General features: G+C 33.9%; 14 protein-coding genes and 1 pseudogene. 9 read left to right on the forward strand and 6 right to left on the reverse strand.

All coding sequences use genetic code 11. The annotated features are described in order from the left end of the window. Together ACZIYX_RS18330 and ACZIYX_RS18335 are read right to left on the reverse strand one after the other, a co-directional pair. Positions 1–1,198, reverse strand: a 1,198-nt coding sequence (locus ACZIYX_RS18330) for a DNA-methyltransferase (RefSeq protein WP_462683713.1), incomplete at its 3' end; no start/stop codon positions are given. Beyond that, positions 1,185–1,802: an ApaLI family restriction endonuclease gene (locus tag ACZIYX_RS18335; protein ID WP_462683714.1), complete on the reverse strand. Its 618-nt coding sequence runs from the start codon at positions 1,800–1,802 to the stop codon at positions 1,185–1,187. The genes ACZIYX_RS18335 and ACZIYX_RS18330, both read right to left, overlap by 14 nt. A 930-nt stretch (positions 1,803–2,732) precedes the next feature. On the opposite strand from ACZIYX_RS18335, the gene ltrA reads away from it, so the two are divergent. Further along, positions 2,733–4,013 carry a group II intron reverse transcriptase/maturase gene (ltrA, locus tag ACZIYX_RS18340; protein WP_462683715.1) on the forward strand — a complete coding sequence of 427 codons (1,281 nt, stop codon included), beginning with the start codon at positions 2,733–2,735 and terminating at the stop codon, positions 4,011–4,013. Between the two features lie 583 nt (positions 4,014–4,596). Here the strand turns inward: ltrA and ACZIYX_RS18345 are convergent. Further along, positions 4,597–7,383, reverse strand: a complete 2,787-nt coding sequence (locus tag ACZIYX_RS18345) for a helix-turn-helix and ligand-binding sensor domain-containing protein (protein WP_462683716.1) — start codon at positions 7,381–7,383, stop codon at positions 4,597–4,599. Positions 7,384–8,363: 980 nt separating this feature from the next. Between ACZIYX_RS18345 and ACZIYX_RS18350 the strand changes: the two genes are divergently transcribed. Further along, entirely contained in the window at positions 8,364–9,791 is a 1,428-nt protein-coding gene (locus tag ACZIYX_RS18350; RefSeq protein WP_462683717.1) for a carbohydrate-binding protein, read from the forward strand. Positions 9,792–9,883: 92 nt separating this feature from the next. Beyond that, complete coding sequence (locus ACZIYX_RS18355) at positions 9,884–11,746, forward strand: beta-1,3-glucanase family protein (protein WP_462683718.1); 1,863 nt, start codon at positions 9,884–9,886, stop codon at positions 11,744–11,746. A 1,047-nt stretch (positions 11,747–12,793) separates the two neighbouring features. Here the strand turns inward: ACZIYX_RS18355 and ACZIYX_RS18360 are convergent. Beyond that, positions 12,794–13,774 carry a phosphatidylinositol-specific phospholipase C gene (locus ACZIYX_RS18360; protein ID WP_462683719.1) on the reverse strand — a complete coding sequence of 327 codons (981 nt, stop codon included), beginning with the start codon at positions 13,772–13,774 and terminating at the stop codon, positions 12,794–12,796. A 201-nt stretch (positions 13,775–13,975) separates the two neighbouring features. Beyond that, positions 13,976–17,611 carry a carbohydrate-binding protein gene (locus ACZIYX_RS18365; protein ID WP_462683720.1) on the reverse strand — a complete coding sequence of 1,212 codons (3,636 nt, stop codon included), beginning with the start codon at positions 17,609–17,611 and terminating at the stop codon, positions 13,976–13,978. A 1,282-nt stretch (positions 17,612–18,893) separates the two neighbouring features. Between ACZIYX_RS18365 and ACZIYX_RS18370 the strand changes: the two genes are divergently transcribed. The 6 genes from ACZIYX_RS18370 (at position 18,894) to ACZIYX_RS18395 (ending at position 42,151) form a co-directional block, all read left to right on the forward strand. Beyond that, complete coding sequence (locus tag ACZIYX_RS18370; RefSeq protein ID WP_462683721.1) at positions 18,894–19,130, forward strand: hypothetical protein; 237 nt, start codon at positions 18,894–18,896, stop codon at positions 19,128–19,130. Positions 19,131–19,287: 157 nt separating this feature from the next. Continuing rightward, positions 19,288–21,993 (forward strand): hypothetical protein, encoded by a 2,706-nt coding sequence (locus ACZIYX_RS18375; protein WP_462683722.1) that lies wholly within the window; start codon positions 19,288–19,290, stop codon positions 21,991–21,993. After that, positions 21,990–23,705 (forward strand): hypothetical protein, encoded by a 1,716-nt coding sequence (locus ACZIYX_RS18380; RefSeq protein WP_462683723.1) that lies wholly within the window; start codon positions 21,990–21,992, stop codon positions 23,703–23,705. The genes ACZIYX_RS18375 and ACZIYX_RS18380 overlap by 4 nt, the downstream gene beginning before the upstream one ends. Before the next feature lie 5 nt (positions 23,706–23,710). Continuing rightward, positions 23,711–30,952 carry a hypothetical protein gene (locus ACZIYX_RS18385; RefSeq protein ID WP_462683724.1) on the forward strand — a complete coding sequence of 2,414 codons (7,242 nt, stop codon included), beginning with the start codon at positions 23,711–23,713 and terminating at the stop codon, positions 30,950–30,952. Positions 30,953–30,970: 18 nt separating this feature from the next. Next, entirely contained in the window at positions 30,971–41,683 is a 10,713-nt protein-coding gene (locus ACZIYX_RS18390) for a hypothetical protein (protein WP_462683725.1), read from the forward strand. Between the two features lie 21 nt (positions 41,684–41,704). Then, a complete protein-coding gene (locus tag ACZIYX_RS18395; protein WP_462683726.1) occupies positions 41,705–42,151 on the forward strand; it encodes a hypothetical protein in 447 nt (148 codons plus the stop codon). Between the two features lie 199 nt (positions 42,152–42,350). Here ACZIYX_RS18395 and ACZIYX_RS18400 read toward each other — a convergent pair. Further along, a pseudogene (locus ACZIYX_RS18400) lies at positions 42,351–43,515 on the reverse strand (IS3 family transposase). Positions 43,516–43,628: the final 113 nt, after the last annotated feature.

Genomic DNA, 43,628 nt, shown 5'->3' on the forward strand with positions numbered 1-43,628 from the left:
TAGGCACAGTACTTTCTTCTTTCAATTGCTCAATTTTCAGTTTTCCTGACTTAATAATTCTAACATTTGAAACCAATTCAAATAGTCTATTTCCTCTAGATTCATTTCTGGTTTGGATTACTATTTTTAAATGATATTCTTTTCCTTGACAAGACCTTTCAAGCTTTTCTATTGCATCATTTAAGGTTTCGTATTTACCTTGAATTTTGATTGGAACTGGCTTTTCATTAAAGTGGTTTTTTAAAAAACCGTCAATTCCTGAATTCCTTTGTACTGGTAATGCGTCTATGCTATTTAACAGGGCTATCTCGTAATCTGATTTTTCTAGGTAACTTTCCGAACCTTTGTTTAGAAGAGCGGATTCGGTTATAATCATTTCTTCTAATCTTTTATTTGCTAGTTCAACTGCGTCATTTGAGGCATCTATTCCGATAAAATTTCTGTTCATAGATTTTGCAGCAACACAAGTAGTTCCGCTACCACAAAATGGGTCGACTACTAAATCTCCTTCGTCCGTTACTATTTTAATAATCTCTTTTAACAGTAAGACGGGTTTTTGTGTTGGATATCCAACTCTTTCTTTTGCTTTTGGGTTTAGATATGGGATTTCCCAAGTGTCCGATAATGGCACGCCCTTTTTTTCTTTACCTAAAACTATATTTCCGTTTTCATCCGTTTTGTAAATGGATTTACCATTTGTGGTTTTTTCACGGTCTTGTAATATTTGGTCTATGTTCGTAGTTGGTGCGTAATCAGTATAAAATTGGTTGAATTTAAAATCGTCAGATTTTGAATAGAAATAAATGTTTTGGTGTGAATTCAATAAACCTTTTTTTGAATTTGACCATCTTTTATAACTCCAAATAATTTCGCTTCTAAAGTTTTGCATTCCAAAAACTTTATCGAGGGTAACTCGAATATAATGAGAAGCAACTTTGTCACAATGTAAAAAAACACTTCCACTATCTTTTAGAACTCTTTCGCACTCAATTAAGCAAGACTCAATTAAGTTTAGATAATCATCTAATGATTCCCAACTATCACTAAATTCATATTTCTTACTTGAATCACGAGTAACTAAACTATGTTTTTTTTGAGTGTAAAATGGTGGGTCAAAATATATCAAATCAACAGATTTTGAGTCAATTTCTTTGATTCTATCGATACAATTTCCTAGATAAATATTATTTACTTCCATCTTCTGGTGTTCTTTTGTTAGCTATTTTTGTCAAGATTTCTTTTAAATCATAACCGCTATAATTCTTTATGTATTCCCAAGCTTCTTCTCCGCCATAATATTCTCCTTTAACTCCTGTGTAAATAGTTTTCAATGTCTCTTGAATTCTAATAGCTTGTGTTCTTTGTGGATAATAAAACATAACTCTTATTGGTATATGTCCGTGACTTTGAATAGCTTTTACTCTAGTGTGTTCTTTTGTTATATGGTCTCCATCAGTTGTCGCATCTCGCCATTTTATTTCAATCGCATTATTTCCATCTAGGAAATCTATTTCAAAAGTTTTAGGTCTTTGTCCTTGATTATTTTCAACTAAAATTTTCCCACCTTCCACATTTTTAAATTTCAAACATAAAGAAGCAGCTTCTTCAAGGAATGAACCAACATATTTGTAAAGAAATCGACCTGTATTTTGATATTCGTCTATTAGTCGACCTTCTTCAGTAGCAATGCCTAATACTCGATAAACTAAATAATGCGAATTGTCGTCAGTTAGCATTTCCTCTTTTCGGCTGTCAATTTTTATTCTCAAGCTATCAGAATATCTTTCTGCTAACTCTTCCATTTTCGCGGTTAAAAAATCATAACCTTTCCCTTTTTCAATTGCTTCTGTTATTTCTTTTTTCTCTAATTCATATGCTTCTTGAATTAATTCCTTTTTGGTTTTTTTTCATAGTGTTTATTCCGAGGGCTTGACAAAATTTTACAAGGTCTGCTTTTAAATATCTTTCAAATTCTGCCATTATTTTTTAATTCCTAATTTTCTTTTTACAAAGATACATTTTTATAATTGTTCGAGTTTTCTCGGTATTGTGCCTAACGGTCTCGTATAACCGTCAGTTACGGGTTAAGTTAGCGTTTATTTTCGGTTTGGCACAGGCCTTAACAATTCCGAGTGGATTCGGACTTGGTCGAATCCGCCGTAATTGCGGTTATACATTGTGTGTGCCCAGCATGGGCGTCTTTTATTTATCGAAGATAAATAATTAATCTAGAGGGTGCAAGTCCCTTATGGGCAGGGGTTATCCTTCGACCTTGCTCAGGACAGGCTTATTGAACCATTAGTAAGTCGCAAGCTAGTTTACCGTGAGGTATGCAGTGAACCCTTCGACAGGCTCAGGGCTGGTGAAGCGAGACTACAAAGCTCGGTACTGAGGTACACGAACCGCATATTGAGGCTATTAGATCGGATAAGTAGGCACATCACTACAAAGTCCAAAATGCTGTTTTTTTTCAGTAGGTATCGAAATAGTAGATGCGGCAGGGATTAAGTGAAAGAAGATGTCATTACCTGGGGAGGTCTCCAGAGCCACGAGTTGGCTGTATGGAGAAGTCAGCAGAAGTCATAGTAGGCATAGGAAACGAGTTGTGTAGTAGTAACACATAGGTCTCACAAGTAAGGAAGGACAGAACATTAAATCACGTTTAAATTCGATTAGGAGGCATTGCTAGCCTAATCTTAGGCAGACAGGAGTACAACAAATTATTTAAACCTATGATTGCATCGGTATTAGAAGCTACTAACCTTTATAAAGCAGAACGTCAAGTCTTGCGTAACAAGGGTGCTAGTGGAGTAGATGGAGTTAGGTATTGGGATCTTCCCGATTTTATACGGAAACACCGAACCAAGCTTCTAACCTCTATTTTGGATAATAGCTATACCCCCGATGGGATTTTAGGAGTCCGTATTCCCAAAGGTCAAGGTAAAACCAGACTTTTGGGTATTCCAACAGTAGTAGACAGGTGGTTGCAACAAGCGGTAAGCCAACAACTAATGACAAAGTTCGAATATGATTTTGAATCGTTTAGTTATGGTTTCCGTCCAAAGAAGAACATCCATAAAGCAGTGTTACAAGCACAGGGGTACATCAATGATGGATTTCAGGATATTGTAGATATTGATTTAGAAGGATTTTTTGATAAGGTAGACCACAGTATTTTACTACAATTAATTTACAACAAGGTACCATGTCCGATTACCCTTCGATTGATTCGTAAATGGCTACGATCTCCCATTGTTATAGATGGTAGGTTTTATAAACGCCGAAGAGGCATCCCTCAAGGCAGCCCCCTAAGCCCATTATTATCTAATATTATGTTAGATGTTTTGGATAAGGAACTGGAAAGACAAGGCCTTCGTTATGTTCGCTATGCAGATGATTTTAGTATCTATACAAAATCCAAAAGCAAAGCTAAAGAGGTTGGAAACAGGGTTTATGTTTTTCTAAGAGAAAGACTTAAATTACCAATAAACAAGGCAAAAAGCGGTATACGCAGACCTGTAAATTTTGAGTTGCTAGGGCATGGATTTGTGCCGATCTACAAGAAAGGCATAAAAGGACAGTACCAGTTGGTTGTTAGTAAAAGTAGTTGGAATACATTTAAGCGTAATCTTAAAGGTTTGACCAAGAAAACCAAACCGATGTCCTTGATAGAACGATTGGACAGAATTACCCAAGTATGCAGAGGATGGGTCAACAATTATCGGTTGACCAATAGCTACACCAAACTTAAAAAGTTAGATGAGTGGCTACGTAATCGGTTACGGTATTGTATTTGGCATGATTGGAAAAAGGTAGAGAGAAAACGTAAGAACCTGATCCGATTAGGGATTAAACATGGACAAGCCTATGCTTGGAGTCGAACCCGAATGGGAGGTTGGGCAGTAGCTCAAAGTCCTGTACCAGGTACTACCATTACCATATCCAGACTTAAAAGAAAAGGATACGTTCCTATGATAGACTACTTAAATAAGGAGCAAACTTCGATTTGGTGAACCGCCTGTTACGAGACCCGTATGGCAGGTGGTACTTCGATAAACTCAGTAGAGCTGTGTGAGGTGCACTCCGCTATCTAATGATGGCGGAGCCATCTACACGATTTGCTGTAACCAGAAAAAATCACCTTTTATGCGGGTCTCATAAAGCAGCTCAAAATACTGCAATGCTATATTCTTTTTTCAGAACTTGCAAAATGCAAAATATCAATTCCAGAGAATGCTTCAAAATACCTTAGAAAAAATACTGAAGCACAGCATGCAAACCTGTTTTTGGCTTAATAATTTTTTCTTCTCGATTCATCTGACTAAATTTAATATTACTAATTTATTAAAATTGTCAAATTAAATTTTAACTATTACAATTAATTGCATATAGTTTTCTGCCTAAAACATCATAAATCAAATTTCAAACTCAAACCAAATCTGTCTGTTTTAGCAATCGAGTTTGTATACCCCTAGATATCTAATTAAGATTGTGTGTCATCAAAATTCCGCCTATTTTCACATTCACTTTATTAACACTTCTTAATACAAATTGTTTAAAAATCATATTTTGCTCTATATTTTCAGATTAATTTCGTTATAGTTCAAGAATATAATTGACTAAACTTTGCTCTCTGGATAAACAAAGTTTTTTTCTAAGCCTATATCGTTTAATCTCCACACTTCTTACAGAAATATTAAGCAATGGGGCAATTTCTTTAGACGATAAATTAAGCCTTAAATAGGTACAAAACCTTAGATCATTAGGGGTCAAATCAGCATGTTTTGCTTTTAATTTATTCAAAAAATCTCTATCGGTATTATTGAATGCTTCTTCAAAATGTTTCCAGTCATCTTTATCGTTTAAATTTTTATTGATGATCTTTTCTGCACTTATGAGTCCTTCTTTTCCTGATTTAGATTTTAGAAGTTCTTTTTTGATCTTGTTTAAGATTTCATTTTTTTTGATGATACCCATAGTAGATGAAGCAAGTTCACGATTCTTATTTTCTATATCTTGGGTTAACTTTTCGTTAGTAAGTCTCATGATTTCTCGTTCATTTTCTAGCTGTTTTAACTCAAGTTGTTTTTTATTTTCTTCTATCATTTTTTGCTTCTGTTTGGTAAAGTAGCGTTTATACATTATATGTGTTAAAAATGATATAAAACATAAGCATACAAAATAAACTATCATTGCCCGTATAGACAAGTACCAAGGTTTATTTATCGAAAATTTATATTTGGTAACATTTTCACTCAGTTTGTTCCCTACTTTAGCTCTAACCATAAATGTATATATACCATGTGGTAAATTTTCAAAAACAACCTGAGAATTCGTTTTCCAACTACTCCAATTTTCATGAAAACCACTTAGTTTATATTGAAAATTAGAAATTAAGTACTTATTATATTCTGGAATTGTATAGGAAAAAGAAATTGTACTTAAATTGAAATCAAAATCAGGTTGTGTTTCTGAAAAAGATACATCCACAAATTCTGCATCTTTACTCCTTACAGATACCCTGTCTAAAACTACGGCATGCTCTTCAGATTTTATTTTAGATAAATCTAGAATCATATACCCATTAGTTGTTCCAGATATATATATACCTTCTTCGATTTGAGTGATATTTTCAAAACCAAACATTTCTTTTCTTAAAGATCTTGAAATAGGTAACTCTGTAATTTTTAGTTCATCTGAAAACTGACTTGATGAGATATAACCAATATTATCCTGAGAAAAAAACCATAATTTCCCGGTATTATCTTTTATAAGTTTTCCTGTATGATAATTTTCACTGCCCGAAACCTGAGTTATTATATTTTCTTTCACAAAGCTCTTTATTTGTTTATTATATATAAAAACACCTTGTTCATGTGCGTATATAATATAATCTTTGTACTTAACTATATTTGAGTTTTTCCCTTTTTTTATTGAAGATTCTTTGGTGAAATCTAATACTTTAGAGAATTCTTTATCTATTTTTACTTTAAACAAACCTTTATATTCGTGATTTACCCATAAATCCAGTCCCTGTATTTCTATATATCTGGCCGAATAATCAAAACCTTTTATCTTATGTTTAAAACTCCATTTATCATTTTTCTTTTCTAATACACTTAATCCTGTATATGTACCTTGTAATAACCAATCCGGATGCTCTGGAATAGTTTTAAAATTCCATCCACCATTCATTGAAGAGATCTGCTTAGATGTATTATTCTGTATAAGAAAGGTGCCTAAATCATGCCCGCAGAAAAGGGAATTATCATATACAAAAAGACTCCAAACCTGACCATCTGTCCCTTCTACAAGCCTGAATAGGTCATCTGTATTTGTTTTTTTATAAAATAACCCCTGATTGGTCCCCAGATAAAGAAAATCTTCAAAAACTATTGAAGCATATACAGTACCTATATTTCCTTTATAATCATTAAAAAAAGTAATAGGAGATTTTATGTTTATACAGTTGATCCCTTTATCGAGTCCCAACCAAATATTGTCATCGACATCTTCAAACAAGGATAAAACTGTATTATTGCTTAATCCTTCCTTTTGATTAATTTGATGAATTATCTCTCCTTTTGAAGACAGATAAATGATTCCTTCGGATATAGTCCCTAAAACAAAACTCTTATCTCTTAGCTGTATGCTACTATATATCTTAGAAGTCTTTAATACCTTATCCGCAGGGATATTCCATTTATGAACGATATCATCATTAGAATATTTGTAAAAACCGTTATTTTTTGTAAGTAAAAGAATCCCATCCGAAGTTTGAGAAATATTAATTACTTGATCATTTTTGGCTACAGGAAAATCGGTAACTAGTACTGGCTCACCATTCTTTATTTTTAAAATGCCTCGGGCTGTATCTTGGTAGTAAATTATTCCATCGACATTAAATATACCTTGTATGCCAATTTTGGATTCTATAATATTAATTTCTTTAGTATCAATATTATAAATATAAATCCTGTTCAATGATTGAAACAACACTCGGTTTTCTTGATTTACAATATGCCAAAATTGTTCATCCTCTATTAAACCTTCTTTGATAGTATCACTTAAAGAGGTGTATTCTAGTTTTCCGAAATCATTTTTTTTCCAATACCCAAAATTCATATAGAAACCTGTATATATGCGGTCATTAACTACATTTACAGATCTTATTACCGTTTCATTTGGTGTTGGGTATAATGTCCATGTCGCCCCATTAAATTCTAATAAACCTTTATTGTTCGCTACATATATATATTTATTATTAGACTGAGAAATAGACCAATTTTGAGTTTCTCCCCCATAAGTTTCTGGAAGATATTTTTCTATTGGAGGTAATTCTTGCGAAAATATTAATATCGAAAATAGAAATAAAAAGAGCACGATATTTTTTTCCTTGGAGATTAAATAACCTAAAATAAACATAAGTAGGTATTATAATTATGTATGAAACAAAACTTACTATTAATAATATCATTCTAAGAAGTAATATCTTCTCTTAGTACCCTGTTGTTATATAGTTTTTTGAGGATATAATTAGTAGAATTATATCAAAATAAAAATAATCATTATATGATGAAGCATAATAAATTTTCTTCGATTTATAAAGTTATCCTGTATAACTTATAGGTTTTGATAATATTGTAATGTTCATTAAGATTTCAGGATCTACTTTAGTTAATTTTTCTGAACAAGAATATCAATGAATATTTACTTTTAACATACTCTTGCTTTCAGGTATTTTGATAGCCCAATTTTTTCTTGATTAGAGTACATTTTTGTAGGTTACAAAGCTCCAACCTGCTAATTTAAAGAACATATTTTCTTTGCTGCTTAAATACGATCAAATATTAATCGAATTTATATTATAAAGAAATTGTATGTCCCTTTTTTTAAGAAGTAAAAGCTATCGGGAACAAAAAATACCACAACATTACCTTTACAAAAACACAATAGATCTATTTTATTAATTATTTAAGGAATTTCTCAAAAGCTCCTGAAAGAGCATGTTTAAAAAAGGAAGGCGAATTATGAGGTATGATTAATAACCATATTCATTGTTGTATACTTTTTGTTGTAATATATTGTACTACATCTACACAATGCTTTTCTAAATTTGCTATAGTCAGAAAGAGGAATATTAGTGAATAAAAACAATAACTGTTTAATCCTAAAAAATAATGTTTATGATATAGAATCTCTGAGATTTTTATAAAAAAACAATCTTGACACCTCATATTCTTCTCTAATTTACAGATACCCATAGCCTTTTTACTCCATCTAAAGTTAATCAATAGATACCTATGTGTATATGTAGATAAAAAGGAATCATCTTCATAAAATAACTTAACAACACAAATAATATGAAAACAATTAAAACAATATTTTTTTTAACTTTTTTGATAGCAATAAATCCTGTTGCTACTTCCCAAAATTGGAATTTAGTGTGGCAAGATGAATTTAATAACGGTATCAGTTCTGATTGGGTTTTCGAAACAGGAAATAACTCGGGATGGGGAAACGAAGAATTACAATATTATCGGCGTGAAAATGCTGTAGTAGAAAATGGTAAATTAGTTATTACTGCAAAGAGAGAAAATTTTGGTGGACAGCAGTATACTTCTGCAAGAATGAAAACTCAGGGCAGAAGAAAATTTAAGTATGGGAAAGTAGAAGCAAGTATCGCGATGCCTTCTGGCCAAGGATTATGGCCGGCTTTCTGGATGTTAGGCAGTAATATTACTTCTGTAGGATGGCCAGCCTGTGGGGAAATAGATATTATGGAACACGTTAACAGTGAATCTGAGGTTCATGGAACCATACATTGGCAGGATGACAAAGGAAATTATGCATTATATGGCGGGCATACCGATGTTAATATAAATAATTATCATGTATACTCTGTTGAATGGAACGAGAAGAGCATTAAATGGTTTGTTGATGGAAACCAGTATCATGAAGTCAATACCAGTAATGGCATTAATGGAACAAGTGAATTTCATAATGAATTTTTTTTACTGTTTAATTTAGCCGTAGGAGGTAAATGGCCGGGGTTTTCGATTGATAATAGCAAAATACCTGCAAGTATGTATGTAGATTATGTGCGTGTATATCAAAAGAATGAAAACAATTTTCCTCATTTTATAGAAGCAGAAAACTATACTGCTATGAAAGGTGTTCAAATAGAAGATACTTCTGATTCTGGAGAAGGACAAAATGTAGGATGGATTGATACTGGAGATTGGATGGCTTACAATAATATTAATATTCCCGTTTCAGGAAATTATACTGTTCAATATCGTGTTGCTAGTATTAATGGAGGCAATCTGTCTCTTGACATCAATGCCGGGGCTTCAAAACTTGGCGAAATAACTATTCCTCCAACAGGAGGGTGGCAAAATTGGAAAACAATTTCTCATTCGGTATACATTAATGCTGGAACTCATAACTTTGGAATATTTGCTACTAAGGGTGGATGGAATTTGAATTGGATTTCAATAAAAGGGCAATCTTCCAAAATAAACACTACTAAAAACGTATCGACAAACACAGGTACTTTTCTAGAAGAACTTTCTGTCTATCCAAACCCCTTTACGAACACAATTCAATTCAGTGCAAATTTAAAAAATGCAAAGATTACCATTTTTAATGCTTTAGGATATGAAATAAGTAGCTCAAAAATAATTGATGCAACTATTCCTGTGGATCTTTCTAATCTTAGCACAGGATTATACTTAGTAACCATAGAAAAAGATGGAATTAAAAAAACAAAACGTTTGTTTAAAGAATAATTTACCCTATCTCAGTATAATAGAAATTATAGAGACTATTATACTGAGATCAAAACCTTTTTTTAATAATTAAAACTCTAAACGTAACACAAATGAAAACAAAATTTAAAAACAAAATTACCTACGGCTTTTTTATTGGTTTACTGGTATTTTTGGGTTCTATAGCCCAAGCACAAACATTGCCCTATGAAATTACTAACAATTCTGAATATCCCGACAACGAGGTATTTATAGCAATAGTAGGTATTACAGATGGACATGTATGGGTAGATCCTGTAACAAGCAAGGTTCATCGTATGGGTCGCTCTAATAACACGGTTCAAGGACCTGTGATTAATGGTAATCAGGGACCAGGTCTGGATGGCAAGTATGCTAATTGCTTCCGTCGGTTAAGTGATATTCCCAATCAAACGATCCAGATTCCTAAAATAGCAGGATGTCGGATCATGATTTCTTTTAAAAGTCAGTTATATCTTTACTTTTTTGGTCATTCAGGAAGCCCTAAAGGATATTCTGCTCCAAACCTGGCTAATCCAACAGATCCTAATCAAGGAATTAAATTTGAACTGATAGAATTAACCTTCAATGATGGTGGGCTGTGGTGTAATACCTCAAGAGTTGATTCCTACCAATATCCTATGGGGCTTGAAGTTTGGGGAGATAATTTTTATAAAAAAGTAGGAGAATTAAAAAAACACAGCGACATTATGGCACAATGGCAAGCAACAGCTCCTAATGAATTTAAAAGTTTGTTAAACACATCAGAGGGAGCTATTCATTTTCCAACCAAAGTAGCATCATTTCCCAAAAACTTTATGGATGGATATATTAATGATATATGGTCCAAATATTCTAGTCAGGAACTAGCCTTTACATCAGATGCGGGCATTTGGAGAGGAAGAGTACAAGGAGGAAACCGATTTGTATTTCGCCGAGATAGCGATGGACAGGTTGCGACCATTTCTGGAAAACCAACAACTTTGGCCGCTATGGAAGGTAGTGGTGTTATGGCATCAGGAACGCGATGGGATTTGGTAGTGCAAGCTCAAATGGTTGCTGCAATTACACGGCATGCAGTTGATTTAAATGTGCCTTCTGGTGTACTACAAAATTTTGGAGATACATCCAAATACTACAAAACATGGCCTTATAACTGGTATTCTAAATTTTTTCACGAAACAGATATTAGCTTTGAGAGCCAAACGTATACTTTTGCTTATGATGATGTTTATAACCAGTCTGCAACTATCCATACCCCAAAACCTAGAAATATAAAAATTACAATTGGGGGGGTTGATGGCCATGAAGGATTTAGTGAGCTAATTGAAGCTGAGGATTATGTGAATTCTTATAATGTAAAAAAAGAAACTTGTTCTGAAGGAGGACAAAATGTAGGGTATCTTACTAACGGATCTTGGATGATCTGGAACATTGATATTCCTGCAAACGGATCTTATAAAGTAGAATATAGAGTAGCCAGTCCTAATGAAGGTGGGGTTATTCAGCTAGAAAAGGCAGGAGGACAACATATTTATGGTACAATGAGAGTTCCAAATACCAGAGGGTGGCAAAATTGGGAAACCATATCTCATAATGTTGATCTAATAAAAGGGCAACAGCAGATAGCTATTAACGTCCTTAAAGCAGGATATAATATTAATTGGTTGAAAATCATTAGTGATAAAAAAACATTGGAAATAGCCACATCAAGTATCATCAAAGAAAATAAACAGCAATTAAAGATTTCTCCTAATCCATTTATGGATCAAATAAAGTTAAGCTTTGATGGCAAGTATGCTAAAATCACTATTTTTGATGGGTTAGGGCGCAAAGTATTATATTCTACTACTAAACCAAACCAACCCATCGACTTATCCAATCTTAATAAAGGTATATATCTTGTTAAAGTAAATATTGAAGGAAGTGTAGTTACCGAAAGGCTTATCAAAAACTAATTTGATTTTATATTAAATACTATAGCTAAATTAATATGAAATGGCATAAAAGATTTATAAAGGAAAAAATCGAAGTTCAAGGCAAAAAACGCAGTCATAGCAGAGCTATGACGAGTATTTTTAACGTAGAAATTCGATTTTTTACTAGAAAGATTACTGTTATTTTATGTTGATTTAGCTATATAATTTAAATAATACCATTTCTTAATTAAAAGTACTGGTATATGCGGTTATTAAGTATTGGTGAGAAGTTATACTTTTGGCTTTTTCTCAATTAGCTTAATGACCTTTTGTTCTAGTTGATCTAATGATTTATAAATTTTCATTGCTATTTTATACCATTTCTGATTTAAAATTACCCCCTAAAATTTGCTCTTTTTAGTTTATGCTTCAAAATAAAATTTAATCATAGCCTTGACTATGCTTGCATTTTCTTTTTTGCCTAAACAAAAAATACCTGTATTTTATTTGAGTATTTTTAAATCAGAACTGGTATTACTTTTAAACCATTGCCACATTTGTTCTGCTGGGTTAGTTCTGGGCAGTTTTTTTAAAGGCTTCGAGAGCCTAACCCTTCAGGGATTGGTGTGCTGAAGTGTTCAAAGTCTATTCCTTCTTGTTAAAAACCTGTTCCCTGCCACAAAATTTACGGGCGCGGGGTGTTTTACCTTGGGCGCTAGCATAGTTTCCTCGGGCGCGGAGTACTTTTGGTCGGGCGCGGGGGCAGAAACCCAAGGCGCGTAGGGTGGTCACCCGGGCGCGGGCATAGTTAGTCTGGGCGCGGGTATAAATAACCAGCCCGCGGGCATGGGAGAGACAGGCGCGTGGCGCGCCCGACCTCACCTGCTCCGCGGGCGGGTAATAGCAAGGTTTTTCTATCTTTCTTTAATGGTGATCTGTATTTTTTTTTGGCATATTACAAAATACAAATTATTACAGTACTATCATATATGAAATGGTATAAAAAGCAAGGCTGCCTGAAAAGACAGCCTTGTTTTGTTATTCACATTTCGTATAATTTTATCTCTATAATGTAAAACAATAGGGCTAAAAATTAGTAGCAATAATTAACTTATTTCTATTAGCTGTTGCAAAATCCATTAAGATTGCACCATAGCGACCAGCAGTATTATTGGTAAAATAACTGGTTATTTTTGGGTTGATATTGTTAGATACCTTGGAAATTCTAGGAATACCAAGCCAGTTTGTTTGGTATCCGCTAGTAAAATTAATGTACATCGCTCTACTGTCTCCGTTTTTGGCAGTAGATAATAAGCTTATTATATCATTCCATTTATCATGGTTGTTTGATACTTTGTATTTATCTTGTATTTCTAGAATAGCTTTGCCATTGTTTATAGTAAAAGTGGTATTATCTTTCCAGTTGGTAGCATTTATACCTTTTTGATTATTTGAATGAAATCTTCTTAGCAATACAATTTTCCCTCTTGCGTTATTTAATGTGGGAATATGCTCCTTCAAGTACCATTTACTGGTATTCTGATTAATATAAGTATCTAAAGTAGCTTCAAATGAACGGTTATTGTTACTAGGGTCATGTTCTTCTTTTATTAACATGATAATAGTTTCAGTAGGGTTTCTATTTAAAAAATCATAACAATAGCTTAACACATCATTAAAGTTAAGTTTTTGGTACACAGCTCCATGATGTATGGTAAAACTATTATCAATATGCCTACACCTAATGTCCAAAAAACGAGTGCCGTTATTTAGTTGCTCCCCAATAGTTAAATCTTGGCTCTTTGCCGTGTCAGAAAGAAAAGAGGAATCAAACCTTGCTCCAGAATCATGTGTTCCGGGAATACTTAATGCAGAAAGACTTACATTATCGTTAATAGCCCCCATCCAATTAGATAAAGAATAGTTAGGGCTATATTTTTTGATATCGCCTGAATCTAATGAGGTTTGAAGGACAACAGATTCTAAGCTGTCATCCTTTTCACAGGATTGAAAAAGTAAGGCTGCTGTCATTACTAAAACTGCCTTAGCAATAAAATTGGTTTTCATATTTGTAAATTTAAATTGGTTTAATTTATAATCGCTTTTTTTATTAAAGCCCTATGGGATTGGATATTTTCTAATATCAAGTTATTCGTCTATTATTGGTATTAATCCAAAAAAAGGGTTGCTTAAATGTTTTTTTATGTGTGTTCAAAACACTTACAACCCTTTAAATGGTTTCATAAAAACTAAATGATTATTTTGCTTTTACCTTACAACTATAAATTTTTTAACAATAGAAGATTTCTTTTCAGTAACTTTAAGGAAATATGTCCCCTCTGGTAAATGACTAATATCTAATTGTAAATCACCAAAATTGTTATAGCCAATATGTATAGGGTTTCCTATGGTTTTTCCAATAGCATTTATCACTTTTACAGTTATACTTGAATCTTGGTTGATTTTGTACAGAATTGCCAACCTGTCATTTGCCGGGTTTGGATAGAGTTTCAAATTAGACAAAGGTTGTGCTATATTTAATCTATTAGAGTCCTTTATAGTTGCTTTTTCAAATTTTACCCAATTAAGATTAAAAGCCCCTCCATTAAGGTTAAGCCGCAAGACTTGATTATCGTTAGGATCAGTAATATTTACGTTTTTGATTGTTACATCCTTCCATGATTGGTAGCCACCTGTATTTGGGACTGTAAGCGTACCAAGGTTAGATAACCCAAGTTTGACATCTATAGATTTGGGGGTATTAGCAGGGCTGGCCACTCTAAATGTAATATCATAATTACCAGCCTCTATATTAGCAATGGTATATGTAAGCCATTCCCCATCATTTATCCATCCTACATTTGTTCCTTTTCCTTCGTCGGTTGTGTTTTCGATATCTACTCCTTCATTAAGCCTTCCCTGGTTACCATTATTAGAAGTATCGGTATCATTATAAGCAATACCTTGTCCTCCATTATTATAATCTTCTACTTGTACAATGCCAGGAATCGAATGCTCTTTGTAAGCTGTGTTTTTTTTGAACTGTACCCAATTAAGATTAAAAGCCCCTCCATTAAGGTTAAGCCGCAGGACTTGGTTATCGTTAGGATCAGTAATGTTTACGTTTTTGATTGTTACATCTTTCCATGATTGGTAGCCACCTGTATTTGGGACTGTAAGCGTACCAAGGTTAGATAACCCAAGTTTGACATCTATAGATTTAGGGGTATTAACAGGGCTGGCCACTCTAAATGTAATATCATAATTACCTTTTTCTATATTCGATACAGTATACTCAAGCCATTCCCCATCATTGATATACCCTATGTTATACCCCTTTCCGATATCGGTTGTATTTTCGACATCTACCCCTTCATTAAGCCTTCCCTGGTTACCATTATTAGAGGTATCGGTATCATTGTAGGCAACATTTTGTCCTCCATTATCATAATCTTCTACTTGTATAATTCCTGGGATTGAATGTTCTTTGTATGCTGTTTGTGGGTTTGTAAGTTCTTTAATTTCAAAATCTATTACTCCAGATCCCCAAGAACCAAAACGGATAGTATTGGTAGAAGCTATATAGTCTACATCCATAGCATTAAAAAAACCGATACCTTCGGCAATAGAATACCATTTTTCTTGTTCGACAACAAATACATAAGGGCCTATATCTGTGCCAGCAAAAACATATTTTCCATCTGGGGTAACCACCATACCACCAGTTTGAGCATCTTCTCCATAAGGAAAATCCCCTGTAACATCCTCCCAAGTATCTCCACCATTTTTGGATAATATTGCCCCTACATTATTTGTACTTGGACCGCAAAACAATATCCAGTTATTTTTGTTTGGAATGACAACTCCACTTCCGATATCTGCACGGTCATAACTTTCTGTGGTTTTTTTAAAAGGAGTTGCAATTGCAGCACCAAAAGTGTCCCCTCTATTTTTCGAAATATAAACGTTTCCATCCTGAAGCATAAAGAGTTCTTCTGGATTTTTATTGCTTTGGGCAAGAGCTGCTACTTGATTAGTGCCTTTGGTCACTGTATGGCCTACTAATTTGTCCCCATTTAAGGTTGCTCTATTCAATTGTTTTGCTAGCATCCACATTCTTTGCCCTGGCTGGTTCTGATCTATATAAGTTTGAACCCAACCAATATTGGTTGCACTTCCTTTAAATATAAAGTTATGGTTAGGGTTGATTTTTCCATTTATCTGTCCTATAGATAGAAATTTTCCATCATCTGTATATGCTTTTACGGGAGCCCATACTTTATTCCCTTCACGCTGCCATTTCCATACATTGTTACCATCATAACTGTCTATAGAGGGTCCATCCCCTCCTATGTTTTGATAAAAATCGAGTGATTTTTCTGTTGTTGTTTTAGGAATAATACTTTGGCTTCCTTGGTCTTGCGTTCCAAAATGAATATGATTAGGATCTTTAGCACCAGTAAATAAACTCTCCCTATAAATTAAAGAAGTAGGGGTGTTTAGAGTAGTAATATTAATAAAATGAGCATTGGCGTATCCAGAATTATTGAAAGGTGTACCAGAAGAAGGGTAATCAATCCAATCTTTATAGGAAATAAAGATTCCTCCATCAGAACAACGAAGAGAAAAAAGATCACCACTACTATTGTAGAAGAAATATGATGATTGAAAATCAGGATGATAATTAAATCGGATGCGATTATAATAATCCTGAGCAGATAGATTAACCCCATTTTGATAATTTCCCCAGCCGGTAATATTTGATAATGTGGACTCAAGCCCATTGGTTGATACTACCGGACACATATATCCTCCAATTACAATATTTTCATTTTCTGGATTCGTAGCGAAAAACATACCGGCACTCATTTCTATTATGATGTCATAATTATTTGCTTTCGGGAATTTTTCAACCCATTTTTTTCCTCCATCAGAGGATACCCAAAATCTTCGTTTATCCCCTTCGTTAATATAAAGTTTTCTAGAATCCCCTCCTATACTAAAAAAATCATTATTTTGATTACTAGACGAATACGTGCCATTTTTAATAAATTCTGTTTTACTACTATTTAGCGTATAGAAAGAACCAGCTCTAGCTAGGTATACCCGATCAGCATTTGGTTGATTTTTATATCGAGGTGTATATAAAAAAGACTTTTTAGAATCGCTGAAATTTTGGATCAAAGAAAAACTAACCCCAAAATCGTTAGAAACATATACAGATCTGTTATTGGTTACATAAATGGTATGATTATCCTGTCTGTTAATCGCAGAACTTGTATTTGAAGCAGGAAGGCCTTTTGAGGTTTTCCAAGAGTTTCCTTCATCATCAGAATAGTATAAAGGTCCATTTTCAATATGAGCTACCAATCTGGTATTTTCTTTTATTTTAAAAGCAAACAGGTTTTGATACCGGTTTGGCCAATTAGCTGTAAGCAATTCAAAATCATCACCTCCTTTTCCTTTCTTGGGATTGTAAACAGTTCCTTTATAAATATAAGATTTTGAGTTATATTCTGATGCATAGTGGTTATGCGTTACTGCATAAACAATATCGGTACCGTCTAATATTTCTGCAAACTTAAACGCACCTGGCATATTTTTAGGCCCTCTTACAGTCCATTTCCCTTGTAAGCTGCCATTTGCATAAGTTACAGTAGAACCACTTTTATTTTTAGCAAAAGATTTGGATGTTGCAGTAAGTTTTTTAAGGATTTTTTGATGGTGTGCTGCTTGTTCAGGTGTCCATATAGCATATTTATCAGGGTTATGATCTTCTCTTTCTTTTTTTTCTTTAAAATGTGCAATAGGACGATGTAAAGGGTCTTTCTTTTTTGTAGTACATGACCATTGTGGTAGCAATAGCAAAGCCATGACTGCTAGTAAGGAAATTAATTTTTTCATTAGTAATTAGAGTTTTAAATTTATAGGTGTGTTTGTATTAAGGTTAAATTATAGTGGCAAGTTTTTAAAGAATTCATGATTTTTTTGGAAGATTATTTTATTTCAAAAATAATTTAAAGCTATTGTAAACCCTTTGTGATGTACCACTACAAAAAGTATACAGAAGTAATTTGAAGATGTCTAGAGGTTGAAAAAAAGTTTTGAAGCTTGTTTTGAAAGGAAAGGTAGGGCAAACTTAGGTTTAAAAATATATTAATAAATGTGTGGGGGTAGCAATAAAATATAGTGTGTTTGTATAGGTAATGTTGTATATAGAAATGCTTTTTTGTATTTATGGGAATCTTTTTAAACTCTAAGAATCATTTTTATGTTTTTACGGGCTATACAGATTAAAGGCCATGATTTTTTTAATCATGCATGTACTTTATAAGTATAATAGGAAAATTATTTTAAAAGTAGAATCCCTTCCTTTCAGGTCCCTTTAAATATTTGCATAAACACAACTTTTGGTATTGATTCCTAGGTTAAACTATCTTTTTTATATTAAAAAAAGTCTACAATACCCTATGTTAAATTTTTCTTTCCCAATAAGGTTCAAACCATCTATTGTGTTATATGCTAACAATTTATAGATGTCCTATTTAGATCAGGTATTTTTTTGATTAAGATGTTAAACTAAAATAAATTTAAATTAAAATACTGAAAAACAATAATTTGTATTTAAAAAAGGGAATGGGTTTTTAGATAGCCTTCTTAGCTTAGGTTCTTTATTGCAAAATTGTTTCTTCATTTTTCTAACATAATTGCTAAGAGTAAACCACCTTAAAATACCTGTCCGAACAAAAATAGCACCCCTAAGAGATACCTTTTTTATAGGATATGACAAAATCCTATAGGTGGTTGTCTATAATATAATTAACAATAAAGGGAGAACAATAGATATAGGGTTTATAAGCAGTCCCCAATTAATTTGCCCCTACTACCCAAATCGGGTAGTAGGGGCAAATGGTTTTTTACAGAACTTTGTTTTTATAGTTATAAAAGGATTATAAAATTCAATTGAAATAGAGTAGAAAATATACTACCAAACAAAATAATCTAATAATATGTTTTATACTAAAATAAATTAGATATAAATGATTTTTAGTGTATTACGAAATTGTTAAAAGCATAATGTGTGAGTAGGATAATAATCAATACGTTTTCAAAATAATAGTTTGCTTTATGCCTAACAAACCAAAAGGTTATGAAGTTTTTTTAAATCAAAACAATAAAACTTTTTATGTCTGATTTTTTCTTTTTTACAGATCTAGAGGCGCTTTCTGTTCCTCAAACTCAAGAACAAGCTTTTGGACCGGTACCAGGAGATGAGCTTAGTTTTAGGGTAAACAATCAATTTTATGTAAAGGAAAATGCATCTGCTATAGCTGTAGTAGATGCGATACCTTTGCAGGTATATACAATTTTTTACCTCGTAACAAATCTTTCAAGCTTAACATTATTAATACGTTTATTTTAGGCACATGTATTTTTTTATTGATCCAGCACAGTTACCTGAAAAACAGAATATAGAAGACACTTTTGGTCCTATAAATAATGATTTAACAAATAAATATAGTGTTACTTCAAAGTTCCAATTAACTACCGAGGCTAAAGCTTTTGCCTGTGAAAAAGGAATGATGGTAGTCCAACAGTCTTCAGTTGATGATTCATTGGTTAATGTTATTATAAAGCCCAATTCTTCTTTGAAAGTCACAGTAGATGTTAAATATTATATATATCGCGGGATTCTGAAAAGCTCATTAATAGGGCTAGATTCTTGTATAATAACTCAAGATCACACAAATAATGAGTTGATAGCAAGAATTTGGCTTGATCCACCTACAGAGCCTGACTGTGGAACAATAGGATATATGGATAATAGCGATACTACTCCTTTATCAGAAGACATTGAAAGAATTTTTGATTATGACATTGCAAGTGTAAATCCTATTTTGGTAAAAGAGGGAGAATGGTTTGGTATGTTTACCAAAGATCATAAAATTGGATTTGAGATTGTTTTAAGGAATAATCGTTTTAAAGCTACTTTAGAATATGTTAGGTCGGGTGGTTATGAAATTGATGTAACTGGGTTAACGGGATATACACAAAGAATAAAAAGAGAAGAAATTTTAAATTTTATAGATCCTGCGGCATTTTTTGGAATGCATTATAAAGAGAAAGTAAGCTATTATGACCCAACCGCCTCTAATAATACTCGAAAGACAAATACTACACCAACGAGTTCTAGATTTATTTATACTAAGTTAATTTCTAAGTTCTATACTAAAAATATGGTTTATTTAGATATAAGAAGTGAAAAAGGGTATTCGTATAATTTTTATCAAAATTATAAGGTTTCGCTTACTGATGTTAACAATATTAAAATCAGGCGTGACACATCGTTTACGACGGAAATCTATCACACAAGTAATTGGCCAATACTTATTTTGGAAAGTACCCACACTAGTGGTACGACGAATAACTTAAGAGTAAATTTAAGAATTGATGATAATCTAAAACCAATAATATATACCAAAACCAACTTAAAAAAATCATTATCAGATAATAATTCAATTAAATCTAAATATATTAAAACGTTAAGTTTGGTTGATAATGGAAATAACCCCGATCACACGGACTGGACAAATGAGTTTAGATTGTTCTTTCCAAATACGCAATCTGGAACATCCCGTAATTATATTAGCAACTATGTTAAGTTATATTATTTTCGAGGATGTTATAATTCGACATCAGTTAGTCCTGTACTAATCAATGAACATTATTATGATTCTGCATTTTGTTCAGTGGATATTCCTAATATAGGTACTACTATTAATAACAAGAGATTTGTAGAAAGTGCTAATCCTATATATGTTCGAGAACCAAATAATACGGATGGTACAGGGAATTTCCAATTAAATATGACTAATGGTGCATATTGGGATAATGAACGTATTCTGTTTTATGGAGTAATTGAATATGAAAACAGCGAAGAAGTTTCTGAAAAGGAGTATTTAAATACATACTCTCAAAAATTCGATTTTGATTCTTGTAGTTTTTTTAATGAATATTGTGATTCAGAACTGTATAAGAGAACTGAAATAATATGTAGAGAATATACCACCACAGATGGAACGGTAAGGATTCCGGGAATTAACTTTTACAAAAGTGAAAAGAAAGGCATAAAAAGGAATTACAAAGAAAATGCAATGCTTTTGGGACTTACCTTAGCAGAGTTAAGGTCCATTAAATCAAATTCCCAAATTGACTTATCACATCACAGGTTTATTCATTTGGTTCCAAAGCCTAATAGCCCTGTGACCAATAATAGCATAAAACATTTTGAATATGAATTACAGCTTCAAGGATTAAATTCGAATGGTGAGCGTATTATCGTAACACCTCAACACAATGGAGCTACTATCACTCTTTATAGTAGGGATAATCAGTTTTTTAGTTCAAGAGCATTTTCAACTAATATTCCATTGACGACTGGGCAAAACGGACAGAATCAAACCAATAGAGTAGAGTTTCATATTTATCATGATGGAGTAATTAAAATTAATGATAATATTGATTTTGCTCTAATTCACGATATCCAAAATGCTTATTATTTATATCATGATAGCAATAATAACATACATGAAGTAACTAATCTGCACCTCCTTTTAATTAACAAAATGGGAATAGGACAATCTGTGAGTTCAGTTCCTGCCGGTCATACAAGTACAATAGATTATACTCCTTATAATAGTGATGATGTAAATGCCAAAACTTCCTATATATATCCTAATGGAGATGTTATAACCGAGGGATTAAAATACGGTCAATCTTTATACAAAATCAAGTATAAGAAGCTTGATAAAAGAGGGTTTTTAGCCAATCTTACTGCTATCAATTTTGCAACTTTAAGCATTGAGTTTGAATATGTGGGAACAAGAAGGTTTTATTGTAAGCCAGAGGTTGTTGCAGTTTTTATTGGTGCGTTGGTTGAAGTTGGAGCTTATACCGATGCAGCGACAACAATTGACTTTATAATTAAATCAACTGGAAGTTGTTTTGAAGATGGAACATCATTTCCTAGTGTAGAACATAATAATGGGAACGCTATAGATACAAAGTATCAAAATGGTATTTCAGGATTAACAAATGCTCAGGCATTAGCACGGGATCAAATATTCGTTGATGGTATGTCTAAATTCGGATGTACAAAGATTCTGAGAGGAACAGGTAGCCATTACTCAACTGGTTTGACTACGGCTACCAATGGAGGAAGCTTACACAATACACATTTGCATTCTGGTAAGGTAGTTTTAAAAGATGGAAATAAAGCACTATGAAAAAGTTTGTAATAATGATGTGTTCTATATTTTTATTCTGTTGTTTTGGGAATAGGAGGGAGTCAATTAGCGAAGGTTATTCAGTTCCTAATAGTGATAGGACAAATACAAAAGAGAAGGTAAATAGTGTAGAGAAAGGTAAAGAAAAAAAATCAGGGTTGGCTAAGAGCAAAAAGAATGCTGATAGCATTGTTAAAATTAATTATGAAATAGATAAAAAATTACCTCTAGGCCCTGATGTCTTGATTAATTATTCCTTTCCAAAAAATGAATTTTCATTCATCACGAATGAAAATGATGATGTAAGTAAAAATCACCAAGAAAAATTTTATGAAGTTATTAAGTATTATTCAGGCTTAGAGGCTATTCATCCTGATGTTGAGCCATCTAGAGATATAATATTTGGTAATGTGAAATATCTAAAGCTGAACAATGAAGATTTCTCCGAAATACATGATTTATTTCAATCTAACAGTCTAATTAGCTTTACTTATAGACTTGAAAACATCGGACCCTATGAGGCTTATTTGAAGATTAAAGAGAATGACTATGGAGAATGTGGGCACGAGTTGAAGAATTTATTAATGAATGAATGTTGTTATGATTTTGAGAACTGCAAGGAAAAAGGATTTTTAATACTTTATAAAAGAAGAACCCAAGATGCAATAGTATTAAACCCATTTTATATTCAATCTGAAGATGAAGGTACTTCTTTTCGACTTTTCTATTTCTCAAAAAATAATACTATTCACATTTACGAAGCCTATAGCGATGTGGACGATTATGATGAGGATAAAATTAATAATCAAATTGACCTGATACATAGAATTGAGATAGGTGATAATGGAGATATTAACGTATATAATATTGATTACAAAAAAAGGAGTGATGAAGAATTAACTTATGAAGATCAAAATGAAATTTCAGAAAACAAAAAAAAACAAAAGAGGTTATTTTTAAATTATAGGGATAGTATTTTAAAAATTACAAAACCAATAATAGAAAAATATCCTTTTGGAGCCAAACAATTGATAGAACATCAATTTCCAAACGAAGATTTTGAAATAATACTTTCGAAAAGTAAAAATAAAACAAATTTTTCTAGCACTTTTCTTAATATTTGGAATTACTATTTTGATATAAATAAACCAACCAATAATACCTGTTTTTTACCTCCAATTAAGGAATATAAAAAAATACAACTCCAAGGAATAAATGAATGGAGTAATGGTTTACATTCCATTAATACAAACTTAAAAGATCCATTCGCCAACCCAAAGTTTAATTTTAGACTGCCTAATATCGCAAACTATGAGGTGTACTATCTTTCCAATTTAGATAACGAATCCAATTGTGATCTTTCCGAAAAATTCACTTTTACATCTCTATTTAATAATTGTGATGTCAATGGGATTTTACTTCTATATGATAGTAAGACTCAGGTAGCAAATATTGCAAACGTATATTCAATTTCAAGTAATCCTACTAATGTGAGTTATCGTTTCTTCTATATACATAATGACAAAATTCACATTTTTGAGGGGTATGGTAATCATAATTATCAAAATATTGAAAGTAGCCAATATAGTATGGATGAAGATGAAAATCATTTTAGCTCCAAAGGAAAGTACAAAATAAATCATACAGATACCTTTCAAATATTTGAAAATGGAGAAATAAAAATTAGTCAATCAACAAATAATAAGTTCTAAGTATTATGCCAAGATATTTACCACCATTATCAGTACTACTATCCGTTGATAATTTACCAGCAAATTTAGGATTTGTTGAAGATGGCTTAAATTCGGTGTTTTCCAAACTATATTTCAAAAACTTTCATGTAGATAGTAGTATTCATAATGAAGAAGCATATTATACAATTACGATAGTAAGTAAAACACGCCTAGCTTTTAGTATCGGAGAAGTAGAAGGGTTTAATTTGATTTTAAACCCAGATTTTACAGATGGAAATACTATTGAGTTTCCAATGTCAATTTCATATCACTTGCCAATATTAAAATACATTGACGATTTTAACAGTACTAATTTTGACTTTTCCTTCTCAAGTATATATAATTTACTGTTAGAGATTGGCGATGTGGATGAAGTTCAATTAATTTCTGGTTTAGCTTATAATATTTATGGGGAATATGGTGAAGAAGATGAACAAAATCCATTTCAAGTTTTTATAGATGATTTCAATACAAAAAACAATCCAGTAAGTCCTATTCAGTTTAATGATTTGGGAGATCAGATATCAAATATTGAAGATATTTTAAACCAATTAAAATCAAATGGGAATGATTTTGACATATTTGATATCGTTTTCAATGATTATCTTAGTGCAGATGATGATTTTGGAAATGTTAAAACAAAAATTGAAAAACTATTCTCAGATATATTAGGAAATTTTGATTTGGATAATCTGTCAAGTTTTTTGATTCCGAAATTTTCAGCATCTCTTAATTCTCTTAGCTTGTCAATAGAATTTCCTAGAACATGGTTAAAACCTGTTGACTCTAAGACTTTTGATGTTATTGAAGATGGAAATGTAAAATCACAATTAAGATATAATGCCAGCAGTTTATCCTTTAGTACAGAAAAAGGATTTGAATTTGACCAAACAGATTCTTTAGAACTGACACCTTCACAAATAGGAAATACCGGGATATTAATAGAATTTGATAACCTAAAAATAGACCTTAGTAAAAACTCCAACATCCCCGAAGCCATTATCGATGGCAGAGCCGATGATTTTATGGGGGTATATGCCCAAACAGCAACCATTACCCTGCCCAAAAAATGGTTTAGGGACCATCCCGATAGTACCAGTACCGCAAAAGTTGTGGGTACCAATATTTTAATAGGTACCGGTGGAGTGTCTGGCACTATTGCCCTTGAAGCCGTAGACAATACTACCGAGGGTATTTTATGGAAAAAACTTGGGGAAAATGGTTTTGCAGTAGGGTTTAAGTCGTTTGATATTACCTTTAAGCAAAATACGGTGGTAGATTCCAATATTATTGGGCAACTTAGAATACCCAGGTTAAAAGATGCCAAAGGAAACGATGCCGAAGTAGAAATCACAGGGCATTTGGATGCCGAAGGGGACTTTTTGCTCACGGCATCAGAAAAAGACGGTTTTGCCCCTATTGTGATTCCTGATGTTCTGGAAATGACCATCCTGTCCTTAGAGCTAGGCAAGCAAGACGATGAGTTTTTTATAGGAACATCTTGCAAAATCAAGTTTACCAATGCAATTATGACCAAGCTATTGGGGGATCAGGCCATCGAAATCCCCAAGCTAAGAATTTATAGCGACGGTAGTTTTGAGATCGTGAGTGGTACGATTCCCGTGCCGGCAAATTTTAACCTTAATCTTGGTCCGGTAGAAATAGGGATTTCAGGGGTTAATTTTAGCTCCTACCAGCAAGAGTATCAAGGCAAGATGAGGAAGTACTACTGTTTTGGTTTCGATGGCTCGATCAATCTTGGTCCTTTAGGCGTAGAAGCTAGGGGAAAAGGAATGCAATATTATTTTACCGTAGATAATAATGAAGATGTCCCACAAAACAATTCGGATTACAAACCAAAACACTCTTATTTTAGGATACAAACCATCGAGGCAGATATTATCGTTCCCGGGGATGCCAAACCCGAGAATGCAACTGCAATCATAAACGGATATTTATCAATACCAAAGCCTGGGGAATCCAAAGAGTACGAAGGAAGAATTTCGCTTAAACTCCCCAAAGCCAAAATCGCAGGAAGTGCAGAAATGCGGTTAACCCCAAAATTTCCTGCCTTTATTATCGATGCCAGTATAGAACTCCCCAAGCCTATCCCATTAGGGGCAACAGGGCTGGGAATCTTTGGTTTTAGGGGATTGTTTGGATACCGATATGTTGCCGAAAAAGATGTGGTTAATGCAGATACCTGGTATGAGTATTACAAAGCTCCAAAGCGCGGGGTAAACATCCAAAAATTCCGCACACCACAGGATACCGATGCGTATACCAATCCCGTTTCAATAGGTGCCGGGGCCAGTTTGGCAACAACTTTTGATGATGGTAAGGTAATCTCTACACGGTTATTTTTATTGCTTTCGATACCAAGTCTGTTCTTGTTAGAAGGAAAAGCAAACATATTAAGTAAAAGAATTGGGCTGGATGACCGCAAAGAACCTCCCTTTTTCGCCTTTATTGCTTATGGGGACCGCTCTATAGAACTTGGGTTGGGTGCAGATTATAAACTGCCCAAAAAGAATGGCAGAATTTTTTCATCATACGCTAATGTACAAGCCGGATTCTTTTTTGACAACCCATCTGCTTGGTATGTAAATTTTGGTACCGATAAAAAACCGATTGAATCCAAAATAATTAGTATTCTTAGAGCAAAAAGCTATTTAATGCTATCTGCAAAAGGTATTCGGGCAGGAGCAAAAACCGAATTTATTTTTGACAAAAAATTTGGCCCTGCCAGGGTAAAAGCATGGCTATATGCAGAAGTTGGCGGACATATAAGTTTTGAGAAACCACAAATGGGAGGATATCTGGCTGCAGGTGGTGGCCTTGAGGTAAAAGTGTGGTTTATTAGTGTCGGGATATCTTTTGATGCTATTTTCTCTGCAGAAGCAGCAGAACCCTTCTTGATTTATGCCAGTTTCCGGGTTTGCGGTAAAATCAAAATAGGATTTGTTAAAATAAGAAAGTGTGCAGAAGTTGAACTAAAATGGGAAAAGTCAAAACGAATAGATCGCACACCAATTCAACCATTACTTAAAGAAAAAGCAAACGAGCAGATAAAAGGGGTAAACATGATATCTGGAGAAACGTTTGACTTAGTAAACCTAGGCAATACGATCTCTTCGGGAACACCAAATATAAGCGGGGACCACCAATTATTTAATAAAGCGATCCTTCCTTTAGATACTTTTATAGACATAAAATTCACCAAAAACGTATTGCCAAAAGCAGTTTCTAAGCGTATAGGAGGCAATACCAATGCTCCCAAAGGTTATGAAGACTTAATCCCGCCAGAAAAAACGGTTAAAGGAGGAAAAAAACTTCGCCAGGTAACCCACCGTTATTCTATTGAGAACATTGGTATCAAAGCTTGGAATGGGAGTGCTTGGAAAGAATACCACCCCTATGAAGCACTCATTTCAAAAAATAACGAAAATACCAAAAACCTTAAGATAGGGCATTGGCAAAAATCAGGCAAAGAATACAATGCTGTCCGGTTATTGGCGGATTCACCTTTTTCGTACACCAGTCAGGGAGAGAAAGGTTGGTTTATCCCTGAACAAGTAGGGATAACAGCAAATATATTTTGTGAAGAAAAGATACGAAACAGGAGATGTGTAAATTGGCTTGATAACAGAAAAGTAGGAAGACTATACCATATAGGTTATGGTTTTTTTCAAAAAGGATTTTACTTTAACTTAACCGGGAGACAAGGAAACCATGCCATGATCACAGCCAGAAAAAATCCTTTTGGTTATGACAGGTCATTACTGTTTCAGAATAACGATATACTTACTATAGAATTGGATGAAGATGCCTCTTCAGTAAAATTAAAACTTACCACAGATGCCAAAGGGGTTACCATAAGATATTTTAAAGGTATTATAAATGATGACATTGAGATTCAATATAAACTGGTAGAGGAAGTATATAAAACACAACAAGAATTGTTGAACGAGGTGGTTTATGAAAATGAAGATGAACCTATTTTAAAAGTTGTAGTAGCACCAGATCGTATAGATCAGGATCAAGTCAAATCGATAAAGGAACAAATTGCCAAATTGTTCGAAGATACGTATCAAGACGCCATAACTAATGGAAATCAAGGAAATATAGATGTGCCCAATGATGTAACAACGTATAATCGTTTATTACAACAATTAGAAACGCTTAAAAAAAGAGGCTGTTCTACTATAGAAACAGATATAGGGCAAGAAAAGATCAAAGTACAGGTAAAACCTTTTTATGACAATCCGGAAATAAAATATGAATACAGTTTTCTCGATTTCGATTGCGAAGAGATAGCACATTCTATTCGCCCACTCGATCATTTTGAAGATATAGAAGCAGAAGTCAAAAAAATCGTAGATATAGCTAAAAATTCACCAGAAAAGATAGTAGTTAATGAAAACGATAGAAGATATGTTTTTGAAGTGCTGGATGAATCAGATGCTATTCTTGTATCTTCTGTAGAGCATACTTCTCCGCAAGCTTGTAGGGATCAGGCTAACAAATTTATAGAACTTCTTTATAAGTATCTGGTTAAAATATCTGAAGAACCTTGTGAATCTGGTAATACAAAGGCATCCTACTTTCTTAGCCAACTTAAAACAGATAGGGGTTTACGTGTTCTAGGTCTTTATGAAGCCTCAAAAGATAAAGCAATATACGCAGTAGGAGAAATTGCAGACAAAGCTATATTACTAAAGCTGGACTACTCAGGTACCATTATTTGGCAAAACACATTAGACGCTATTGATAGTCTAAGCGAAGTTATGGAAGCACATGAAGATGGTGTAATTTGCAAGAACTATGAGGTAGACAATCTTGTTTTATCTAAAGTTGGCTCTGGCGGAGAGGTACTTTGGACAAAAGAATATATTCCGGAAGATCAAACAAAATCTTTAGGGGGACAAGTAATAAAACTAAGTAACAAACGATATGCAATTTTAAATAAGGGATATAAAAATAATAATACATCTGTAGTTAAAACTGTAATATCTATCTTAGATTTAGAAGGAGCCCCTATTACCGAGCGGGAAGTACTTGGGATTTCTGTACATTCGATTCTGGCGGTCCAGGAAGATATTCTTATTGTAGGTACAATAGATAATCAACCGCATTTAATACGTGTCAACCAATCTTTTGATATACGTAAAAGTATAACCATAAAACATAAGGGGGATCCATCTGTAACTCTAAGCATTAGGAAGGTTATTTATCATAATGAAACAATTTATATTTCCGGTAAGGGGTATATAAGTGATCATTCTTATTACCCGTTCATGGCTAGTGTCTCAGAGGGTGAGTTTGCTCAAGGAACATCTATTACAGTAAAATTATTTTCAACACGTTACAACTTAGATTTTAACCTGAATAATGAGGCTATTTATGTATACTATTTTGGTTCGCATGATGATGGAAGTTTCTATAATACCATTATTAAATGTGATTATGATTTTAATGTTCTTTGGGTTAAATCGTTAAAAGATAATAAGGATATTGAATTTTCTGATATTTCTGAAGAAGGAATACTGGTACATAGCAGTTATAATGGAAGCCTTATTGGGAGATTGGATTTAGAACTGGATAGTTGTATAACTATAGATTCTTCGATAGATACACTATCTGGGGATATAGATTTTCTTCAAGGGGACACAGTCACTTTTGAAAATCATTTTTCTGCAATTACTACATTAGAAAAAGCAACAACACCAACAGGGCTGTCTATCGAAGAGATATGTCCGGGGCATTTTAACCCACCGGTGGTTAGAACGTTTTGTAGCACCATGCTTCACGAAGTATGTTGGCAAACCGTAAGGGATATTACATTTAATAACAATATTAACCTGCAAAAAGACATTCAGGAAGATTATAAGGCAACGGTAGATGCTATACTCAATAATGTAGCCCCTATTTGGCGCCCAAATACCAGTTATTATTTATACTTTCAGCTTAAGGATACAGTAGATGGAGGTAACGATCAAGGGATTTATGATTATTATTATGGATTCAAAACGGCCGGTCCTGTAGGACATTACCACAATGCAGGGGGAGTTACCTTTGGGGAACGGGATGGAGATAAAAAACTGATCAATCCAGATCAATACCCATTAACTTCTATACGAAACTATATAGATTATAACCGCTCGTACCCCAATGCCGATGGGAATTTGTTAAGGGCAAAACCACTGTTCTATAGCAGCGAGGATAATAACAATGAAATCCTGCTGTTTTTCTCCAAATCGTATGCACTACACATGTTTAGCCAATGGCCAGAATACAATGGTATGCCAGCACTAAAAGGAGATATGAAAATCGTAGTAAAAGACCCAAAAGAGGATATTACGATCGAAAACCCACCACCTCCCGATGTAACCACCACCGAAGTTCCTCGAACTGTAGAGAGTTGGACCGAAGATGATGGAGTGCTCCTGCCTGAGCATTTGAAGCTAATTAACAATTTGATCCAGGCACATAATGATGTTGATCCTGATTTCAATTGCCTTTTAACCGGAGGAGAACTTATAAAACCAAAGTCTTTTGTACGAACAGTTACTGTAAATCATCTTAAACCTTTAAAAATGTATACCGCGATCGTGAACAATATTTTTGAAGGGAAGGCTGTAGAAGTGCATAATTTCTTTTTCCAAACCTCTCGATATGCAAATTTTAAAGAACAGGTAAAAAGTTATTTGTTGGAATACCCAGATGAAAATAGTTCTAAAGCTGTTTTTGATATTTCGGTAAATATAACCGCCGAGCAAACCAAAACAGCTTTTGAAATGGTGAACAGAAATTATGCGGTTGGCCCCGAAAACTTAAAATTACAATATACAGATCTGTTTGAACGGGTTGTAGAAGGCTTATTAGACCTTAAACCACTGGATCCACCCCTAGGCACAGAGTTTAACCTAATAAAATCGGTAGGATCGGGAGACATCGTTGCAATATGGATAAGAAACCCAGAACCCTATAACGATCCTAAGATACCTTTTGACACAATTAAAAATACCATTGCCATAATGAATCAAAGTGAAATAGATACTAATTATACCACATTGTTCTCCAAAGATTATTCTCAAGCATTTATCATGCATTCTAACCATAAAATTGAAGCATCATCGCTAGACTTTGAATTTAAGTACCTGCGATGGGATGGTAAAGCATACGAACCTAAAACCACAATACCAGTAACGATAACAATCCAATAACGCATAAGATCACACAAAATGGAATTTATAAATAAATACAAGAAAAATCTTCACAAGTATTATGTTGCGCAAGAAGTGCCGGGAGATGGTATTTACGCTGTTGGAGATATATTGATCGATGGGATGTCCGGCTTGGTAAGAGGGTTGGTTACAAAATTGAACCTTGATGGAACCGTACTTTGGGAACATGATTTTGCTCCTGAGGGGATTGCCCGTTTTAGTTTTAAAAAAATGGTAGCCTGCGATAATGGGGATATACTAGTATCTGGGCGGTATAATACAGAAAAGGTTAACCTTGTAAGATTAACCCCAAATGGCGATCTGGTTTGGAGCAAAGCGTATTTTGATAAAGGGGATACTACCGTAAAATATAATGGAGATCACCTTGTAAAATATACAAATGGTCAATATGTGTTGGTTTTAAATGAAACAAGGGGTAATCAACAAAATCTTTTAAAAATATGTATCTTCAATGAGACCGGAAGCGTAGTAAAACAAACGACTTTTGACGTCTCCGGAAAATTTAATTTAAACACGACTACAATTAATAACGATGGCAACATTGTTGTAGTTGGGGAAACGCAAGATGATATTTTAGGGCGTATATCCGTTGTATTGGCGTTCAATTCAAATCTCGAAATTATTTATAACCAAAAACTCAAACCTTTTGAAAATACAAAAGGAAACTTGAGGATTGATGGTGTATATGTAAATAATGGCAACTATTGGTTATATGGGTATCGTACTAAAGAAAATAATTCAGGTAAAATAACATTCATTGCTAATTTAGGTAGTTCTTTACAAGATATACCATCAGAAATTAAGGTTAAAAAATTCCCTCAAAATATTTCGGGAGGGGGGCGTATCCTTTTTCATCCGCAAGAGGGCATCTATATGCAGAATCGTTCTGCCACAAGTATTTTTTTTAGCAAATTTGACTATAGTTTTAATTCGTTGGGTACTTGGGAGTTTTTGGATGATTCGTTTGGAAATGTATTATCACAGGTAACCGATACACACGTTCTGTTCAACAGGTATGTTGTGGATAGCTATGTTGGTAAAATAGGATTGGACCTGGATGCTTCTCTTACAAAAAAGATCTCTCCCATTCAGGTTACCGATGATATTATCTATTTGCACACACCTGTAACTACCCAAATCAAAGATTTTTCCGGAAACTTAGAAGATATACATATAGCGGTTACTAATGTTGTTTCCAAAATTGAAGATATCGCTAACAAATCTTTGACCCATATCGATGGGTTTTTAAATCAATATATAAAACAAGGGACAGATCTTTTTAATAACTATGATGTTCTTGAAGTGAAAGATGATGGAGTATATCTTGCCAGTTCAAACCTTTCAAGACAGGTAGTTCTTTTAAAAGTTTCTGTATCCACCGGGGAAATTATTTGGGAAAAAACACTAAATATCCCAGAATTGTCCAATGCAACACCTTCTTTACTTTCTTGTGATAACAGAGATATACTTTTGGAAGCAAAATCCTACTCAGGTTATTTTTTAGCAAGAATTACGGTAAACGGGGATGTAAAATGGTCCAAATTTTATGATGTAAAAATTAAGGATAGTTTTATATACAAGATCCTCACAAAATTACCAAATAACGAATACCTGTTTTTTACCAAAGATAACAGGTTGGTTAAAATAGACGGAGATGGTAACATTCTTGCAACCTACCTTGTTTCTCTTGGCGAGACAACACAAATTTTAAAGGTTTTCTATACACCTCAAAACAATATTCTTTTATTGGGGAATATAAAAGACGCTATCGTTTTTGCAAAATTGGATCAAAGCACAACTATTATTGACCAATTTACACTTACCTATACTAATGATCTGCTAAAATCAATTAAGTTAAATAATGCTGTATATGATAAGGAACAAGTAATTTTTTCCGGAACTATTGCTTACGATAACACAATCTCACAATTCATAGGTAAATTGGATGTAAGTACCCCTGTAAATGATAATCCGGTAGATATAAAGCTATTTCAGGGGTATGATTTAGGCATGCAGTCAAATTCTGATTTCAGTTTTGTACAGACGTATTATAATTCATTAAATGGGATATTTAAGTTTGATAGTAACCTGGAATTGGTTTGGTTTAAGACTTTGGACATCCCCAACTTCTTTTTATCAATATTTGGCACTCTTACAGAGAGCCATGTGCTTTTTACAGATCTTCTTTATTCCAAGGTTGGGAGGCTTAATCATGATCTGGAAAGTTGTAGAACCTTAGACCTTCCTTTGCCGCAATTAGAAACGATCCAGCTAGTACGTAAAGCGTATACTTTGGCAAATATAAGTCAGGGGGATTCCTTAACGGCAAAGTCCTTGGTTTCAGATACTATTGATACTACTTCGATCGTTAAACATTTTTGTGCTCTTACGCCCCCACAAAATCAATCAGGGACCTTTCTTTGCAAATACACAAAATCACCACATCACTATACGGATATTATTGAAATTCCCGGTGATGGGATTTATGCAGTTGGTCAGGTTAGAACGACAGATACTCTGCTTTTAAAAAGAGGGCTGATAACAAAACTGGATTTTACAGGACAAGTACTATGGGAATATGATTTTGTGGCGCAAGGGTTTGATTGGTTGGGTATTGATCAAGTAGTTGTTTCAAAAAATGGGGTTGTACTAAGAGCGACTACTCTAGGGGAATCTTTTCTTGTTAAACTGTCTAGTACAGGTAAGCTGTTATGGGGTAAAAAATTGAGTGATTTATTTTCTGAAACTTCTATAACCACTGGAGCTATTAAATTGTCAAGTTATGATAATGGCAATATATTGTTACTTGTTGAAGAAGGTTCTGGGCGTAACCAGAAAACTTTCAAATTGTTTGAAATTAATGAGAGGGGAGAAGTTACAAAACAAAAAAACTTTAATACGGATATACTTAATCATAGCAGTAGATTTTTGTGTGCTAATACAAGTACCATTGTTTTAGTAGGATCCGGGTCGAAGAAAGACACAGGAAACCTAACTGCTGTAACTGTTTTTAACCACAATTTTGAAGTAGAACAAAGCTTTATTATAAAGAGCTTCTCTGATAAATCAGGTTTCTTTAATATCCATGGGGTGACCGAAGCAGATGGAAAATACTGGATACATGGGGAGACAAAAGTAGAGGGAGTATCCAAGAACCTTCATTTTATACTCGATCTAGGAGACCTTAAAACCCCTGTGGCTAATGAGCTTTCCATAAAAACGTTTCGCAATCCTGATACTGGTATAGAGGGTATCGTACCCGTATCTGATGACTTAACACTTACGGTTGTAACCAAAAACGAAATTACTTACTTCAATCACCATCAAAAAGACCTTGGTGTAACCAAAACACAGCAGTTTTTAGATGATTCTATCGGAAGAGTACTCTGGAAAGCAACAGGGGATCACGTACTTCTTAACCGACAAGGGGTAAATGGTTATTTGGGAAGATTAGGATCAAATCTCGAATCATGCTTAACAAAAGACGCATCGATAATCGAAGTACAGGATATAATGGTATATACAGAGGCATTAACAGTAACAGGTCAAACTATAAATGAGCTAGGCGCATTACCGGATCATATTATGACAAGACAACTTGTGATATCGATCAAAGAAGACATTTGCTCCACACAATTTAAAAAAACCGATGGTTTTTTGAACAAATATGAACGGGATATAGAAAAATTCTATATGTATGCCGCCGAGGTGGAAAACGATGGGGTTTATGTGGTTGGATCTACTTCTGATGGTACTTCCGCAGCTGCTTCGACAGGAGCAGTATTATTGATGAAATTAACCCCTGATGGAGATCAGATATGGGAAAAGAACATAGATGTTCCCGGATTAAAAAGTTACACGGTTGTCAGCTTTATTAAATGCAAAAATAACGGAATCTTACTACAAAACTATGACGATTCAGGAAAATGCTATTTGGTTAGGGTATCTTCTGAAGGAGCAATATTGTGGAGCAAAGACTATAACATCTCGGCACCCGATGATTTTTATTACGGAGTCTTTGGAAAGTTAGTTCAACAAGTTTCTGAAAATGAATACCTTGTTTTTGATAAAGGAGGCCTGATTTTTAAAATTAATGATCAAGGTGAAGTTATTGGCCAATCGTATCAAATCAATGGTATCGGCGAATTAACCAAAGTGATATACACAGACGAAGGAAACATCCTAGCTATTGGAAATAATAACAATCAGGTCGTAGTGGTCACGTTAGATACCAATTTTAACGTAATAAACCAATTTTCTATAGCAAAAAATGAATCCAATCCCCTTCATTTTGCTAAAGCTGTTCAATATAACAACAAAATTAACTTTTTAATATATGAAGATCTATTTGGAGGGACTAATTCAAGAATAATAGGGCAGATAGATTTAAAAAACCTTCCAACAGACAGCATTATCAATGCCCGGGCTATAAACGATAATGGATTAGGGGTTGCTTTGCATGAAGGGTTTAGTTTGTTGCATGTTCAAGATAACAATATCAATCAAGGTAGTATACTCAAACTTGATAATGATTTGCAACCCGTTTGGTATAAAACTTTAGATATAAAAGACTTCTCTTCTACATTTTTTGGTGAAATCACCAACAAATTTGTTTATATGCTTAATGCCGATACTACGGGATTGGTAGGTAGGTTAAATCATGACCTTGATAGTTGTAAAACGGTAAACTTAGCTGTTCCCGATGTACAAACTGTGCAATTAAAAATTAAGCCCTATAGCACTGCAACAATTACAGGAAAAACACTTACAGCACCGCAAAATCTTGACGTAATCGCTACAGGTATATCTTCAATTAAGCATGAAGTATGTTTCAAAAAACCAGTTGTTCCGGTGGATTTAGGCTTATTTTTAAACCGCTATAACAAAGCCGATCATGAATATAAGCAGGTATTAGAAGTTGGTAACGACGGGATTTATGCCGTTGGTAAAATTAATGGTACAAGCACAGATAAAGGGCTTATTACCAAAACCGATTTTAATGGAAAAGTACTTTGGGAAAAAGATTTTGAGAATGATGGTGGTAATGGTCAAATATTTACCCAGATATTAGCAGCAGATAATGGAGATCTGATGGTACTGGGAAAAGCGACATCCAATGATCAGGTGAGCCTAACCAGAATTACAACGCAAGGAGAAGTGTTGTGGAGCAAGTTTTATGGAGAGTCTTATACTAATATAGGATACTATGCAAAATTATTGAAGTTACCTAATGAGACATACGTAATACAATCAGATCGACATTATTTAACCGGTAATAATGCAGATATCACCACTATTTTATACAAGTTAGATAAGGATGGCAATATCACTCGATCTGTTATCCTTAAAGATATTGCGGATATTATTTTTAGAATATATTGTAACAGTAGTAACAGAATCGTAATCGGGGGGCATAATATTATCATATTCCTTGATGAGTCCCTTGATGTGATTAAAAGTATTTCTTGTAGTTTAGGCTCTGGGGTATTCCCTGTGGGATTTTGGGATGCATCCAATATAGATGGGGATTTCTGGGTAAGTGGTAGCATACAAATGGATCAGCAAAACGGGCCAATACCATTTATTGTTAAAATCAACGAAAACCAGGCTCTTTTTGCCGATGTAGAGTTTACTGGTTTTACAGGAATAGGAAATTATGAAATTCAAATCCATAACTCAAAAGGCTTTTTATATTTAAAAACTTTAAGTAAAGAAAAAACAAATACAGTTCATAAGTTGTCCAAGGATCTGGATATAATTTGGTCAAAACAAATTACTACGGAAGCAAAACTTGCTTTGGATCAAGCTACACCAGACAATATAATTATTCATGGTTATGATGGCGATCATTTTATTGGTCGTCTTGATACAGAACTAAAAAGCTGTAAAACAGTAAGTTTATCCCCGGCACAAACAACAAAGATCAAGAAACAGTTTTTTAATGCAGGAGCTTCAAGCGAAGATAATGGGTTAGGTCAAAATACGGGTAACGTTAATTTTGTTGTTACAGATGTGGTATCTGTTAAAGAAGAAATTTGCCCATTTGGTAGTGGCGACGGGGATGGAGATTTGGTATTGGATCCTTCTATGGTGTTACAATCTCCTTTTCTTTATGTTCAATCTGCTGGTTCTACCGGCCATGACGGTAGTGCAAAAGGGATTCACCTGCGTTGGACATTAAAAGGGCATATAGGAGATTACCATATTCCCAAAGGAAATTTATCGAATGCTACCCATAGTTTTAACAAGAAAGATGACTTTGTTAAAATATACAGAACACCTTATACAAAAAACGAAGTAGTCATTGATTTTAATGCACCTCCAAATTTGATTTTTGATAACAAAAGGGAGTGGGTGTATGATATCAACAAAAATATATTTCACATATATTTTAAAGATATTGATCGGTATAACCAAAGTCGAGGTGCAAATGACCCTTCAAAAAACCCAATGGCTTTCATACAAGTTTATGGAGACGCTTTGATAGAAATTGAAAACAAAAAAGAATTATCATTTGGGGCCACGTTTGTGGTAAATGATGCAGCTGCGGGGAGCAAATTAGCCACAGAGGTACTTACAGTAGATGAAAACAAAATAACTGCGCAAAAACATGTAGGTGCCAGAAAGACGTTTCTGGATAACAAAATAACTTCAGCAAATATAGTAGGGGAAAATATACGAAGTGTACGGTTTTTGGCAACAAATTGTATAGTTTCAGGAATTAAATTTGAGTTTTACAGTAATTTTATTACAAAAGCAAACACTACAAATACCTGGGAGTATGTAGGTAGATATGGACTTACCATTGAGGATACAAAAGCTTTTGAGTTGTTGGAGCCCAGACCAGGGTTAGTACATGGTTCATGGCCCAGATATAATGGCAATGCTTTGGTTAATATCGAAAACTATAAGAAGAAATGGAACGATGCCCAATCCAATGATGGTCAAAGTATAAAAGGTGTCATTCAAAAATATATTCAACTAAGCGATGCTTCTTCAAACAATCCATTGGCAAATGAAGATATTTTTTATCCCGGAGATCTTGATGATGGTTCGTTAAGTAGCTTCAAAGTTTCCTATCTGGATTTACTACAGATTGCCTCTATCGATTACCATATCGCAAGAATGCTAGGGTTAGGATATCTGGATACTAGTGTAACGGCTCAAAATGAAAAATATGTGTATTTGGCGGTATACAACACCAAAGCAGATCCAAACAATGGTACCCCTGCAAAAGACCAACAGCATATATATATGTCGTTACCAACTTCTATAGAAGATCAAAGATTGCCATTGCCTATAGATCTTAAAGAACCTGTACCGGGTTTACAATACAATAAATGGGACAACCCTACCCGTTTGACTGATGAGCAAGGGTATACTCATGACGGAAAAACGAGATTTATTACACTATATGCTGAGGATTTACCAGAGTTTGCCGATAAAGACTTCTACCAATCCGGGGACAAAGAATATAATTTGGCAGCATTTACCTTTCCGGTAAATGGAGGTTTAGAGTACAAGGATCAAAATGAAACAGACTGGAGGGCACCAGAACTCTCTAGCACCTCAGACTATCTCAATGTCGTGCCAGATGGTGATACACCATACGGGGAGACTATACCACTTGGTATTCCTGATTTGTTTGAAGCTTTTTATGTACATCGCGAAAAAAATCCGGGGGCTCATGTGTATGGATCGTATGGGATTAATTGGTTTGGGCGTGCAAGTCAGAGTGCTATAACTTGGACTATCGAAACCAAGTTTAAACCATCAAATCTACTTTTGCCCCCAAGTAACCTAAGTGCTGTACTCATTAAAAAAGAAAAGCCTTTGCTATTAACCTCTTCACAAGAACAAGAGCTTTATTCGGCAATAACAGGGGGGGATAAAACATTGGTACGTTTGTATTTCGATTATAATTCTTTTCAGGAGCTGGTATCTTATAAGTTAACCGAGCAGGATCTTGCCATAGGGGATTGGTCCGATCCTAATTATATGTTTCCTGATAAAGAGGAAGTATTTGCAGATGAAGTAGAAATCTTCTTTAGAAAAAACATGCCAAATAATGTAATCGGAAAAGCTATTAGTATTGCAGATGATCCCGAAAATGAGATTGTTTCTGTGATCCGAACAGGAGCTTACAAAAGATATAGTGACAACTCACTTATCACACCAACATTAGATACTAATGCAATGGCAAATTTTATAGGAGGAGTATTTATTCTTGAAGAAGAGGAATATATCATCCATAATGTTAAACCTTCAGATATCCCAAAAGAAGGGCCTGTTTTTATAGTGTATAAAAAAGAAATTAGTGATTCCATTCAATCCAGAACGGTTCCAGATGCAGATGCAGATCTTGAAGCCCCAGAAATTAATGCAGACGGAATGTTTATGGCTATTGAAAACATGTTGAACCAGGGAAGTTGGGGAACACCAAACCCTCATTCTTTTAAAATTTCAATAGGAGATAATTGGCAGGTCCACAGAGAAAAAATCCAACAAGACGGAGCCGATACAAAAAAAGAACAAGTCTTGGAAAAAACAAGAGGAATCTGGGGAAAAGCATTGATCGAAGAAATAATAGAAGATGTAGATATTAACGAAAGTACAGGTGCTGTGATTCAGGGACACGCCGGATTGTACAAAATAACTTTCGAAAATGATACGGTTTTAAATGACCATCCGCAATACAGCGCTTCCGGAAATTCTGTAAACTGGGACAAAGGTGTTGTACGAGTGCATACCAAAAATGATAGCAACGGCCCCAGAAAAACCTTGCAGGTGATCAAAATTGAAAATATAGGGACTACGGGACTGACCTTATATGTCTCAGACCTGGATTTTCAATCTGTTGAAGAGGCTCCGGAAAATACAATTTTGACAGGCCAATCCATAGAAGTCAATTTTTATCCGGGGTATAAGGTTTATTTATATGCCAATACCACCATAGGGTTAACTGAAAATATAATACAGCCAACAGAAGGAGAAGGGGTTAGGTATACCATATTTGGTTCGAGAAGTAAAGATAATAAGGTGAATTACGCTTCAGATATCAGTGTGCCGGCAACTATGTTTGCACAAGAAATTATCGAACCACGGCAACCGGAACTTCCAAAAGGAGCACAATATGCATCACGACCGGATACTTTCGGAAAATCCACATATACCTTAACCACAAAGTTCAAAGCAAAACCACATAGTGTAATGTACTACAGGTGCGATGAAAACAGTATATTGAATGCCTTGTACACTTTTGATACCGTAAAAGCTATTAAAGAGGCAATTAAAACCCCTTTAGGAAAAGAAGAATACGTGGTAAATCGATGGACCAATCTATTACGTTTTGACTATAATTATAAGGACAATACTATTAACCAAAATGGGCAATTTGCGGCATATCCTGATACCAAAGAGGGGTATAGATTGCCTAATCCAAACAAACCGTCTTTATTTTTTAATGGAGAAACACCAGGAAGCATTCTGCCGGGTAATATGATCGATAGAATTAAAGATGCTGTATTTAATGCTTTTACCCCCTTAACCGAAATTCCGTTACTATTCAAATATATACGAGGTAAAGACTATGAGCCATTACCTAAAAAGCAAGTGGTCAGAAGCAAAAATGGAAGTTTACTTCAGCCAGAGGATAGTAATTTTGATATTGCTCCAATGGCCAAAAAGCTTTCAGAAAAAGAGGTGCTGTTTACCGATTTCACCCTTCAGGGAACATCAGAAAACATATTTTTCTATACGGTTCGGGAAATCGGAAACACTATGCAAATGGGGGATTTTAGCCCGGTGTTAGGCCCTGTGAAATTAGTGAATACTAACCCTTCTGAAGCTCCTGAAGTTAAAAGGGCACTTCCCGTATTGTCCAACAAAACTTTAAATGTACTTCCGGCAATACAATTGGAAATTAATGCATACCCATTGGTACAGCAAGTTGAAAGGATTCATTTATATCGAACCCTTAATGCTGATAATGCACTTTCTGTTAGAACAATGGATCTTGTTAAAACCATAGACATATTACAAGACAAACTGTTGGGAGACAATGTATGGAAGATCAAAGATGAGTTTGAGGATATCGGGTACGTTCCGTATGCAGAAGTATTGTATTATAAAGTCACAGTATCCCGAAAAGTCGAATATGCCACAAAAGAAGGGAATATTGTAACAGAATATGCTCCATCCAATGCTTCAAAGTTGGTAATAAGTACAATCTTGGAAAATACCACCCCAGAATCCCCAACACTTTTCTATTCAACGTTTAGTGAAGATGGTCTCAAAATTATTGATAATCCAGAATTACGATGGGATAAAGTAATACATAATGGGAAATATCATTTGTATAAAATGAACGAGCAAGGAAATTGGGTGAAGATTTATGGGTTTTCCAGTAATAAAGAAAAACTGGTAGTTTCTCTGTCTGAAACCAATTATGGAAGCGATAAATTAATAATAGAGGATGATTCTGGAAATCCATTATACCATCATTTTAAGGTACGTGCAGAAAACTCTTCGGGAATGTTGAGCCTGACAGAACATATTTTAACAATCCCAAACAAGGATTCTAAAGTAGTATTGGGCATAGGAACTATGGTGGTGGGGACCAGTAATGTAGTTGGTAAAAAAACGAATACTAATAATCAAGGAAATGTTATTGGTAAAGCAAAGATAGGTCAAGATAATATAATAGGATAGATAATATAAATTAATATACAAATGGAAAAATCAAGACAGGAACTCAAAAGTTATTTTCAAACAGGAGATATACCTACAGAACAACATTATGCAGATCTTATAGAAAGTTGCGTAAACAAAGTAGACGATGTTTCTTCAGTTGGTACTACGGATTGGGTTGCACCGACATTGCTTAATAATTTCGAAAACTTTGGATCCTTTCAGACTTCTAAATATCAGGATACAAGATATCGTAAACTAAATGGTGTAGTTTACATTCAGGGTACTATAAAAGGCAGTGAACAAGGTAAAGTTATCTTTAATCTTCCCGAAGGTTTTAGACCAGCAGAAAGAATCTTTTTTGGAACTTTGAAATATGGAAACGTCGCAGCCAGAATAGACATTTTACCAAACGGAGATGTATTCGCAGAAAGCTATCATGCCTCTTGGACTAGCTTAAATGGAATATTGTTTATTGCCGATAATTAAACTATTCTTTATTTTTTGATTATACTTTTTTTGAAATAATACACTATTTCATTAAGTGTGTAACTTAAAATACCGAGGGTTTGACTTTTTTAAAGTCTTACCCTTTTTTCATATATAGTTAAGAACTGATTGAGGATTATTCCCCAATTTTTAATTGGCATAGACCATTGGATTGCCTAATAATTTTAGGACAAAATATTTAAGCCACTTTTTTGTTTTTAATATTCAAATATTCTTGTTCTACTTCTAGAGGAGTTTTATATCCTAAAGCAGAATGTAATCTTTTAGTATTGCACCATTTTATATACACATCAATTATATAATGAGCCTCTAAAAATGATTTAAATTTATGTCTATAAACACACTCATATTTTAATGTTTTAAAGAAAGATTCCGCTACTGCATTATCCCAACAGTTTCCTTTTCTACTCATAGATCGAGATATCTTTAGATTTGCATCTAATAGGCTTTTCATTGCAGTAAATGCATATTGTACCCCTCTATCAGAGTGAAAAATATGATTATCAGAAATAGGTCTTTTTTTCTTAGCTAACAACCAAGTTTTATAAATAGTATTTTGTGTAGTCATATCGTCACTTAAATTCCAAGCTAGTATTTTCCTATCAGCTAAATCAAGAACCATAGTTAAATAATACCATCTTTTACCAATTCTTATATATGTAATATCTGGCACCCACTTTTTACCTAATCTGGTACTTGTTAAACTCTCTATTCAAAATGTTCTTAGGAATTTCATATGAATGATTAGAATCAGTAGTAATTACATACTTTTTTCTAAGCACACTTTTCAAACCTAATTTCTTCATTAAAAAAGCAATATAAGAACGACTATAATAAATATTTTCTCTTTCTAAAACCTTATGAATACGCCTACTACCATAGATTTGGTTGTTTTCATTAAAAATAATTACGATTCTATTTTTTAAATGTTTTAAGCTCTGCTTTTCTTTATCCGTATTTTGTCTTTAACCAATTGTAAAAACTACTAGAACTAACTCTCATACAACTACACATCTTCTCAACAGGAAAATTGTCTTTATTCAACAAAATAAATTGATATCTCACCTGTCGCTCACGGAGAAGATGCTGACCGCCTTTTTTAAAATATCTCGCTCTAACTTTACGGTTCTTAATTCTTTTTCTAAAAGTTGAATGCGTTTTTGGTCTTCTGATAATACTGAACTAGTTGTAAAATTACCAGAATTTTCTTCATAGGACTTACGCCACTTACGAATTATACTACCATTGAGGTTGTATTCTTTACTAACTGAATTTACACTTTGACCAGATTGTAATAATTCTACAATCATTAACTTAAATTCATCTTCATACTTTTTTGCCATAATTCAAATGTAAGGTTATGGGCTATATTTTTCTGTCCTGTTAAAGATAGACATTCCATTTAAAAGCGTATAATAAATCTGGGTTATCTACTGTGCGTAAAGAAAAATTGTTA

The sequence above is a fragment of the Aquimarina sp. genome (assembly GCF_977115655.1).

Coding starts and splice junctions, on each gene's coding strand:
- ACZIYX_RS18335 (WP_462683714.1), bottom strand. CDS start 1,802: ATGGAAGAGTTAGCAGAAAGATATTCTGATAGCTTGAGAATAAAAATT.
- ltrA (WP_462683715.1), top strand. CDS start 2,733: ATGATTGCATCGGTATTAGAAGCTACTAACCTTTATAAAGCAGAACGT.
- ACZIYX_RS18350 (WP_462683717.1), top strand. CDS start 8,364: ATGAAAACAATTAAAACAATATTTTTTTTAACTTTTTTGATAGCAATA.
- ACZIYX_RS18355 (WP_462683718.1), top strand. CDS start 9,884: ATGAAAACAAAATTTAAAAACAAAATTACCTACGGCTTTTTTATTGGT.
- ACZIYX_RS18360 (WP_462683719.1), bottom strand. CDS start 13,774: ATGAAAACCAATTTTATTGCTAAGGCAGTTTTAGTAATGACAGCAGCC.
- ACZIYX_RS18365 (WP_462683720.1), bottom strand. CDS start 17,611: ATGAAAAAATTAATTTCCTTACTAGCAGTCATGGCTTTGCTATTGCTA.
- ACZIYX_RS18370 (WP_462683721.1), top strand. CDS start 18,894: ATGTCTGATTTTTTCTTTTTTACAGATCTAGAGGCGCTTTCTGTTCCT.
- ACZIYX_RS18375 (WP_462683722.1), top strand. CDS start 19,288: ATGATGGTAGTCCAACAGTCTTCAGTTGATGATTCATTGGTTAATGTT.
- ACZIYX_RS18380 (WP_462683723.1), top strand. CDS start 21,990: ATGAAAAAGTTTGTAATAATGATGTGTTCTATATTTTTATTCTGTTGT.
- ACZIYX_RS18385 (WP_462683724.1), top strand. CDS start 23,711: ATGCCAAGATATTTACCACCATTATCAGTACTACTATCCGTTGATAAT.
- ACZIYX_RS18390 (WP_462683725.1), top strand. CDS start 30,971: ATGGAATTTATAAATAAATACAAGAAAAATCTTCACAAGTATTATGTT.
- ACZIYX_RS18395 (WP_462683726.1), top strand. CDS start 41,705: ATGGAAAAATCAAGACAGGAACTCAAAAGTTATTTTCAAACAGGAGAT.